The organism is Curtobacterium sp. MCSS17_007 (assembly GCF_003234175.2).
In the GTDB taxonomy this organism is placed as follows: domain Bacteria; phylum Actinomycetota; class Actinomycetes; order Actinomycetales; family Microbacteriaceae; genus Curtobacterium.
In genome coordinates this window covers 1133653-1190439 of record NZ_CP126257.1, presented here as the reverse complement: position 1 = coordinate 1190439, position 56787 = coordinate 1133653, and the positions used below count along the sequence as shown (strand labels likewise).

The 56787-nt window shown below is 70.1% G+C and carries 54 protein-coding genes, 1 tRNA gene, 3 rRNA genes and 1 pseudogene (2 of these 59 cut by a window edge); 20 read left to right on the top strand and 39 right to left on the bottom strand.

Annotated features, from left to right (window positions below):
- On the top strand, positions 1-217 hold the end of the coding sequence (locus DEJ22_RS05605; protein ID WP_111225706.1) for an SDR family NAD(P)-dependent oxidoreductase. It extends 263 nt beyond the left edge of the window; the window shows 217 of its 480 coding nt (coding positions 264-480); the start codon falls outside the window, past its left edge; the stop codon is at positions 215-217.
- A 102-nt stretch (positions 218-319) separates the two neighbouring features.
- Here the strand turns inward: DEJ22_RS05605 and DEJ22_RS05600 are convergent, their stop codons facing one another.
- The 3 genes from DEJ22_RS05600 to DEJ22_RS05590 form a co-directional block, all read right to left on the bottom strand.
- The gene (locus tag DEJ22_RS05600) at positions 320-538 is read right to left on the bottom strand and encodes a hypothetical protein (protein WP_146241642.1); all 219 of its coding nucleotides are present in this window, start codon (positions 536-538) and stop codon (positions 320-322) included.
- Positions 539-834: 296 nt separating this feature from the next.
- The gene (locus DEJ22_RS05595) at positions 835-1167 is read right to left on the bottom strand and encodes a hypothetical protein (protein ID WP_146241641.1); all 333 of its coding nucleotides are present in this window, start codon (positions 1165-1167) and stop codon (positions 835-837) included.
- Between the two features lie 139 nt (positions 1168-1306).
- Positions 1307-1522 carry a DUF1653 domain-containing protein gene (locus DEJ22_RS05590; protein WP_258379494.1) on the bottom strand — a complete coding sequence of 72 codons (216 nt, stop codon included), beginning with the start codon at positions 1520-1522 and terminating at the stop codon, positions 1307-1309.
- 56 nt (positions 1523-1578) lie between these two features.
- Between DEJ22_RS05590 and DEJ22_RS05585 the strand changes: the two genes are divergently transcribed.
- The 5 genes and pseudogenes from DEJ22_RS05585 (at position 1579) to DEJ22_RS05565 (ending at position 3731) form a co-directional block, all read left to right on the top strand.
- Positions 1579-2142 (top strand): hypothetical protein, encoded by a 564-nt coding sequence (locus tag DEJ22_RS05585; RefSeq protein ID WP_111225703.1) that lies wholly within the window; start codon positions 1579-1581, stop codon positions 2140-2142.
- Positions 2143-2243: 101 nt separating this feature from the next.
- Entirely contained in the window at positions 2244-2693 is a 450-nt protein-coding gene (gene vsr, locus DEJ22_RS05580) for a DNA mismatch endonuclease Vsr (RefSeq protein ID WP_258379493.1), read from the top strand.
- Between the two features lie 124 nt (positions 2694-2817).
- Positions 2818-2955, top strand: a complete 138-nt coding sequence (locus DEJ22_RS05575; protein WP_258379492.1) for a hypothetical protein — start codon at positions 2818-2820, stop codon at positions 2953-2955.
- A 27-nt stretch (positions 2956-2982) separates the two neighbouring features.
- Positions 2983-3255: pseudogene (locus tag DEJ22_RS05570) on the top strand (TlpA family protein disulfide reductase); the annotation flags it as partial.
- Positions 3252-3731 (top strand): DUF4395 domain-containing protein, encoded by a 480-nt coding sequence (locus DEJ22_RS05565; RefSeq protein ID WP_111225701.1) that lies wholly within the window; start codon positions 3252-3254, stop codon positions 3729-3731. The pseudogene DEJ22_RS05570 and the gene DEJ22_RS05565, both read left to right, overlap by 4 nt.
- Before the next feature lie 82 nt (positions 3732-3813).
- Here DEJ22_RS05565 and DEJ22_RS05560 read toward each other — a convergent pair whose 3' ends face one another.
- A complete protein-coding gene (locus tag DEJ22_RS05560; RefSeq protein WP_111225700.1) occupies positions 3814-4746 on the bottom strand; it encodes an NADP-dependent oxidoreductase in 933 nt (310 codons plus the stop codon).
- Positions 4747-4856: 110 nt separating this feature from the next.
- Here DEJ22_RS05560 and DEJ22_RS05555 point away from each other — a divergent pair, with 110 nt between their 5' ends.
- Positions 4857-5429, top strand: a complete 573-nt coding sequence (locus DEJ22_RS05555; protein ID WP_284174811.1) for an excalibur calcium-binding domain-containing protein — start codon at positions 4857-4859, stop codon at positions 5427-5429.
- A gap of 976 nt (positions 5430-6405) precedes the next feature.
- Here DEJ22_RS05555 and DEJ22_RS05550 read toward each other — a convergent pair.
- Positions 6406-6531 (bottom strand): hypothetical protein, encoded by a 126-nt coding sequence (locus DEJ22_RS05550; RefSeq protein ID WP_258379490.1) that lies wholly within the window; start codon positions 6529-6531, stop codon positions 6406-6408.
- Between the two features lie 416 nt (positions 6532-6947).
- Here DEJ22_RS05550 and DEJ22_RS05545 point away from each other — a divergent pair, with 416 nt between their 5' ends.
- The 5 genes from DEJ22_RS05545 (at position 6948) to DEJ22_RS05525 (ending at position 13090) form a co-directional block, all read left to right on the top strand.
- Positions 6948-9383 (top strand): ATP-binding cassette domain-containing protein, encoded by a 2436-nt coding sequence (locus DEJ22_RS05545; RefSeq protein WP_111225697.1) that lies wholly within the window; start codon positions 6948-6950, stop codon positions 9381-9383.
- 158 nt (positions 9384-9541) lie between these two features.
- Complete coding sequence (locus tag DEJ22_RS05540) at positions 9542-10387, top strand: ABC transporter ATP-binding protein (protein WP_111225696.1); 846 nt, start codon at positions 9542-9544, stop codon at positions 10385-10387.
- A complete protein-coding gene (locus tag DEJ22_RS05535) occupies positions 10384-11199 on the top strand; it encodes an ABC transporter permease (RefSeq protein WP_111225695.1) in 816 nt (271 codons plus the stop codon). The genes DEJ22_RS05540 and DEJ22_RS05535 overlap by 4 nt, the downstream gene beginning before the upstream one ends.
- A 53-nt stretch (positions 11200-11252) precedes the next feature.
- Positions 11253-12467: a sensor histidine kinase gene (locus DEJ22_RS05530; RefSeq protein WP_181430625.1), complete on the top strand. Its 1215-nt coding sequence runs from the start codon at positions 11253-11255 to the stop codon at positions 12465-12467.
- Entirely contained in the window at positions 12464-13090 is a 627-nt protein-coding gene (locus DEJ22_RS05525) for a response regulator transcription factor (RefSeq protein ID WP_111225693.1), read from the top strand. The genes DEJ22_RS05530 and DEJ22_RS05525 overlap by 4 nt, the downstream gene beginning before the upstream one ends.
- An 89-nt stretch (positions 13091-13179) precedes the next feature.
- Here the strand turns inward: DEJ22_RS05525 and DEJ22_RS05520 are convergent, their stop codons facing one another.
- The 6 genes from DEJ22_RS05520 to DEJ22_RS05495 are packed head-to-tail and all read right to left on the bottom strand — an operon-like array spanning position 13180 to position 16566.
- The gene (locus DEJ22_RS05520) at positions 13180-13500 is read right to left on the bottom strand and encodes a hypothetical protein (protein ID WP_111225692.1); all 321 of its coding nucleotides are present in this window, start codon (positions 13498-13500) and stop codon (positions 13180-13182) included.
- A 40-nt stretch (positions 13501-13540) separates the two neighbouring features.
- The gene (locus tag DEJ22_RS05515) at positions 13541-14317 is read right to left on the bottom strand and encodes a hypothetical protein (RefSeq protein WP_111225691.1); all 777 of its coding nucleotides are present in this window, start codon (positions 14315-14317) and stop codon (positions 13541-13543) included.
- Positions 14317-14742, bottom strand: a complete 426-nt coding sequence (locus DEJ22_RS05510) for a hypothetical protein (protein ID WP_111225690.1) — start codon at positions 14740-14742, stop codon at positions 14317-14319. Before DEJ22_RS05510 ends, DEJ22_RS05515 begins: the two co-directional genes overlap by 1 nt.
- A complete protein-coding gene (locus DEJ22_RS05505; RefSeq protein ID WP_111225689.1) occupies positions 14739-15044 on the bottom strand; it encodes a hypothetical protein in 306 nt (101 codons plus the stop codon). Before DEJ22_RS05505 ends, DEJ22_RS05510 begins: the two co-directional genes overlap by 4 nt.
- A complete protein-coding gene (locus DEJ22_RS05500; protein ID WP_111225688.1) occupies positions 15041-16252 on the bottom strand; it encodes a glycine zipper domain-containing protein in 1212 nt (403 codons plus the stop codon). Before DEJ22_RS05500 ends, DEJ22_RS05505 begins: the two co-directional genes overlap by 4 nt.
- On the bottom strand, positions 16249-16566 hold the full coding sequence (locus tag DEJ22_RS05495) for a DUF6507 family protein (RefSeq protein ID WP_111225687.1): 318 nt from the start codon (positions 16564-16566) through the stop codon (positions 16249-16251). Before DEJ22_RS05495 ends, DEJ22_RS05500 begins: the two co-directional genes overlap by 4 nt.
- A gap of 194 nt (positions 16567-16760) precedes the next feature.
- Here DEJ22_RS05495 and DEJ22_RS05490 point away from each other — a divergent pair, with 194 nt between their 5' ends.
- The gene (locus tag DEJ22_RS05490; protein ID WP_146241639.1) at positions 16761-16976 is read left to right on the top strand and encodes a hypothetical protein; all 216 of its coding nucleotides are present in this window, start codon (positions 16761-16763) and stop codon (positions 16974-16976) included.
- Between the two features lie 212 nt (positions 16977-17188).
- On the opposite strand, the gene DEJ22_RS05485 is transcribed toward DEJ22_RS05490, so the two are convergent.
- From DEJ22_RS05485 to DEJ22_RS05460, 6 genes are read right to left on the bottom strand one after another with little or no spacing between them, the layout of a single operon-like run.
- Entirely contained in the window at positions 17189-19366 is a 2178-nt protein-coding gene (locus tag DEJ22_RS05485; RefSeq protein WP_146241638.1) for a glycoside hydrolase family 36 protein, read from the bottom strand.
- A complete protein-coding gene (locus DEJ22_RS05480; RefSeq protein ID WP_111225685.1) occupies positions 19363-20256 on the bottom strand; it encodes an ABC transporter ATP-binding protein in 894 nt (297 codons plus the stop codon). The genes DEJ22_RS05485 and DEJ22_RS05480 overlap by 4 nt, the downstream gene beginning before the upstream one ends.
- The gene (locus DEJ22_RS05475) at positions 20253-21110 is read right to left on the bottom strand and encodes an ABC transporter ATP-binding protein (RefSeq protein WP_111225684.1); all 858 of its coding nucleotides are present in this window, start codon (positions 21108-21110) and stop codon (positions 20253-20255) included. Before DEJ22_RS05475 ends, DEJ22_RS05480 begins: the two co-directional genes overlap by 4 nt.
- Positions 21107-22171 (bottom strand): ABC transporter permease, encoded by a 1065-nt coding sequence (locus tag DEJ22_RS05470; RefSeq protein WP_258379489.1) that lies wholly within the window; start codon positions 22169-22171, stop codon positions 21107-21109. The genes DEJ22_RS05475 and DEJ22_RS05470 overlap by 4 nt, the downstream gene beginning before the upstream one ends.
- Positions 22172-22183: 12 nt before the next feature.
- Positions 22184-23173: an ABC transporter permease gene (locus tag DEJ22_RS05465; protein ID WP_111225683.1), complete on the bottom strand. Its 990-nt coding sequence runs from the start codon at positions 23171-23173 to the stop codon at positions 22184-22186.
- 28 nt (positions 23174-23201) lie between these two features.
- Positions 23202-24890, bottom strand: a complete 1689-nt coding sequence (locus tag DEJ22_RS05460; protein WP_111225682.1) for an ABC transporter substrate-binding protein — start codon at positions 24888-24890, stop codon at positions 23202-23204.
- A 106-nt stretch (positions 24891-24996) separates the two neighbouring features.
- On the opposite strand from DEJ22_RS05460, the gene DEJ22_RS05455 reads away from it, so the two are divergent.
- Positions 24997-27507 carry a glycoside hydrolase family 2 protein gene (locus tag DEJ22_RS05455; RefSeq protein WP_111225681.1) on the top strand — a complete coding sequence of 837 codons (2511 nt, stop codon included), beginning with the start codon at positions 24997-24999 and terminating at the stop codon, positions 27505-27507.
- 53 nt (positions 27508-27560) lie between these two features.
- On the opposite strand, the gene DEJ22_RS05450 is transcribed toward DEJ22_RS05455, so the two are convergent.
- From DEJ22_RS05450 to DEJ22_RS05400, 11 genes are all read right to left on the bottom strand, one after another.
- A complete protein-coding gene (locus tag DEJ22_RS05450; RefSeq protein WP_111225680.1) occupies positions 27561-29714 on the bottom strand; it encodes an alpha-galactosidase in 2154 nt (717 codons plus the stop codon).
- Positions 29711-31726, bottom strand: coding sequence for a beta-galactosidase (locus DEJ22_RS05445; protein WP_258379488.1), 2016 nt, complete (start codon positions 31724-31726; stop codon positions 29711-29713). Before DEJ22_RS05445 ends, DEJ22_RS05450 begins: the two co-directional genes overlap by 4 nt.
- 93 nt (positions 31727-31819) lie before the next feature.
- Positions 31820-32983 (bottom strand): ROK family transcriptional regulator, encoded by a 1164-nt coding sequence (locus tag DEJ22_RS05440; protein ID WP_111225679.1) that lies wholly within the window; start codon positions 32981-32983, stop codon positions 31820-31822.
- Between the two features lie 116 nt (positions 32984-33099).
- Positions 33100-33216: ribosomal RNA gene (gene rrf, locus DEJ22_RS05435) — 5S ribosomal RNA — on the bottom strand.
- A 139-nt stretch (positions 33217-33355) separates the two neighbouring features.
- Positions 33356-36483: ribosomal RNA gene (locus DEJ22_RS05430) — 23S ribosomal RNA — on the bottom strand.
- Between the two features lie 422 nt (positions 36484-36905).
- Positions 36906-38427 (bottom strand): 16S ribosomal RNA (locus DEJ22_RS05425).
- Together the 16S, 23S and 5S rRNA genes form the textbook arrangement of a ribosomal RNA operon.
- A gap of 588 nt (positions 38428-39015) precedes the next feature.
- Positions 39016-40248: a dual-specificity RNA methyltransferase RlmN gene (gene rlmN / locus DEJ22_RS05420; protein WP_111228538.1), complete on the bottom strand. Its 1233-nt coding sequence runs from the start codon at positions 40246-40248 to the stop codon at positions 39016-39018.
- 46 nt (positions 40249-40294) lie between these two features.
- Positions 40295-41227 carry a C40 family peptidase gene (locus tag DEJ22_RS05415; protein ID WP_111228539.1) on the bottom strand — a complete coding sequence of 311 codons (933 nt, stop codon included), beginning with the start codon at positions 41225-41227 and terminating at the stop codon, positions 40295-40297.
- A gap of 149 nt (positions 41228-41376) precedes the next feature.
- Positions 41377-42252, bottom strand: a complete 876-nt coding sequence (locus DEJ22_RS05410; protein WP_111228540.1) for an alpha/beta fold hydrolase — start codon at positions 42250-42252, stop codon at positions 41377-41379.
- Between the two features lie 104 nt (positions 42253-42356).
- Positions 42357-43403, bottom strand: a complete 1047-nt coding sequence (locus DEJ22_RS05405; RefSeq protein ID WP_111228541.1) for a helix-turn-helix domain-containing protein — start codon at positions 43401-43403, stop codon at positions 42357-42359.
- Complete coding sequence (locus DEJ22_RS05400; protein ID WP_181431000.1) at positions 43400-43567, bottom strand: hypothetical protein; 168 nt, start codon at positions 43565-43567, stop codon at positions 43400-43402. The genes DEJ22_RS05405 and DEJ22_RS05400 overlap by 4 nt, the downstream gene beginning before the upstream one ends.
- 359 nt (positions 43568-43926) lie before the next feature.
- Between DEJ22_RS05400 and DEJ22_RS05395 the strand changes: the two genes are divergently transcribed.
- Together DEJ22_RS05395 and DEJ22_RS05390 are read left to right on the top strand one after the other, a co-directional pair.
- Positions 43927-44625: a class I SAM-dependent methyltransferase gene (locus tag DEJ22_RS05395; RefSeq protein WP_111228542.1), complete on the top strand. Its 699-nt coding sequence runs from the start codon at positions 43927-43929 to the stop codon at positions 44623-44625.
- Positions 44626-44778: 153 nt separating this feature from the next.
- Positions 44779-45033, top strand: coding sequence for a zinc-ribbon domain-containing protein (locus DEJ22_RS05390; RefSeq protein WP_111228543.1), 255 nt, complete (start codon positions 44779-44781; stop codon positions 45031-45033).
- Between the two features lie 6 nt (positions 45034-45039).
- Here DEJ22_RS05390 and DEJ22_RS05385 read toward each other — a convergent pair whose 3' ends face one another.
- Positions 45040-46530 (bottom strand): protein kinase domain-containing protein, encoded by a 1491-nt coding sequence (locus DEJ22_RS05385; protein ID WP_111228544.1) that lies wholly within the window; start codon positions 46528-46530, stop codon positions 45040-45042.
- 142 nt (positions 46531-46672) lie between these two features.
- On the opposite strand from DEJ22_RS05385, the gene DEJ22_RS05380 reads away from it, so the two are divergent.
- A complete protein-coding gene (locus DEJ22_RS05380; RefSeq protein ID WP_111228546.1) occupies positions 46673-47224 on the top strand; it encodes a tetratricopeptide repeat protein in 552 nt (183 codons plus the stop codon).
- A gap of 39 nt (positions 47225-47263) precedes the next feature.
- Positions 47264-47866 carry a dihydrofolate reductase family protein gene (locus DEJ22_RS05375; protein ID WP_111228545.1) on the top strand — a complete coding sequence of 201 codons (603 nt, stop codon included), beginning with the start codon at positions 47264-47266 and terminating at the stop codon, positions 47864-47866.
- Positions 47867-47950: 84 nt separating this feature from the next.
- On the opposite strand, the gene DEJ22_RS05370 is transcribed toward DEJ22_RS05375, so the two are convergent.
- The 10 genes from DEJ22_RS05370 to DEJ22_RS05325 form a co-directional block, all read right to left on the bottom strand.
- Positions 47951-48514: an Asp23/Gls24 family envelope stress response protein gene (locus tag DEJ22_RS05370; protein WP_284174810.1), complete on the bottom strand. Its 564-nt coding sequence runs from the start codon at positions 48512-48514 to the stop codon at positions 47951-47953.
- Entirely contained in the window at positions 48511-49086 is a 576-nt protein-coding gene (locus tag DEJ22_RS05365) for an Asp23/Gls24 family envelope stress response protein (RefSeq protein ID WP_284174809.1), read from the bottom strand. Before DEJ22_RS05365 ends, DEJ22_RS05370 begins: the two co-directional genes overlap by 4 nt.
- 11 nt (positions 49087-49097) lie before the next feature.
- A complete protein-coding gene (locus DEJ22_RS05360; protein ID WP_111227466.1) occupies positions 49098-49430 on the bottom strand; it encodes a hypothetical protein in 333 nt (110 codons plus the stop codon).
- On the bottom strand, positions 49427-49618 hold the full coding sequence (locus DEJ22_RS05355) for a DUF2273 domain-containing protein (protein WP_111227467.1): 192 nt from the start codon (positions 49616-49618) through the stop codon (positions 49427-49429). The genes DEJ22_RS05360 and DEJ22_RS05355 overlap by 4 nt, the downstream gene beginning before the upstream one ends.
- Positions 49611-50075 carry an Asp23/Gls24 family envelope stress response protein gene (locus DEJ22_RS05350; RefSeq protein WP_111227468.1) on the bottom strand — a complete coding sequence of 155 codons (465 nt, stop codon included), beginning with the start codon at positions 50073-50075 and terminating at the stop codon, positions 49611-49613. Before DEJ22_RS05350 ends, DEJ22_RS05355 begins: the two co-directional genes overlap by 8 nt.
- A gap of 308 nt (positions 50076-50383) precedes the next feature.
- A complete protein-coding gene (locus DEJ22_RS05345) occupies positions 50384-51493 on the bottom strand; it encodes a fatty acid desaturase family protein (protein WP_111227469.1) in 1110 nt (369 codons plus the stop codon).
- A gap of 232 nt (positions 51494-51725) precedes the next feature.
- On the bottom strand, positions 51726-53213 hold the full coding sequence (locus DEJ22_RS05340; protein ID WP_111227470.1) for a hypothetical protein: 1488 nt from the start codon (positions 53211-53213) through the stop codon (positions 51726-51728).
- A gap of 129 nt (positions 53214-53342) precedes the next feature.
- Positions 53343-53416 (bottom strand) — tRNA-Pro (locus DEJ22_RS05335).
- 157 nt (positions 53417-53573) lie between these two features.
- On the bottom strand, positions 53574-54185 hold the full coding sequence (locus tag DEJ22_RS05330) for a DUF2238 domain-containing protein (protein ID WP_146241769.1): 612 nt from the start codon (positions 54183-54185) through the stop codon (positions 53574-53576).
- The gene (locus DEJ22_RS05325; protein WP_111227472.1) at positions 54182-55012 is read right to left on the bottom strand and encodes an endonuclease/exonuclease/phosphatase family protein; all 831 of its coding nucleotides are present in this window, start codon (positions 55010-55012) and stop codon (positions 54182-54184) included. The genes DEJ22_RS05330 and DEJ22_RS05325 overlap by 4 nt, the downstream gene beginning before the upstream one ends.
- Before the next feature lie 71 nt (positions 55013-55083).
- Between DEJ22_RS05325 and DEJ22_RS05320 the strand changes: the two genes are divergently transcribed.
- Positions 55084-56595 carry an SDR family NAD(P)-dependent oxidoreductase gene (locus DEJ22_RS05320; RefSeq protein ID WP_111227473.1) on the top strand — a complete coding sequence of 504 codons (1512 nt, stop codon included), beginning with the start codon at positions 55084-55086 and terminating at the stop codon, positions 56593-56595.
- Between the two features lie 95 nt (positions 56596-56690).
- Positions 56691-56787 carry the beginning of a RecQ family ATP-dependent DNA helicase gene (locus DEJ22_RS05315; protein ID WP_258379645.1) on the top strand. Its footprint extends 2072 nt past the window's final position, so only the first 97 of its 2169 coding nucleotides appear in the window; it begins with the start codon at positions 56691-56693; its stop codon lies beyond the right edge, outside the window.

Genomic DNA, 56787 nt, shown 5'->3' with positions numbered 1-56787 from the left:
CGTCGTCACCGTCGCCCCGGGTGCGACGGCCACCCCGGGCAACGCCGACTCCGCAGACGTCCTCGCCGCGATGACGAGTGGCACCCCCGCCGGGATCCCGGTGCAGCCGGTCGACATCGCCCGCGCCGTCCGCTGGGTCGTCTCCGACCAGGCCGCGTTCGTCACCGGCGGCACGATCGACGTCGACGGCGGCATCGCCTCCACGCGGCTGAGCTGACGAAGACGGGGCTGACCGGAGCCGACGCGCGGAAGGAACGGAACCACGTGACGGACAGGAGGCACGGTGCCAGCTGGCACCGCGCCTCCCGCCCGTCATCGCTCAGGTCACCGCACGATCGCCGCCGTCGGTCTGGAGGGGTACGAGCCACGGCTCGATCCGGACGAGGCGCTCCCACCCCGCGCCGAGCACGGCATCGATCTCCTCGATCGACACGGGGAACAGCGAGCCTACGAACGCTTCCCACCGCTGCCCGGAGAGCTCACCGAAGCGCACCTCGTAGGGCTGCCACTCGTCCGGCACGAGTTCGAGGAGGTCCATCGCGTCATCCCGCCGATCAGACACGACCACCTTGGCGGACACGGAGGTCCGGGCCGCCTGCAAGAACCGTACGACCGGCCCGATCGACCCACTGTCTGGGACAGGACCCACGACCTCGATCTCAGCGGAGACCCTGCCGTTGCAGATTGGTGGCAAGCTCGCCGTCTCATCGTCGATGGTCGCGAACCACGTCTGCGGAGGCGCATCGTCATCTCGTCGCGCGACCCCACCGGTCGGTTCAGCGACGAGACTGCCCTCGCGACGGACGACGAACACCTCTGCTAAGTACCGGCTCATCAGACCCATTGTTGCCGGTAGGTGGAGAGCCACCAGCGGCCGCACGGCTTGCGGCAGGAGATCGCTTGCACGTCCGGGTAGTGCTGAAGGATCGCCCTGCCCCGGGCAAGGCAATTCGCCTGCGAGGAGTAGTTCGTCCCGTCCCACCGCTGCCAGACGTAGGACCACCGCCTCGGAGCATCGGACGAGTTGTCGTGCGCCGAGCTCGCCGGCGCTGCTTGCGCCGACGAGACCGGACCCGCCACGATCCCGGCGATTGCGATGCCGGAAGCCAAGGCGGCCGCCACGAGGGCTCGGAAGGTGCAGGAACTCAGTCGTTTGTTCGTCGTCACGGTTCGATCCTGGAGAACCGGTCAACTGAAGTATCAACCAGGGGTGACGGTCTCGTGACGAACAGTTCATGACGAGTGCAAGGGATGTCGCCGCGACGACGACGCCATGACGGCGGCAGTGCCATCGAGCCGCGGGTCGTCAGTTCAGACGGACGAACCGCGGTCCCTCGTACCCGTCCCGCGACACGTGCGCGGTGAAGTCGGCGAGCGACCGCACCCAGTGCCCACGCTCGCCGTAGAGCGCCTGGTACACGACGACCGGCTCCTCGGTCTCGACGTCCTTCGCCACGAGGACCACCTCGTACTCCCCGCCCTTGAAGTGCCGGTACCGCCCAGGGGTCACGTCGCTGCTCACCCGGCCGATCGTACCGAGACGGCCGCCCACACCAGTCGCACCGTACTGTCTGCCCTGTGAATCCCCGACTTCCTGACGCCGTCCGCCGCGCCGCACGCCGAGCGGCCTGGGTCGGAGTCGTCGGCTCCGTCGTCGGAGCGGCGATCGGGATCTGGCTGAGCCTCGGCGAGCGGCCCGTCGAAGTGCTCCTCCTCGTCCTGGGCGGCACACTGGCGGGCGGTGGCCTCGCAGCAACCCTGACGATCCTCGTGTCGCAGTTCTGGATGAGGGCCGTGACGACTGCGCCGACGTTGGGGTTGAGCCTCGCCGAGAAACGCGAGCTCCAGGGGGCGATCCTGACACGAGCGTCGATCGCGCCTGAGCTCGGACCGCGTGCTGCCGATCAGGCGCGCGTGCTCGCGGTGACCCTCCCGCTCGCGATGGCGCAGTCCACGCTCCTCTCCGTCGGGATCGTCGGGTCGCAGGTCATCGGCCTCGCGTCCGCGGACTCGTTGGCATGGTTCCGCGTCGTCCTCATCGCGGTCTTGGTCGTCACCGGAGTCATCGTCATCGTGGTGCTCCGTCGGAACCTCATCCAGGTCCGTCGCTCCATCGAGGCGCTCGACACCGGCACGGCGTAGCAGGACTCCCGCTCTCCTGCACAGTGCGCCCTACGTGCAGCGCTGGCCACCGATTCACGAGCATGCTCAGTGCCACGGCTCCGTTGTGCGATCGTCGCCCTGTGGAGCAGTGGGAAGCCGATGACGCACGCCGCCGACACATGGCCGGCTTCGGCCGGCGGGACACCGCGCCGGAACTCGCCGTCCGACGTGAACTCCATCGCCGCGGCCGTCGGTTCTTCGTCGACCGCCAGGTGAGCCGCCGCTGCCGGGTCCGGCCGGACCTCGTCTTCCCCCGAGCGCGGGTCGCCGTGTTCGTGGACGGCTGCTTCTGGCACCACTGCGAGGAGCACACCCACCTGCCGAAGGCCAACGCCGAGCTGTGGCGACGGAAGCTCCTCGCGAACCGGCAGCGCGACGCTCGGAACCAGGCGATCCTGACGGCCGAGGGCTGGCGCGTCGTCCGCTCGTGGGAGCACGACGACCCTGAGACGGTCGCCGACCGGGTCGAGCTCGAACTCGACCGCTGGAGCGCCATCGTCACGAGGCACCCGGAACGGAGGAGGTCGTGACAGCACCGCATCCGGGACACCCCAGCCGGAACCTCAGCAGAAAGGTCCGCGACCCGCCGGAGACCCCGTCGTCACACCGGGTCACGGTGTCGCCAGCGTCGCCTGCAGCGGGTACCGTCACCGCATGACCGTCGGAGCAGCGATCGCCGTCCTCGCGGGGGTGCTCGCCCTCGCGACCGTCCTCGGCCTGGTGCTCCGACGCCGGACGGGTCGCGCCCGCAACACGGCCGCACTCGCAGCCGACGACCTCGCCGCCGCCTAGGACTACGGCACTGCGGCGACACTCGTCCAGTTCTCCACGCCCACCTGCGCGCGTTGTCCCGCCACCAGGCGACAACTCGATGTCCTCGCCGACCGGCACACGGGTGTCCGTCGCATCGAGGTCGACCTCGCGGAACGCCCCGAACTCGCGGAGCGTTTCGACGTCATGCAGACACCGACGGTCCTGCTCCTCGACGCGCAGCGAACCGTCCGGACACGCTTCGGTGGGCCGCCTCGCCCTGCGGAACTCGCTGCCGCCCTCGACTCTGTCCTGACCACCGACTCCCCGGAGACACGATGACCACCACGAACGACAGCGAGCGCGGGATCGATCCCCGCTCCCCTCGCTTCGGCGCCGCGATCACGACGGTGCTCCTCGCAGCGACGATCGTCCTCACCCTCGTCCCCGCGACGTGGGCCGTCGGCATCGTCCTGCTCGCCGTGATCGTCGTGCTCTTCGCGATCGGCGGCATCGCCGGGATCCGCCGCCACCCGTACGGCGCGTTCTTCCGCCGGTTCGTCCGCCCGCGGCTCGGTCCGCCCATCGAACTCGAGGCTCCGGAACCCCCGACCTTCGCGCAGCGGGTCGGCCTGGTCATCACGGCACTCGCCCTCGTGCTGGCGTTGGTCGGCGTACCGTACGCCGCGCCGGTCGGTGCCGCGGTCGCGCTCGTCGCCGCGTTCCTCAACGCCGTCTTCGACGTCTGCATCGGGTGCCTGATGTACGTCTGGCTCGTCCGGGTCGGCCTGTTCCGTGCGGGGCGACCAGCAGCGTGACGGCCGTGTGACGGACGGGAGGCGCGGTGCCAGCTGGCACCGCGCCTCCCGTCCGTCAAAGGATCGCGTTCGCGACCCGCACTCACCAGGTCAGCACGAACCGCCCGCGCGTCCCACCGGCGGCCAGCCGCTCGTGCGCCTCCGCGGCCCGCGATGCGGGCAGCACCTTCGCCACCCGCGGCGTGAGGACGCCGTCCTCCACCGCCTGCCGCAGCTCCTCGAGCAGGTCGAACGACGTGTACTCCGAGAACACCATGATCCGCTCGAACCGGATGCCGCGAGCGCCGTTGCCCTCCCAGCCCCGGACGTCCGCGAAGAAGCCGCCGTCTCGCACGGCGTCGACGACCTCGTCACGCTGCACCGCGGCGTCGGCGAGCGCGTCGACGCCGTCGTGCACGATGCCCCGGACGGCTGCCGCGAACCCGTCGCCGCGGCGCACCATGTGGTCCGGCCCGAGGGAGCGCACGAGGTCCTCGTCCTTCGGCGCAGCGTCGGCGATCACCGTGCTGCCGCGCTGCTTCGCGAGCTGCACGACGTAGTTCCCGAGCAACCCGGCGGCTCCGGTGACGGCGAGCGTGTCACCCTCCGAGAGTCCGGCGCGCGCGAGGATCTGCAGCGCGGTCAGCCCGTTCATCGGCACGGTCGCGGCCTCTTCGATCGACAGGCCCGCCGGGATCCGCGTGAACGACCCGACCGGTGCGACGAGGTGTTCCGCGTAGGCGCCGCCGTGCTCCGACAGTGGCAGGGCCATCGCCATGACCTGGTCGCCGACCTGCCAGTCCGTCACGTCGGGTGCGACCTCGTCGATCACCCCGGCGGCGTCCATGCCGGGCACGTACGGCGGCGACGCCTCGGACGAGTCCCGCTGCCCCTCGCGGACCCCGGTGTCGGTGGGATTCACGGCGAACGCCTGCACCCGGATGCGGACGCTGCCGGGGCCGGCGTGCGGCTCCGGGACCTCGTGGACGGCGAGGGCCTCGGGCCCTCCGAACGTTTCGACTCCGACGACCTTCATGCCCTCTGGTTTACCCGCCGTCCAGCCCGGAGACTCAGCGGAGCTTCTGGCTGGGGCCACACCCCTGAACGGGTCCTACCGCTTCGCCGCGCACCGCCGAGAAGATGAGGATGTGCCGGTTCCGCCGGCGGAACGAGGAGGACAAAGTAGTGCTGCGCGGCGTCGCGAGCGCGCTCGCCCTCGTCCTCACGCTCAGCGCATGCAGCTCTGGTACCGCGAGCGATGCTCCGGCGCTCCTGGCTGACGCCGCACAGCCCTCCGCCACCTCGACAGCGAGCGCCGCCGCCGAGGCGGCTCGAGAGGCCGCGGCACAGAAGGCCGCCGACGAGGCCGCTGCATGGAAGGTCGCCGAAGAGCAGGCCGCAGCCGAGGAGGTTGCGAAGAAGGCCGCGGAAGAGGCAGCAGCGAAGAAAGCCGCCGAGGAAGCCGCAGCACAGGCTGCCGCAGACGCGGCCGCCGCCCAGGCCGCTGCCGACGCACAGGCCGCCGCGCAGGCCGCTGCCGCCGCCGCCGCCGCACAGGCCGCTGCCGACGCGCAAGCCCGAGCGGCCGCAGCCGCCGCCCCCACCTTCTTCGCGAACTGCGATGCCGCTCGCGCGGCCAGCGCGGCACCGGTCCGCGTCGGTGATCTGGGCTACTCCCGGAAGCTCGACCGCGACGGCGACGGAGTCGGCTGCGAGTGAACGAGCCGTTTCAGCGACTCAGCGTTCTCCGCCAGCTCTGCCCTGCGAAAGCTAGCGCTGACTGCTCGCAAAGGCTGCGAGGCCCTACCGCTCCACCATTTCGTTCTACCTTCGCCGCTTTCTGGCGACCCTTCGGATCGCGTCAATCACTATCATGACTGTTCCCGCGGGAATCAAAATCAGGCTGACTCCTCCGAGCGCTGTTCCTACTGGTTCCACGCCCCCTATGCTCAAACCGATGCCGACGATGAAAAGCGTCGCACCGGCAATTAAGGTCGAGACACTAAGAAAGCGAAGAGTAAGCCGCGCTCGCGCTTTCGATCGTTCGATCGCACGGACTTGGTTCTGCTGCGGCGTGGCCGCAAGGGAACGATCCTCGACTATGGGGACATCGATGAGGTTCCGTTCAACGTTGACATCGAATGGACTACTGGCGTAGAAATCGGCCGTAGCGAAGAAATCTGCATGCAGGAGTCTTGGCTGCATCTCTAGATTCCCATCTCTTCACTGCGGAGTCCCCGCGAGATTTGTTCGGACTGCACCCGCCGAGACCGGCGGATCGAACCGGAATACAATCGGCAGATCGGAGTCGTAGAGGGCTGAGGGGATGTCAGCTCGGGCAGCAGACCAGACGAGGACGCGCCATGTTCCTGCCGTTCGGTCCACCTGAACAATAGAATACCGGAGCTCGCGCTTCGGGTGACTAGCGCGATGCAGGAGGATGGGAATTCCGACCGCGGCGGCAACGCCCAACATTCCGACAAGAAGGTCCACAGCTGGATTATTGCACGATCCGACTTTCTGCTGGGACCTCAGAAGGGTGGAAATCAATGTTGCCCGACTGGGCGACCGACTGCCGTCCGGGGCATCGTGAACCGAGTTGGGGCAGCAGCGTCGAGCCGGCAACGTCTCCCTTAGCTCCGGCTCCGATCCGCGAGTGCACCGCGCCGACCGTCACCTCCCCGGTCGTCCCGACTCAGACGACGGCGATCACGATGCACGCGATCGGTCCGACGAGGGTGACCGATCGGTCCCGGCGACGCCGCAGGAGCATCACGATCGCACCGACCGCCGGCCCGCCGACGGTTGCGAGCGCGATCACCACGTACTGCGTCGCCTGCAGCGCGAGCGACGTTCGCCGGCTCGAGGCCGAAGTCACCCCAGAGCAGGAAGATCACCACGCCGATCCACCCGGCCTGCAGCAGCAGCCCACACGTCGCGATCCACAGGGCGCCGTGTCGCCGCCGAGGCGGCGACCACGCGACGTCGTCGATTACCCTTCGCTCACGCCGCCCCGTTCGCCGCCTTCCCGCATCCGAACCGTACCGACCGCCGGCCGGGGGTAGGCACGGTGCCAGCCCATCACGCGCGTCCCGTCCGCACGCTCCGGACGGGAGGCGCGTTGCCAGCCCGCCCCGTGCCTCCCGTCCGTCTGCCGGTCACCACCGCAGCCTGCCCGCCGGGGCCCGCGCGAGCGGTCCGGAACGGCGCTCGACGGTTCCGCCTACGCTCGAACGAATGCCCGCCCCGCACCACCCTGCCGACCAGTCACCGTCGTCCGACGGGTTCATCCGCGTCCGCGGTGCCCGCGAGCACAACCTGCAGGACGTCGACGTCGACATCCCCCGCGACCGCATCGTCGCCTTCACGGGCGTCTCCGGCTCCGGCAAGTCGAGCCTGGCCTTCGGCACGGTGTTCGCCGAGGCACAGCGGCGGTTCCTCGAGTCCGTCGCCCCGTACGCCCGGCGGCTCATCGCGCAGGGCAGCACACCGCACGTCGACGAGATCACGGGGCTGCCCCCGGCCGTCGCCCTGCAGCAGCGCCGAGGAGCCCCGAGCACCCGCTCGACCGTCGGCACGCTCACGACGCTGAGCAACTCGGTGCGCATGCTCTACTCGCGCGCCGGCACCTATCCCGCGGGTGCCGAGCAGCTGTATTCAGACTCGTTCTCGCCGAACACCGCGGTCGGTGCGTGCCCCCGGTGCCACGGTCTCGGCACGGCGCACGAGGTGACCGAGGCCTCGGCGGTGCACGACCCGTCGCTGTCGATCCGCGAGGGCGCGATCACCGCCTGGCCCGGTGCCTGGCAGGGCAAGAACCTCCGCGACGTCACGGCGGTGCTCGGCTACGACATCGACCGGCCGTGGCGCGAGCTCCCGCGCGAGGACCGCGACTGGCTCCTCTTCACCGAGGAGCAGCCCGTCGTCGAGGTCCACCCGAAGCGCGACCGCGTCGCGAAGCCGTACAAGGGACGGTTCTGGAGTGCCCGGCAGTACACGCTGCACACCCTCGCCGACTCACAGAGCGAGACCCAGCGGAACAAGGCCCTGCGCTTCGTCGAGTCCGGCCCGTGCCAGCTCTGCCACGGTTCCGGGCTGACCCGGGCGGCCCTCGCGGTGACGTTCGGCGGGCACTCCATCGCCGCCTTCAACGCGCTCCCGCTGTCCGACGTCGCCGAGGTCCTCCGTCCGGCCGCGACGCTGACCGACCCGTCGCCCGCGCAGAGCCGGGTGACGTCCGGCGAGCGCTCCGAGGTGGCGAAGTCGATCGCCGCAGACCTGCTCGGCCGGGTCGAGGTGCTCGTCGGGCTCGGCCTCGGCTACCTCGGATTCGACCGTGCGACACCGACGCTCTCCCCTGGTGAGACGCAGCGTCTGCGGATCGCGACCCAGCTCCGGTCGGGGCTGTTCGGCGTGGTCTACGTCCTCGACGAGCCGAGCGCGGGCCTGCACCCGGCCGACGCGGAGTCCCTCGTGCAGGTCCTCGACGACCTCCGCGCGAGCGGCAACAGCGTCTTCGTGGTCGAGCACGACATGGACATCGTCCGCCGTGCGGACTGGATCGTCGACGTCGGCCCCGGTGCCGGGTCCGGCGGTGGACGCGTGCTCTACAGCGGGCCGCCCGAAGGGCTCGCAGACGTCCCGGAGAGCGTCACCCGTCGGTACCTTCAGCCACGGACCGAGCCCGTGCAGCACGAGCAGCGCGACCCCGTCGGCGTGCTCGAGCTCCGCGACGTCCGGCTGCACAACCTGCGGGGCCCGGGCGGCGGCCGGCTCGACGTCGACCTGCCCCTCGGGGTGATGACCGCCGTGACGGGCGTCTCCGGCTCCGGCAAGTCCTCGCTCGTCGGCGGTGTCCTGCCCGCGGTCGCGACGCAGCACCCGCTCGTGTCCCGCGTGGTCGAGGTCGACCAGAAGCCGATCGGTCGCACGCCCCGGTCGAACCTCGCGACCTACACGGGCATGTTCGACACCGTCCGGCAGGCCTTCGCCGCGACCGACGACGCCCGCGAGCGCGGCTGGACCGCCGGCAGGTTCTCGTTCAACGTCGAGGGCGGCCGCTGCGAGGTCTGCCAGGGCGAGGGCTCGGTCTCGGTCGAGCTCCTGTTCCTGCCGGGCAGCTGGGCGCCGTGCCCGGAGTGCCACGGCGCCCGGTACAACGCCGAGACGCTCGAGGTCCGGCGGAACGGCTCCACCATCGCGGACGTCCTCGACATGACCGTCGACCAGGCATCGGACGCCCTCACCGACCTGCCCGCCGCCGCCCGCGCCCTCGACGCCCTGCGGAGCGTCGGTCTCGGCTACCTCCGACTCGGGCAGCCCGCGCCGGAACTGTCCGGCGGCGAGGCACAGCGCATCAAGCTCGCCACCGAGCTCCAACGCGCACGGACCGGCCACACGCTCTACCTGCTCGACGAGCCGACCACGGGCCTGCACCCGGCGGACGTCGAGCTCCTCACCGCGCAGCTCCAGCGGCTCACCGACGCGGGGAACACCGTCGTCGTGGTCGAGCACGTGATGACCGTGGCGGCGCAGGCGGACCACGTCATCGACATGGGCCCGGGCGGTGGCGACGAAGGTGGCCGGGTCGTGGCCTCGGGCACCCCGAGCGAGGTCGCGGCGGTCGCCGCGAGCCGGACCGCGCCCTACCTGCGGGCAGCACTCGGGTCCTGACCACACGTCGGACGGGAGGCGCGGCACCAGCCCGCCCCGCGCCTCCCGTCCGCCCGCCGCTGCCTGAACCGGGCCGGCGCGGCATCCTCCGATCGGAGGATGCACCTCTGCCCGCCCCTCCGATCCGCTCGGGTCGGCACCCCCGCGAGGCTGGACCCATGTCCACCACACCGGCCGTCACGGTCGAGCACCTCACGAAGCAGTACCCCGGCGGCAAGCGGGCCGTCGACGACGTCTCCTTCACGATCGAGGCCGGCGAGACGTTCGCCCTGCTCGGGCCGAATGGCGCGGGCAAGTCCACCACGGTCGAGATCCTCGAGGGGTTCCGCTCCCGCACCGGCGGCGAGGTCAGCGTCCTCGGGCGCGACCCGGCGCACGCCAGCCGCAACCACAACGGCCGCGTCGGCATCGTCCTACAGACCAGCGGCGAGTCCCCGAACGTCACCGTCGCCGAACAGCTGCGGCACTTCCGCACCCTGTACCCGCGCAGCCGACCGGTCGACGAGCTGCTCGCCGCCACCGGCCTCGACGCACAGCGGAACACGCGCATCAGCCGCCTCTCCGGGGGCCAGCGCCGCCGCGTCGACGTCGGCCTCGGGATCATCGGCCGGCCCGAGGTCCTGTTCCTCGACGAGCCGACCACCGGCTTCGACCCCGAGGCCCGTCGGCAGTTCTGGCAGCTGATCCGCAGCGTCCGTGACGAGGGCACCACCGTCCTGCTCACCACGCACTACCTCGACGAGGCCGTGCACCTCGCCGACCGCGCTGCCGTGCTCGCTGGCGGCCGACTGCTCGACGTCGCGCCGATCGACGCGATCGGCGGGCAGGACGCACGCACACCGATCGTCCGGTGGCAGGACGACACCGGTGCGTCGCACGAGCACCGCACGACCGACCCGACGACCCTCGTCCGGAGCACGACGACCCCGATGCACGCGCTCGAGGTCGTCCGCCCCTCGCTCGAGGACGTCTACCTCGCCATGATCTCGGAGCACGCAGCATGAACCCCGCGAACACCATCCGCCTCGGCGCCCACCGCATCGCGTACGAGCTCCGGTCGTACTTCCGCGCACCCGACTCGGTCTTCTTCACCTTCCTCTTCCCGATCGTCATGCTCGCGCTGTTCTCGGTCGCCTTCAGCAGCGCCGCCGACATCCAGGCGGGCCCGGGCGTCAGCGTCGACTACGCCACGTACTACCTGCCCGGACTCGTCGCCACCGGGTTCCTGCTCTCCGGCACCCAGGCACTCGGTGTCGACATCGCCGGCGAACGCAGCGACGGCACGCTCAAGCGGCTCGGCGGTACGCCGCTGCCGGTCGCGAGCTACTTCGTCGGCAAGATCGGCATGGTCCTCGTCACGTCGATCGTGCAGACCGCGCTGCTCCTCGTCGTGGCGAGCGTGGTGTTCGGCGTCGACCTGCCGACCGACGGCGGAGCGTGGGCACGCTTCGCCGGCATCATGCTGCTCGGTGTCGCGACCGCGAGCGTCCTCGGCATCGCGATCTCGGCGCTCCCCCGCGAGGGTCGCCGTGCCACCGCCACGATCGTCCCCGTCGTGCTGGTCCTGCAGTTCATCTCCGGTGTGTACCTCCCCTTCACACAGCTGCCCGACTGGTTGCAGACGGTGGCAGGCGTCTTCCCGCTGCGCTGGATGGCGTCGGGCATGCGCTCCGTGTTCCTGCCGGACGCGTTCGCGTCCGCCGAGCCGGGAGGCGCGTGGCACCTCGGTCTCGGAACCCTCGTCCTGGCAGCATGGCTGGTCCTCGGCACTGTCGCGTGCCTGCTGACCTTCCGGTGGAACCGCCGGGACTCCTGAGCGTGCCTGTGGACAACGCCCACACGGTCTCGAGTCGATGGGATGCTGATGGCATGGACGACACCCCGATCACCGCGAGCCGGAACGCCTGGCTGCACGCGTTCTTCGCGGCGACGGTCGTCCTCACCGCCGTCATCGCGACCTTCGGCTGGTCACCCTGGTCGACCCGCTGGCCCGCCCACCTCGCCCTCGCGGCGTTCGTCCTGGCCTACGCGGCGTACGGCTGGCGCGGCTACGACTCCCGACGGGCGGCGGCCGCGTTCCTGCCCGTCGCCCTCGTGGTCGCGTTCGTCCTGCCCGCTGTCGCGCCGACGACCGCGTTCGTGCAGTGCATCGTCTTCCCGCTCGTCTGGTGCCAGGTCGAGCGGGTGCGGAACGCCGTGCTGCTCTCCGGCGTCGTGGGCCTCCTCAGCGCCGCGGGCCTGCAGGTCTCCGGCGGGCCCGGCGAGCTGACGGGCACGGTGCTGATCGAGACCGTCAGCGTGGTCGGCGCCTGTGCGATGGGGATCTGGATGACACGGGTCGCCACCCTGGCCGAGGAACGCCGACGCCTGCTCGACGAACTCCGTGCGACGCAGGACAGCCTGGCCGAGGCGCACCGCACCGCCGGCGTCACGAGCGAACGCGAACGGCTGGCGCGCGAGATCCACGACACCGTCGCGCAGAACCTCGCCGGCATCGTGATGCTCACCGAGCGCGCGCGAGCCGACCTCGTGGCGGATCGTGCTGACCGGTTGCACGACCGGCTCGCCGTGCTCGAGGACTCTGCCCGCGCTGCGCTGGAGGAATCGCGGACCCTCGTCGCCGCGGGCGCCGCCGGCATCGCGAGCGACGGTCTCGGCGCCGCCCTGCACCGGCTCGGCGAACGCTTCGCCCGCGAGACCGGTGTCCCCGTCACGGTCGACGCACCCGACTGCGCACTCGACCGCGACACCCAGGTGGTCCTGCTCCGTGCCGGCCAGGAGGCCCTGGCGAACGTCCGCGCGCACGCCCACGCCGCCTCGGTGCACGTCGTCCTGCGGGTGGACGGTCCGCAGGTCACCCTGCGCGTCGAGGACGACGGCGTCGGCTTCGACCCGGCGCGCCCCACTGCTGGGCACGGACTCCGGGGCCTGCGCGACCGACTCACCCTTGCCGGTGGGACCTGCTCCGTCACGTCGACGCCCGGAACCGGCACCGTCGTCGAGGCGACCGTGCCCACCGGAGCCGAGCCGCACCTCCCGGCTGTCCCCGCAGAGGCGGCACCGGTGGCGGGAGCGGCCTCGTGATCCGCGTCGTTGTCGCGGACGACCACCCGATCGTCCGTGCGGGCATCGTCGCGCTGCTGCAGGACGCCGACGACGTGCAGGTGGTCGGGCAGGCGAGCGACGGCGAGGGGGCCGTCGCGACCGTCCTCGCCGAGCGTCCCGACGTCGTGCTCATGGACCTGCGCATGCCGGGGTGCAACGGCGACGAGGCGACGGCACGCATCCTCGCCCGCGAGCCCGGCATCCGCGTGCTCATCCTCACCACGTACGAGTCCGACGACCAGATCCTCGCCGCGATCGAGGCCGGCGCTTCCGGCTACCTGCTCAAGGCGGCGCCCGAGTCCGAGATCCTCGCTGGCTTGCGCGCCACCGCTCGCGGCGAGACAGCCCTCGCTCCCTCCGCGGCTGCGGCCCTCGTCCGCCGGGCCACGACGAAGGCCCCGGTCGGACCGACACTGTCCCCGCGCGAGCTCGAGGTGCTGCAGCTCGTCGCGAAGGGCGGGTCGAACCCGGCGATCGGGCGCGCGCTGTTCCTCAGCGAGACGACGGTGAAGACGCACCTCGGGCACGTGTTCGAGAAGCTCGGCGTGAACGACCGCACCCGTGCGGTGACGCGCGCGATGGAGCTCGGGATCCTCCGCTGACATCCGTCCTCGACGCCGTCCTCGCGGGTTCGATGGCAGTTGATCCCGGGAGCAACGGCAGGTTCAGCGGTCCGACCTCCGTCGGGTGCTCAGCGTTCGCGCTCTCCGCGGTACCAGCGAGGTCGGAGCCTCCGTGGAACGCCGGACAGCAGGATCCACAGACCGAGCCCACCGGCCACGGCGGCAAAGACCGCGAAGACGAAGGAGAACCCGAAGACCGGCGTTCGGATGAAGCTCGTCGCGAGCCCCATCGACAGCACTGCCAGACCCAACCAGAACCACCCGAACACGACGTTCTCGTGGATCCGGCCGGTCCACGAACGCCAAACGCCGGCGTACGCCAACGCCCCAGCGCCGCCGAAGACGACCCCGATGGCGAACAGCATGACGACGAATCCGACCGGGGTCACTCGAGTACCTCGTCCACCCGCTCAGGCGAGCTCCCCGTGGTCATCGATCGTCGCGGGTCACGGCACCGATGACCTGTCGAACGACCGTCTCGGTTCGGATCGGCCGGAGCGAGACGGCTCCATCAGTCTGCGAGTACCGCTCGAGCCAGCCGAAGCCGGGAACATCGATCGCGAAGATCCCGAACCCGGTCTCTCCGGACCAGCCGAAGACCGACCGCCATCCGACGGCTTCCCAAGCTCGTCGGAACCATTCGGGTACATCGGGCGCTGGCTCTCCGAACGTCGATCGGTCGCCGTGCTCCTCGTACCGCGCTCGGAGTGCCGTGAGCGGAACGGTCACGGCTTCCTGCTCTCCGATGAACCACGTCGGTTCCACGGCGATCCAATCGAGGAGGTGTCCGACCGCGCCGGCGACCGAGGTGACCCCGAGGCCGACCCGTCCGTCACCGAGTTCGACGCGCATGGCGGCCCGACCCCCGTCCACCCACATCGCGGCGTGGTGCGTCCCCTTCTCGGACTCGATCCGCGTCCGGAGTGCACGAGTGGTGTTCGCGATGATCCCGACGAACTCCGAGCCTGCATCGGACAACGCCCCGAATCGGTTGACCAGCCCGAGCTCTCTTGCAGCTCGGCCCTCGTCGGAACGGCGAGTGCTGGCGGACACCAGCCCGCGGCCCCGGAGGTGCCAGAGGTGGTCGAAGAGCGCCGCGGAGCCCTGCCACTCGAGGCGGCATCCGGGCTGGTGGTCGTGCACCCGGTCGAGCGATTCGAGCTCGACGCCGGCGCGGGCACTCGCAGCAACGTCGATCCGCGGCATCATCGGTTCGTCACCTCCTGCACGTCGACCAGACGCACGGAGCCCATGACCTCGGAGAGCAGCGGTTCGACGGCGATCCGTTCGAGCACCGAGGCGCTGGCCGTCAGGTGGACTGCCGTGTCTCCCGTGGTGATCACCCGCTGGTCGACGACGATCCAGTCGTCGCCGAACGGGTACCCGAACAGCAGTCGAGCGCCGGGACCGAGCGCATGCTCCTGGCGACGGACCTCGAGGACTCGCGTTCCCGGGTGAGCGGCGATGGCAGCGGCCATCATCCCGGAGGATGCCTCCACCAACGACACCGTCGTGGATTCCTGCGCCATGACCACGTTCGGCCGGAACCCGTTGGTCGTCGGGCGTTCGAACACGGTGCCGAAGGTTGCTTCGGTGAGGACCCAGCCGTCGGGCAGGTCGGCCGTGATCACGCGCCGCTCCTATGCCGGTACCAGCGCGGCGTCAGCCACGCGGGCACACCGAAGACGAACAGTCCGACCGCGACGAGGATCAGCACGAAGGCCGCGACCATCATGACAGCGGTTATGACGAACGCGTGCGTCGACAGGAGCGCCGCGAAGGCGCCCAAGCAGATGCCGCCGAACCCGAGGAAGGCGGTCGGGAAGACACGGTCTGCACTCCACGAGCGCGTCCAGCTCCGCCAGAGGCCGGTGTACGCCGTCAATCCCACGAGCGCGAACGCGCACGACACCGCGATCAGCGCCCAGATCATCCGAAGATCCCCTTCCACACGTCGTGCACGCCCTTCGCGAAGTCCGACCCCTGGTACATGTCGTTCAGCTTGTCGCCGAGCATCTCGCCGCCTGTCCCGCCGAGCCAACCCCCGATGGCGCTCCCGACGATACCGCCCACGACCGTTCCGACCCCTGGGAACAGCGCGGTTCCGATGGCGCCGCCGATCCATGCACCGGCCGCCGCTGCGCCAACCGTCGTGCCTCCCTTGATGACCGTGGTCGTGACCGCGCTCTCAGCGCGTTGCGAGTCGGACCAATCGGGGTGGTCCACTTCGTCGTCGTGCCACTGGTCGTTCCAGGTCGAGCCGAGGGTCAGGACCGTTCCAGCAACTCCCAAGACCTTGGTCGCGCCCTTGGCCGCGTCCGGCATGGCCTCGAGCAGGGCGTTCTTGTCCTTCACCACGAAGTTGTGCGAGCCGTAGCGAGGATCGTCGAGCGGGATGTCGGGCCCCTTCGGCGGGTACGGCTTGGCGATCTCACCCGGCGCCTGCCACCATGCCTTGCCGTTCGCGTCGAGGAATGCCGGCGGTGGGGTTCGCAGCGTCGCTTCGGGGATCACTCCGGCAGGCACCGTGGTGAGCTGGCGCCACCGTTCGAGTGTCTCCTGCGAGACCGACATCCCCGCGCCGACGAGGGCTCCGGACGTCCCGCCGCCCACGAAGCTCAAGAACTTCGAGGCCGCTGACTGCTCGTACGCCTTGAGCGCATCGATGTCTCCCGCGCACTCCTGATCTGCTTGCAGTGCCGCTGCGTTGAACTGATCCACGCGACGTTGCAGAGCATCTTGCTGGTCCCGACGCGAGTCCTTCGCTGCCGTGACTTCTTCGTCGGTCGCGCCGGCCGGAGTCGAAGTGTCCGCACCCGCGAACGCCCGGATGTCCGCCAGGAGAGCTGCCCGCTGCGACTGGAGCGTCTGCACCGTCGTCGAGTACGTGTCGAGAGCGCTCTTCGCCTTCGCCGCTGCGTCGACCAGCCCGACCACGTCCGCATCGATCGGCGACAAGGCGTTCCGGAGCGTGGCCGCTTCCGGAGCATCGTAGACATCGGTCGTCGCGAACGCCTTCCACGCGGCCTCGATCGCGTCGGTCTGGGTCTGCGCCACGCTTGCCGCGGCCACCAAGTCCGCACCGATCGACTCGAGCGTCGCAGGGTCGGGCAGTTCGTTCACAGTCGGGGCGAAGGTCACTGCTCGATGCCCTTGTTCGCGTGTGCCGCCATCTCCTCGTCCCCGGACGCGTACGCGTTCGCGATCGATCGCGCGGCGGCGACGGACGCGGTCACGCGACTCCCGATCGACGCGAGTCTGATCTCTCCTGGGTTCTCCTTGAACGCGTTGAGTGCCGTCGCGGTGTTCGTTGCACTCGCTGCGAGTGACTCCGCCGCACCGGCGGCGTTCTGCAACGACTGCTCTGCCGTCGCCATGTCAGCGAGTGCGGTCTCCGCGTCCGAGACCGCTCGATCGAAGGCGGCCGGATCGAGCCGCCATCCGTTGATCGCCATGCTGCATTCCCCTCGAGTGCCGCAGTGTGTCTGAACCCCTCAGGATACCGACACTCGGGGTCGACAGGAATCTGCCGTTGTCGATCGAGCCGCCTCCGTCTGTTGTGACGAGAGAGAAGGGACGGTGTGATCTGGAGCATCGGCGCGGCCCTGATGCTCATCGGCCTGCTCGGCCACACCGGACTGTGGCGCACGTGCGCGAAGGACGGCCGGTCGTACTGGGTGTTGGGCCTGTTCTGTTCGGCCTCGGCATCGTGCTCGGGAGCATCGTGCTCGCGCTGCCGGACCGCCCGGGCTGGCTCTTCTGGATCCCTGCGGTCATCGCCCTGTTCGGCGCCGCGTCGACCTGGTACCTCCCGCCAGTGCTCACCCCGTGCCGGTTCCGCGCGCTGCGCAGCAGCTGTCGTTGAGCCGCGGCAGCGCGCCGACGCGGAACGACGAAGCCGACGTCGTACGACATCGCAGGCGTCGTACCGAGTCGACCCCGCCGAGCGCACCGAACCCCCACACGAACCACGCACCACGCACCACGCGCGCCGCACCGGACGGGAGGCGCGGCACCTGCCCGCACCGCGCCTCCCGTCCGTCGACGCGCACCGTCTGCCATCCGGCGCGCGTCCCCTCAGCGCCCCGCGTCCGCCCCCTCCGACCGGACGCGGAACACCCGAGCCGTCGGGGTCGCACCGCCGTTGTCGACGTGCAGCACCCCCGCGACCCCGTCCCAGGACACCACCCACGGCGCCACCGCCGTCGGGAACAGCGGCTCGACGACGACGCGACCCGCCACCGACCCCGGATCGAGCGGCAGCGCCACCGTCCGCGCCGCCCCCGGCAACGACCACACCGACAGGTACAGGTCCCCCGACGTCGCCCGGAGGCCGAGCGCCACCCACGGGTCCTCCCACCCGGGCAGCCCGAGCGGCCACACCGGCAGCGCGGTGTCGACGACCTCGAGCACCTGACGGTGCGCGGCGACCGCGTCCGCGACGACCGCCCGCTGCTCCGTCGACATCCGCGGCAGGTGCCCGGACAGGTACATCCGCCCGAGCACCCCGTTCACGAGCGACAGCGTGAACAGCTCGTCGGACATCTCCGGCGCCGGGTACGCCCAGTTCCCGGCCTGCTCGGGCAGCATCGCGGCGGGGGCCGCGGCGGCGATCGAGGCGGACAACACGGGGTCCTGCTGGTCCGAGGTGGACTGCATGTGCAGCCGGGACAGCATCGCCTGGTCGGCGCGCATCGCCCCGGACGCGCAGTTCTCGATGAGCAGCCGCGGGTGCCGAGCCTGCACCGCGTCGAGCCAGTCGAGCAACGCACGACCGCCGTCCACCGAACCGGCCCACGGCCCGGTCATGGTGTTGTCGTCCATCTTGAAGAAGGTCACACCGAAGGTCCCGACGAGCCGGTCGACCACGGCGTCCAGGTGCGCTCGGGCGTCCGGTGACCGCAGGTCGAGCACGTGCCGTCCGTGCTCGGCGACCCGGACGCCGTGGTGCTGCACGAACGCGGAGTCGGGCAGCGAGGATGCGAGCGGCGAGTGGATCCCGATCACCTCGGGCTCGAGCCAGAGCCCCGCCTGCATGCCGCGGCTCCGGATGTGGTCGACGACCTCGCCGAGCCCGTCCGGGAACCGTGAGGCCGCGGGCTCCCACGCCCCGACGGTGTCCCACCAGTGCCCCTCGGCGTACCAGCCGGCGTCGATGCAGAACAGGTCGGCACCGGCGTCGGCTGCCGCGTCGACGAGCGGCAGCAGCTTCTCGGTCGTGGGGTCGCCCATGAGCGTGTTCATGTAGTCGTTGAACACGAGCGGCATCGCGGCGTCGGCGGCCCGCGTCTTCCGAGAGGCCCGTCGCTGCGCGGTGAGGACGCCGAACGCCTGGTCGATCGAGCCCGCGATGCCCACCGAGACCGACACCGACGTGAACGGCGACGACGGCGTGACCACCGCGGTCCACTGGTGCTCCTGGTCGGTCGGACCGCTGAGCACCAGGTACGCGGAGCGTCTGGTCTCCCCGAGCTCGTACAGCCACGGCCCGTTGTGCTCGACCTCCCAGACCAGCGCGTACCCGGGTCCGGTGAGCACCCCGGTGGGCAGTGCCTCGCCGGTGGACCACGAGCCGCGGTTCTGCACGACGGCGCGGCTGCGGGGCGGGTGGTGCTGCGCCTCGCGGTCGATGCGCGCGAGACCGATGTCCCGCAGCGGGTCGGTCTGCCACCGGCTCTCCGCCGCCCAGTCGTTCGCCGCGTGGGTCAGCGAGAGGTCGTCGACGTCCACGCCCGAGTCGCCCAGCCATGCGCCGCTCGCGAACGAGGACACGGAGTCGACGACGTGCTCGCCCCGCTCCGCCCGCACCTCGGTCCAGGTGCGGAACGCCGGGATGCCGTCGTGTGCCCGGAAGACCGAGACGGTCTGGAGGCCCGTGGCCGCGTCCGCCTGCACGATCCGGATCTCGGGTCTGGTCGCCGCCACGGCCGCGCTTGCGTCCGCTCCGTCCGTCGCGTCCGCCCCGTCCGTCGCGCCCGTCGCGCCCGTCGCGCCCATCGCGCCCGTCGCGTCCGTCGCAACGTGCGACACGTACCGCAGCCGCGCGCCGATGGTGGAGTCGACGTGCCGGAAGCCGCCGGGGAACCGCCCGTGCCCGACCGTCGTCAGTTCGACGAGCGGTTGCGGGTCGGTCGACCCGTCCGAGAGCGTCCCGCCAGCCGGCACGAACGACACGAGTGCCACCGGCCGGTCGGGGCCGGTCCGGAAGCGGACCGCGAACCCGCTCGTCACCCAGTCGACGACGTCCTCCGTCATCGCACCCCCGCGGGTGCGGCCGGGCTGTCCACCCACGCGCCGAGGCCGTGGTCGTAGCAGGTGGTGTTGTCGATCGCCGACCGGTCGACGACGGGGCCCGCTGTGACGCGTCGGTCCACCCGCTCGGGGTCTGGCGCCGCATCGGCGAGCAGCCGCGTGTAGTCGTGGTGCGGGTCGAGGATCACCGCGTCCGACGGCCCGCGCTCGACCACGCGCCCCCGGTAGAGCACGAGGATCTCGTCGGAGAAGTGTCGCGCGGTCGCCAGGTCGTGCGTGATGTAGAGCACGGCGAGGTGGTCCTCACGCTGCAACCGGCCCATCAGGTTGAGCACGCTGAGGCGGATCGACACGTCGAGCATCGACACCGGCTCGTCGGCGACGAGCACCTGCGCGCCGGGAGCGAGCGCGCGGGCGATCGCGACGCGCTGCCGCTGTCCGCCGGAGAGCTCGTGCGGACGGCGCTCGGCGAAGTCCTCGTCGAGGTTCACCCGGTCGAGCAGCTCCCGCACGCGCTGGCGGGTCTGCTCGGTGCCGCGGGTCCGGTGGTGCAGCTGCAGCGGCCGGGCGATGTGGTGCTCGATCGAGTGGAACGGGTTCAGCGACGCGAACGGGTCCTGGAACACCATCTGCACGTGCCGCCGGTACATGCTCCCGACGACGGGCGTGCCGTCCTCGAGCCGGACGTCGATCGACCCGCTCGTGACGGTCTCGAGCTTCGCGAGCATCCGCGCGATCGTGGACTTGCCCGAGCCGGACTCCCCCACGAGTGCGACGGTGCGCCCGGGCAGCAGCTCGAACGACACGTCGTCGACGGCCCGGAGCGTGTTCCGGCGCAGGCCCTTGCGGACGTGGAAGTCCTTGGTCAGGTGGGTGACGGTGACGCTGGTCACGACGCGACCTCCTCGAAGCCGGTGCCCGTGCGGATGAAGTCACCGCGGGCGCCGGACAGGCTCGGGAACGAGCGCAGCAGACGCTGCGTGTACGGGTGCTGCGGCTCGTGCTGGATCCGCGCGGCGGTCGCGCACTCGACGACCTCGCCGCGGAGCATGATCGCGATCCGGTCACTGATCTCGAGCAGCAGGGGCAGGTCGTGCGTGATGAACACGACCGCGAAGCCGAGCTCGTCCCGCAGCCGGACGATCTCGCGCAGGATCTCCCGCTGGACGACCACGTCGAGCGCGGTCGTCGGCTCGTCCATGATCATGACCTGCGGTTCGAGCAGCATGGCCATCGCGATCATCACACGCTGGCGCATGCCGCCGGACAGCTCGTGCGGGTACGCGGTGATGCGCGCGGGGTCGACGCCGACGCGGCGGAGGGCGTCCTCGGCGATCGCCCGCCGCTCCTTCTTCGGCATCCCCCTGCGGTGCTCGACGAGCGCGTCGTCGAGCTGCGCGCGGATCGTGGTGACCGGGTTGAGCGCGTTCATCGCCCCCTGGAACACCATGGACAGCTTCGACCAGCGGACGGCGCGGAGCCGCTCGTCGCTCAGCCCGAGCAGGTCGACGTCGCTGCCGTCGCGGTCGTGGAAGGTGATGCTGCCGGAGGCGACCTTCGCCGGCGGCTTGTGCAGCCGGGTGATGGCGTAGGCGAGGGTCGTCTTGCCGCACCCGGACTCCCCCGCGAGCCCGAGGATCTCCCCCGGTGCGAGCGTGAGCGAGACGTCCTTGACGGCGTGCACGGGCCGTTCGGTCTCGTAGACGACGTCGAGGTGGTCGATGGTGAGGACGGCGTCCCGGGTCATCGGGTGACCCCCTTCCGGTCGGTGGCGGTCTGCGCGGAGCGAGCCGCGCCTCCAGGGCCGGACGAGCGGCGAGCTGCGCGCCGCGCCTGCCGCTCGCGTCGTCGCTGGGCCCGCACGTTGGCGAGCCGCGGGTTGATGACCTCGTCGATGGAGAAGTTCACCAACGACAGGCCCATGCCGAGCAGCGCGATGAGCAGCCCCGGCGGCACGAACCACCACCAGGCGCCCTGCGCGAGCGCGAACCCGTTCTGCGCGTAGAAGAGCATCGTGCCGAGCGTCGACGAGTTCGATGCGCCGAGTCCGAGGAAGGACAGACCGGCCTCCCCGAGGATCGCGGCGATGACCGCGAACACGAACTGCGATGCGAGCACCGGCAGCAGGTTCGGCAGGATCTCGACCGCGATGACGCGCCACGGTCGTTCACCGGCGACCCGGGCGGCGGACACGTAGTCGCGGCTGCGGATCGACATCGTCTGCGCACGGAGCACCCGGGCGGACCCGGCCCACGAGGTGATGGCGAGGACGATCGCGATGGTCCAGAGCCCGCGTGCCTCCTGCGGGACGAGGCCCGAGATGACGATCACCAGCGGCAGGCCCGGGATGACGAGGAAGACGTTGGAGAACAGCGAGAACGCCTCGTCCATGATCCCGCCGAGGTACGCCCCGAGGATCCCGAAGAACGCGGAGAGCACGGTCGCGAGCACGCCGACGATGAGTCCGATCTGCAGGCTCCCCCGGGTGGCGTACGCCAGTTGTGCGAGGACGTCCTGCCCGGTCTGGGTGGTGCCGAGCAGGTTGTCGCCGCTCGGCGGCTGCATGCCGGAGTCGCGGATGGCGTTCGGGTCGCCGACCAGGAACGGACCGAGCAGCCCGAACAGGGTGACGCCGACGATGAGCACGATGCCGGTGACGAGCCAGGGCGTCATCGTGGGGAGGAAGCGGCGGAGGCCGCCGCGGGGCTTCGCCGAGCGTGCCGTCGCGATGCTGCGCGTCGAGTGGCCGTCGGCCTCCTCGGCGAGCGCGCCGACGGTGGGCTCGGTCTCCTCTTGGATGTTGGTCACGGTCGTGTCCTCCTAGCTCCGGGCCCGGGTGCGCGGGTCGATGAGCCCGTACAGCAGGTCGACGACGAGGTTCGCGCCGAGCACGGCGAGGGTGATGAACAGGAAGATGCCCTGCATGAGCGCGTAGTCGTTGTTCGTGACCGCGGACAGGAGCTTCGACCCGATGCCCGGGTACGAGAACACCTGCTCGGTGACGACCGAGCCGGAGACGATGAACCCGAGCGAGATCGCGAACCCGGCCACCGACGGCAGGACGGCGTTGCGGGCGGCGTAGTTGCGGAGCACCTTGCCGGGCGGCAGGCCCTTCGCGAGCGCCGTGGTGATGTAGTCCTCGGACAGCGTCGACACCATCATGTTCCGCATCCCGAGCAGCCAGCCGCCGAGCGACGCGAGCACGATCGTCGCCGCGGGCAGGACGCCGTACTCGAGTGCCGACATGAGGAACGGACCGTTGAACCCCGGGTCCAGGACGACGTCGTAGCCGCCCTGGGCCGGGAACAGGTGGAGTCCGGTGGCGAAGCAGTACACCAGGATGAGCGCGAGCCAGAAGTAGGGCACCGCGGCGAGCAGCGTGGTCGCCGGCACGAACGAGTCGAGCCAGGTGCCGGGCTTCCACCCGACGAATGCGCCGAGCGCGACGCCGATGACGGCGGCCAGGACCGTGGCGAGCCCGACCAGGGCGATGGTCCACGGCAGCGAGCTCCCGATGACCTCGGTGACGGGCGCCGGGAAGTAGCTCACCGACACCCCGAGGTCACCGCGGAACACGTTGCCGAGGTACTGCCCGTACTGCACGATGAGCGGCTGCGAGGAGTCGCCACCGAGGAGCAGCTGGTACGCCTCCCTGGTCTCCGGGGTGATCTGGCCGCCGCGCTGCTGGAGCTTGGCGAGCAGGATGTCCACGGGGTTCCCGGGCAGGAGCCGGGGGATGATGAAGTTCAGCGTCAGGGCCGCCCACAGGGCGACGAGGTAGAAGCCGATCTTGCGCAGGAAGTACTGCATACGAGTGCTCCTCGGTCGCGGTCCGCCGTCAGCCCTTGACGGGCTTCAGGGCCTTGAACACCTCGGCGTTGTCCGGGCTGGCCCAGATCGCCGGGAAGGCGTACAGGTCGTCCTGGGTCGGCCAGCCGGTGAACTTGGCGGTGTGCACCTCGCTCGTCGTGCCGCCCGTGAGGATCGGGATGTACGGCATGTCCTCGACCAGGTGCTGCTGGATCGTGTCGAGCTCGGGCTGGGTCGCCGCGGTGTCCTCGGGGTTGATCGCCTTGAGCTTCGCGAGCGCCCCGTCGACGTCGGGGTTGCTGTACCGGGACAGGTTCGTCGCGGCTGCCTCACCGACCTTCGCGGTGTTCGACGTCGCGAGGTTGTTGTTGTACAGGTAGTACGGGTTCGCGGTCGGGCCCTGGCCGAGCGAGTCGATCGCGAGCTGGAACTGGCCCTTCGTCTTCTTGTCGGTCCACTCGTTCCACGACGACTGCTGCGCCTTGAGCTCGATGCCGGCGGCCTTGAGCTGCTGGGTCATCGTGTCGATGGCGGTGATGTAGTCGGTCCAGCCGGTGACGACCTCGACGGTCAGCGACAGCTTCTGCCCGTCCTTGGCGTAGATGCCGTCGGAGCCCTTCTTCCACCCGGCTCCCTCGAGGGTCGAGGCGGCCGCGTCGGTGTCGGCGCTGTCCGGCATCACGGCGGGCGACACGTCCTTCGAGATCATGTCCTTCTGCGTGGTGGTGAGGGCGAAGGTCGGCGAGATGTCGCTCGCGGTGTTCGAGAACGCGAGCGAGTTCAGCTGCTTGCGGTTGATCGCGTCGGCGACGGCGTGCCGGACGGCGGGGTCGGTCTGCGGTCCGGAGCACCCGAGGTCGGTGTTCGCGCAGGTGATCAGCGCCATCTGGTTCTGCCCGATGGTGATGCCGTCGTAGCCCGGGTAGTTGCCCTTGATGTCGTCCATGTTCGGGACGGGGCCGGTCTGCCAGTCGATCGATCCCTGCTTGAGCGCGTCGGCACCGGCGGTGTTGCCGGAGAGCGACAGGTAGCGCACCGTCTTCACGGCCGGGGCGCCTCCCCAGTAGTCCTCGTTCGCCGTGAGGGTGAACGCCTGCGCCTTGAAGTTCCCGAGCGTGTACGGACCGGTGCCGACGGGCTCGCGCACGACGTCGGTGGCGGGGTCGATGTCCTTCCACAGGTGCTCGGGCACGATCCACGTCTTGCCGAGCAGGTTGGGTCCGAGCACGAACGACGGCTCATCGAACGAGACGACGACCTTCGCGTCGCCCTCGGCCTTCGCGGTGCCGGTGTACCCGATGGAGTTGAGCGACTTGTCCTCCTTGAGCATGTCGAGCGTGAACACGACGTCCTTCGCGGTGAAGGGCTTGCCGTCGCTCCACTTCGCGTCGTCACGGAGTTCGATGGTGAGCTGCGTGCCGTCGGCGTTCCACTCGTAGCTCTTGCCGAGGAGCGGCTTCGGGTCCTCGGTGTTCACGTTCGTGATGAAGAACAGACCCTCGTAGATGGTCCCGATGCCGCCGATGTTCGACGGCGACCACGGGTTGAAGTTGATCTGGTAGTCGCCGGACTGTCCGGTGTAGGCGACGAGCGTGGACGCGGAGTCGGACGACGCCGCGTTCCCGCTCGAGCTGCAGCCGGTCAGGGCGAGTCCGGCGGTGGTGACGATGGCCGCGGCTGCGATGGCGAGCCGCCGTGAACGGTTGAGTGCTGACATCGTTGTCCTCTCGGTCTGCTCCGTCGCAGTCCAGTTCGTTGACGGCGATTGTTACACGGCTAAACTAACCCGGTCAAGCATTCGCACGACGATCTGAGGAGGCGCGATGGAGCGCACGACACTGGACGGCCCCTGGACCCTCGAGGCGGTGACCGGACCGACGGGGTCCGAGCCGTTCCGGTCCCCCACCGAGGCGGTGGTGCCGGGATGCGTGCACACCGACCTCCTCCGCGCGGGCCGGATCCCGGACCCGTTCGACGGTGACGGCGAGGCGGCGACGCAGTGGATCGGCGACACCGTGTGGCGCTACCGACGGACCTTCACCTGGGACGGCACGCGCACCGAGGAGCGTCACGACCTCGTCGCCGAGGGGCTCGACACCCTCGCCACCATCGAGCTGAACGGCCTGCTGGTCGGGTCGACCGCGAACCAGCACCGCTCGTACCGCTTCCCCGTCGGGCACCTCCTCCGACCGGGCGACAACGAGCTCGTGGTCACCTTCGATGCGCCCGTCCCCGCGGCCGTCCGGCTGTCGGAGCAGCACGGCGGCGAGCTCCCCCACGTCAACCACCACCCGTACAACGCGCTCCGCAAGAACGCGTCGAACTTCGGTTGGGACTGGGGCGTCGACGTCGCGACGAGCGGGATCTGGCGGTCCATCGGGATCGAGTCGTGGAGCGGCGTGCGGATCGCCGCGGTCCGCCCCCTCGTCGACGTCGACGGCACCACCGGCGTGCTCACCGCGCACGTCGACGTCGAGCACGCCGGCAGCCCGGGCGGCTTCCGCCAGCACATCGGCTCGGCCCCGGTGGTCGAGGGCACGACCGGTACCGGCTTGGAGGCGCGGATCACCGTCTCCGGACACGGCACCTCCGTCACCGGGTCGCGTCCCGTCTCCGGTGGTCGCGCCTCCGGGTCCGCTGCGGTCCGCGTGGAGCTGCCGGACGTCGCCCGCTGGTGGCCGCGCGGCCACGGCGAGCAACCGCTGTACGACGTCCGGGTCGAGGTCGGCGACGACGTCTGGTCCGGGCGCGTCGGCTTCCGGACGGTCACGCTCGACACCGCCGCCGACGCCGGCGGTGCACCGTTCCTGCTCCGGGTGAACGACGAGCCCGTGATCGTGCGCGGCGCGAACTGGATCCCGGACCACGCGTACCTGACCGAGATGACGCCGGAGCGGTACGCCGAGCGGATCGACGACGCGATCGAGGCGAACGTCAACCTGCTCCGGATCTGGGGCGGCGGGATCTACGAGTCCGACGACCTCTACGACCGCTGCGACGAGCTCGGTGTGCTCGTGTGGCAGGACTTCCTCTTCGCCTGCGCCGCCTACGCCGAGGAGCCCTGGCTCGCCGACGAGGTCGAGCCGGAGGTCCGCGAGGCCGTCACGCGCCTCAGCCCGCACCCCTCGCTCGTGGTCTGGAACGGCAACAACGAGAACCTCGTCGCCTACGCCGAGTGGGGCTGGCGGCCGTCGCTCGTCGGGCGGACCTGGGGCAACGGGTACTACCGCTCCCTGCTGCCCGCCATCGTCGCCGAGCTCGACCCGACCCGGCCGTACACGCCCGGCTCCCCGTTCTCGTTCGACGAGTACCTGCACCCGAACGACGACCGCAACGGCACCGTGCACATCTGGGACGTGTGGAACACGAAGGACTACACCGCCTACGCCGACTGGCGCCCCCGGTTCGTCGCCGAGTTCGGGTACCAGGGTCCACCGGCCTGGTCGACGCTCACCGCCGTGGTGCACGACGAGCCCCTCGACCCGGACGGGCACGAGATGCTCGTGCACCAGAAGGCGCAGGAGGGCAACCGGAAGCTCGCCGACGGCATGCGCGGGCACCTCCCCGAGCCGCGGAGCATCGAGGACTGGCACTGGGCGGCGCAGCTCAACCAGGCGCACGCGATCCGGTTCGGCATGGACTGGTTCCGCTCCCGCACGCCGGACAACACCGGCATGGTCGTCTGGCAGCTGAACGACGACTGGCCCGTGGTCTCATGGGCGCTCGTCGACCACGCCGGGCACCGGAAGCCGGTCTGGTACGCGGTCCGACAGGCATACCGGCCGGTGGTGGCCACCGTCCAGCCCTCGGAGGACGGCACGGGTACCGAGGTCGTCGTGGTGAACGCCGGCGCCGCCCCGATCGTGGACGACCTCGTCGTCGAGCGGCGGTCCTTCGACGGCACGGTCCTCGCGTCGACGAGCACGTCCGTGACGGTGGCGCCGGCAGACGCGGTACGGGTGTCGCTGCCGGTCCAGGTCGCCCGGTCGGAGGACCCCGCACGCGAGGTCCTCGTCGTCACCGGCACCTCCTCCGGCCGGCGGGTCCACGACCTCGCCGAGGTGGTGGACCAGCGACTCGCACGACGACCGTTCACGACCGAGGTGGACCCGACGGACGGCGGCGCCCGGGTCACGGTGACGGCGACCGGGTACGTCCGGGACCTCTCGCTCTTCCCGGACCGACTCGTGTCGACCGCCCGGGTGGACGACGGACTGGTGTCCCTGCTCCCGGGTGAGCACGTCGTGTTCACCGTCTCGCGTGCCCCGGGCATCGACGCCGAGGCGCTCGTCGGGCCGCTCGTCCTCCGGCACGCCGGCGACCTGCTGCCCTGAGCCGAGACGACGAACGGGGGTCCTGCACGCGCAGGACCCCGTTCGTCGTCGGTTCAGACCGCCTGCGCTTCGAGCACCAGCGCGGTGCCGGGCGCGAGCGACGGCAGCCGGACGCCGAGGTCCTCGAGCACCGCACCGGGCAGCTCGACGCTCCCCTGCTCCAACCACGGTGTCCGGGTGACGTCGACGCCCTCCGGCACGCGCAGCCCGGTCACCGGGGCGACGCGGTAGCGCCGCTGGCGGTCGAGCCCGCGGAACCGCAGCGGCACCGCGAGCGCCCGCGGTCCGGTCACGCTCCGCACGACGCGTGCGAGCGCCTTGCTCCGGTCCGCCCCGACCACGATCGTCGTGCCGAGGCCGGGGTCGCCGAGGTCGACGTGGTGCACCCGCCCGGTGTGCAGCAATCCGCGCTCCCGCTTGTAGAGCGCCGTCCACTCCCGCAGCCGGTCGCGCTCGGCGGCCGTGCAGCGCGTCACGTCGGTCTCGATACCGGCGCTGCCGAACAACGACACGGCCATCCGGAAGTCCAGGTCGAGGTGCCGCCCCGTCGTGTGCGAGACCTCGGGTCCGACGTGCGAGCCGATCAGCTCCGGCGGGAGCAGCAGCTCGGTCCACCGCTGGATCGCCAGCCGTTCCACCGCGTCGTTCGAGTCGGAGGCCCACACCCGGTCGGTCCGCTCGAGCACGCCGAGGTCCACCCGGGCACCGCCGGACGCGCACGCCTCGATCTCCAACCACGGGTGCCGCCGCCGCAGCTCGTCCATCACCGCGTACACGCCACGCGTGTGGGCGCCGAGGCCGACCCGTCCGGCGTGCACGGTCTGCACGACGTCCCGGTTCTGGTCCCACTTCACGAAGTCGACGTGGTGCTCCTCGATCACCGCGGACATCCGGTCGAGCACGTGCTCACGGACCGCGGGGTCCGCGAAGTCGAGCGTGTACTCGTGCCGCCAGGTCCGCGAGTCACCGGGGTCCTGCAGGAACCAGTCCGGGTGCGCCTCGGCGAGGGCCGACACCGGGCTGACGCACTCCGGCTCGAACCACAGCCCGAAGTCCATCCCGAGCGCGCGCACCCCGTCGACGAGTGGTCCGAGCCCGTCCGGCCACACCTCGGCGTCGACCGTCCAGTCGCCGAGCGACGTCGTGTCGGACCGTCGGCCCGTGAACCATCCGTCGTCGAGCACGAACCGCTCGACCCCGACGTCCGCCGCGGCCCGCGCGAGGTCGAGCAGCGGTTCGAGCTCCTGCCGGAAGTACACCGCCTCCCACGTGTTGAGGACCACCGGACGCGGGGTGGCCGGGTGCCCGGGCCGCGCGCGGAGCGAGTCGTGCAACCGCGCGGACAGCCCGTCGAGTCCGGCGTCGCTCCAGACGAAGACCGTCTCGGGCGCGGTGAAGGTCTCCTCCGGTCGGAGGACCACCTCGCCGGCCCGCAGCAGTTCGCCCGCGCCGAGCAGGGTCCGGGCCTCCGCCAACCGGTCGATGCGGTGCACGGTGTCCGCGCTCCACGCCGGGTGCACGGCCCACAGTTCGCCGAGCGCGTCGTCGAAGCCGGCCGTGCCGAGCACCGTCAGCGTCGGGGCGTCGTGCCCGGTGCGCCCGCGGCGGCTCTCGCGCACGTGCACCCCGTCGGTGAGTGCCCGCCGCTGCGGGGTCCGCTCCCGCGTCCACCTGCCGGCGAGGTCGAGTACCTCGGCCGCGCGGTCGCCCACCGGCAACACGGCCTCCAGCGCGGACAGCTCGACCTCCTCGGCACCGGTGTTCGTCACGGTCTGCCGGACCCGCAGGACGCCGGCTGCGTCGAGCGTGAGGACGAGGCGCAGCGTCAGCGCGTCGGAGACGGCGTCCACCAGGAGCTCGTCCTCGGTCCCGGCGACGGCGACCTCGCGCCAGACCGGCACGAGCGGCCGGTTACCGACCTGGCCGGCGATCCCCGGTCGTCCCTCCCACCCGTCGTGCTCGGTGGGCAACAGGGTGAGCGGCCACGCGGCGTCGTACGCACTCGGTGAGACCGCACGGTCCTGCGCGAGCACGAGGTCGTGCGCGTCCGACGTCGACACCGGCCCGGTGTCCCGGCCCCAGTGCAGCACCTCGGGGAGCCCGTCCGACCGTGTCGCGACGACCAGCCCGACGCCGCCGCCACGCAACACGTGCACGACCCGCTCCGGCAGGCCGATCGCCGCGACGTCGCGGTCCACGACGGTCATGCCGTCGCCGCCTCGAGGAGCACGCGGACGTCACCGGCGGGCACGACCGTCTCCGGGCCCTGCCCGGAACCGTCGAGCAGGTCCGTACCGGACGCGACCACCGTGACGTCGTCGTCGCGGTGGTTGATGAGGAACAGGACCCCGGAACCGTCGTCGCGGACGCGACGCACCGCCTCCAGGCCGGGAGGCGCGGTGACCGTCCGCGGCACCGCCCGCTCCTCGACGACCCGGTCGACGATCCGCTGCACGCCGTCCTGGGCGAGCATCGCGGACACGTACCAGGCGCCACCGCCGACGGCGCGGCGGGTGACCGCCGGGCGACCGGCGAGCGGTCCGTCGGCGTGGCGCAGCACCACGTCGGCGTCCTCGACCACGAGGTCCTCGGCCCAGTCGGTGACCACCGTGCCGTCGTCGAGCCGCGCGTGCTCGTCGCGCTGGAGCGGGACGAACTCCTCCGCCCAGACACCGAGCACCTCGCGGAACGCGCCCGGGTAGCCCCCGGCCAGCACCCGAGCGGTCTCGTCCACGATGCCCGACGCGTAGGTGACGAGCAGGGTCGCGCCGCGGTCGACCACGGCGCTGATGCGCGCTGCCGAAGCCGCATCGACGACGAAGAGCGTCGGCAGGACGACCACGTCGTACCCGGCGAGGTCGGCGTCGAGCGGCACCACGTCCGTCGTGACCTGCCGACGCCAGAACGCGGTGTGCCACGCCCGGACCTCGTGGCCGTACCGCAGCCCGCGGTGCGGCTTCAGACCGGTCTGCAGCGCCCAGCCGGAGGCCTCGTCCACCACGATCGCGACCCGTGCGGGCTCCACCGGAGCACCCTGCACCGGGCCGAGCGCCCGGAGCGCGCGGCCGAGGCTGCACACCTCACGCCAGACACGGGTGCGGGTACCGGCGTGCGGGACCATCGCGGAGTGGAACTGCTCGGCACCGGCCGTCGACGCACGCCACTGGAAGAACAGCGCGCCGTCCGACCCGCGGGCGACGTGCGCGAGCGAGTTCCGGACCAGCTCGCCGGGCGCCTTCGCACGGTTGCGCTGCTGCCAGCTCGGGCCGCCGGTCGAGTGCTCCATGAGCAGCCACGGCGTCCGCCCGCGGGCGATGCCGCGCATCCGGTCGGCGGACACCGCCAGGTCCTCGGCCCGGTCCGGGTCGTCGACGAGCGTGTAGTGGTCGTTCGCCGGGATCGCGACGTGCCGTGCCCACTCGGCGTAGTCGACGACGTGCGAGCCGGCCCCGACCATGAAGTTCGTCGTCACGGGGACGTCCGAGTGCTGCTCGATGACCTCACGCTCGGCGGCGTAGTGCGCGAACAGGGCGTCCGATGAGTACCGCTCGAAGTCGAGCGCGAGACCCGGGTTGGGCGCCCCACCGACTCCGCGCGGGGGCGAGACCTCGTCGAAGGACGTGTAGGTGTGGCCCCAGAAGGCCGTGCCCCACGCCGCGTTCGCCGCGTCGACGTCCGGGTACCGCTCACGGAGCCACCGTCGGAAGTCCGCTGCCGACACCTCGCAGAAGCAGCGCCCGTTGCCGCCGCCGAGTTCGTTGCTGACGTGCCAGAGCCGCACGGCGGGGTGCCGGCCGTAGCGCTCGGCGATCGCTCCGACGATGCGGAGCGCGTGCTCGCGGAACAGCGGGGAGGCGGGGCACCAGCCGAGTCGTCCGCCGGGGCGCTCGCGTCGTTCGCTGGCGTCGACCGGGAGTACCTCGGGGTGCGCGGTCAGCAGCCAGTTCGGCGGAGCCGCCGTCGGCGTCGCGAGGTCGACCGCGATGCCGTCGGCGTGCAGCAGGTCGAGCACCTCGTCGAGCCACGACCAGGTGTACTCCCCCGGCGACCGCTCGAGCAACGCCCACGAGAACACCCCGACCGTGACCAGGTTCACCCCGGCCTCACGCATCAGGCGGACGTCCTCGTCCCACACCTCGCGCGGCCACTGCTCGGGACTGTAGTCACCTCCGAAGGACAGCCCTTCGGTGAGCCAGGGCACGGAACGGGCAGCGGTCACGACATCTCCTTCGACGGTGGACATGACCAGCATCCCGTCCGCCGATGACGTTTGTCAACTCGTGTAACTAAGCGGCCACGAGGGCCACGAGGATCAGTACCGGAGGGACCGGCGGATCGCCAGCACCGCTGCCGCGCGTGCCCACTCGGAGAACTCGAACGGCTGCACGATGACGGTGACCGCCGCGTCGTACGGACGCAGGCCCTGCCGGAACGCCTCGTCGACCTCGGTCCGGGCGATGTCGTACACCGGCAGTCCGTCGCCGGTGAGGACGATCGATTCCGGGTCCACGAGTGTCACGACCGAGGAGAGGAGCGAACCGAGGGCCCTGCCGGCGTCACGGAAGGCCTGGAGCGCCTGCGGTTCCCCCGTCCGTGCCCGCTCGACGACCTCGTCGTAGGAGTCCTCGGGGGCGCCGGCGTTCTTCGCGATGATCGAGCTCGGCAGGTAGCTCGACACGCACCCGTGGTGCCCGACTCCGCAGTCGGGGCCGCCGCCGTGCACCGGCAGGTGCCCGACACGACCGAAGCGCCCGTGGGACCCCTCGGACACCTCACCGTTCGTCACCAGGCCGAACCCGACACCCGTGCCGACCGTGACGAGTGCCATCGACCGCACCCCGGCACCGGCGCCGATCCAGTGCTCCTTCGCCGTCAGGGCGTCGACGTCGTTCGACGTGTGGGTCGTGAGCCCGGTCGCCACCTCGAGGAGACCGGACAACGGCACGTCACGCCACCCGAGGAACTGCGACACCTCCACCACGGTGACCCCGTCTCGCGTGACGACGTCCCCGGGAACGGAGACGCCGAGCGCGCAGATCGCCGGCGACGACCGTCGGAGCTCCCGGACGACCTCGGCGACCTGCGCCACGAGCACGCCGGGCTCGGTGTCCCGCAGGGCTTCCTCGTGCAGCGCCAGCACGCGACCACCGAGGTCCGTGACCGCGGCGTAGATGCGGTCCCGCGTGAGCTTCACCCCGACGAACTCCCACTCGCCCGCACTCGCCCGCAGCAGCTCGGACGGCCGACCGGTGGCGCCGCGGACACCGGTGCCCACCTCCGTGACGAACCCGTGCTCCTGCAGCGTCCGCACAGCGCGGGTCAGGCTCGCTCGCGACAACCCGAGCGCCCGGGCGATCTCCGCGCGGGAGAGCACACCGTGCACGAGGATCTCGCGCAGTGCCGCTCGGGTGGCATCGGTCAGCACCGGCCAGACGGCTCCCGGCTCCGGGAGCGCGACCTCGAGGTGATCGGTCATCGCTCTCCTTCGTCGTCGGCCGATCCTACTGCTGCGGACGCCTGCCGACGGACCCCGTGAACGCAGGAAACCCCTGACCAGTGCTGGTCAGGGGTTTCCTGGTGTTGCAACGTTGAGTCCGGCGGCGTCCTACTCTCCCACAAGGTCCCCCTTGCAGTACCATCGGCGCTGAGAGGCTTAGCTTCCGGGTTCGGAATGTGACCGGGCGTTTCCCTCTCGCTATGACCACCGGAACACCTTCGACCCAATCTTTGGATCAAAACCGTTCCTTCAAGCTCATTGCTGAAGTATTCAGTTTGATTCCCGATCGTCTGTCGGGAACCACAAAGTGGACGCGAGCCCGCAGCGGTGAACCGCCACGGTAAAAGTTGTGTTGTCAAGTCTTCGGCTTATTAGTACCGGTCAGCTCCACGGGTCGTTAGTCCCCGCTTCCACATCCGGCCTATCAACCCAGTAGTCTGCTGGGAGCCTCTCACACTCAAGGTGCATGGAAATCTCATCTCGAAGACGGCTTCCCGCTTAGATGCTTTCAGCGGTTATCCGGTCCGAACGTAGCTAATCAGCGGTGCCCTTGGCAGAACAACTGACACACCAGAGGTTCGTCCATCCCGGTCCTCTCGTACTAGGGATAGATCTTCTCAAATTTCCAACGCGCGCAGCGGATAGGGACCGAACTGTCTCACGACGTTCTAAACCCAGCTCGCGTACCGCTTTAATGGGCGAACAGCCCAACCCTTGGGACCTACTCCAGCCCCAGGATGCGACGAGCCGACATCGAGGTGCCAAACCATGCCGTCGATATGGACTCTTGGGCAAGATCAGCCTGTTATCCCCGAGGTACCTTTTATCCGTTGAGCGACAGCGCTTCCACAAGCCACTGCCGGATCACTAGTCCCGACTTTCGTCCCTGCTCGACCTGTCAGTCTCACAGTCAAGCTCCCTTGTGCACTTACACTCGCCACCTGATTGCCAACCAGGTTGAGGGAACCTTTGGGCGCCTCCGTTACTCTTTGGGAGGCAACCGCCCCAGTTAAACTACCCATCAGGCACTGTCCATGAACCCGATCAGGGTCCTACGTTAGACATCCAAAGTGACCAGAGTGGTATTTCAACAATGACTCCACGAACACTAGCGTGCCCGCTTCACAGTCTCCCACCTATCCTACACAAGCCACTCCGAACACCAATACCAAACTGTAGTAAAGGTCACGGGGTCTTTCCGTCCTGCTGCGCGTAACGAGCATCTTTACTCGTAGTGCAATTTCGCCGAGTTCGCGGTTGAGACAGCTGGGAAGTCGTTACGCCATTCGTGCAGGTCGGAACTTACCCGACAAGGAATTTCGCTACCTTAGGATGGTTATAGTTACCACCGCCGTTTACTGGGGCTTAAATTCAGAGCTTCGCCCGAGGGCTAACCCTTCCTCTTAACCTTCCAGCACCGGGCAGGCGTCAGTCCGTATACATCGTCTTGCGACTTCGCACGGACCTGTGTTTTTAGTAAACAGTCGCTTCCCACTGGTCTCTGCGGCCTTCAACGCTCAACAACGAGAAGTCGTATCACGTGTCCGGCCCCCCTTCTCCCGAAGTTACGGGGGCATTTTGCCGAGTTCCTTAACCACGATTCTCTCGATCTCCTTGGTATTCTCTACCTGACCACCTGAGTCGGTTTCGGGTACGGGCGGCTGCAACCTCGCGTCGATGCTTTTCTCGGCAGCATAGGATCACTGATTTCCCCTAACGGGTACGCGTCGGATCTCAGGCACACAGACGACGGATTTGCCTATCGTCAGCCCTACATCCTTACACCAGGTTCACCTTACGGATACCATCGCCTGGCTCAGCTACCTTCCTGCGTCACACCTGTTCATACGCTAGCCGCACCAGCATGGGGTCGAGCGTTAGACCGGACACCATCACCCCGAAGGGATCCGGTGAGCCGGGTTAGGACTCTTAGCACCACTGGATTAGCTTGGGCGGTTGTTCGCCGGTACGGGAATATCAACCCGTTGTCCATCGACTACGCCTGTCGGCCTCGCCTTAGGTCCCGACTTACCCAGGGCGGATTAACCTGGCCCTGGAACCCTTGGTCTTTCGGAGGACGGGTTTCTCACCCGTCTTTCGCTACTCATGCCTGCATTCTCACTCGTGTAGCGTCCACGGCTGGATTACTCCGCCGCTTCACTCGCCACACGACGCTCTCCTACCACTCCGCACGACTGAACCACGAAGGCTTGTCTGTGTGCGAAATCTACAACTTCGGCGGTGTGCTTGAGCCCCGTTACATTGTCGGCGCGGAATCACTTGACCAGTGAGCTATTACGCACTCTTTCAAGGGTGGCTGCTTCTAAGCCAACCTCCTGGTTGTCTGTGCAACTCCACATCCTTTCCCACTTAGCACACGCTTAGGGGCCTTAGTTGGTAGTCTGGGTTGTTTCCCTCTCGACGATGAAGCTTATCCCCCACCGTCTCACTGCTGCGCTCTCACTCACCGGCATTCGGAGTTTGGCTGACGTCAGTAACCTGTTGAGGCCCATCGGCCATCCAGTAGCTCTACCTCCGGCGAGAAACACGCAACGCTGCACCTAAATGCATTTCGGAGAGAACCAGCTATCACGAAGTTTGATTGGCCTTTCACCCCTATCCACAGCTCATCCCCTCCATTTTCAACTGAAGTGGGTTCGGTCCTCCACGACGTCTTACCGTCGCTTCAACCTGGCCATGGATAGATCACTTCGCTTCGGGTCTAGGACATGCGACTGAACCGCCCTATTCAGACTCGCTTTCGCTACGGCTACCCCACACGGGTTAACCTCGCCACATATCGCTAACTCGCAGGCTCATTCTTCAAAAGGCACGCCGTCACCCCTACAAGGAGGCTCCGACGGTTTGTAAGCAAACGGTTTCAGGTACTATTTCACTCCCCTCCCGGGGTACTTTTCACCTTTCCCTCACGGTACTTGTCCGCTATCGGTCATCTGGGAGTATTTAGGCTTATCAGGTGGTCCTGACAGATTCACACGGGATTTCTCGGGCCCCGTGCTACTTGGGATACACATCCGGCCATAACACCATTTCGTCTACGGGGCTGGCACCCACTACGGCCCGGCTTTCAAACCGGTTCGACTATGATGCGCTGTAACCGCCCCAGTCCGGCAGAACTGAGCGACGTGTCCCACAACCCCGACCATGCAACGCCCGCCGGCTATCACACATGATCGGTTTAGCCTCATCCGCTTTCGCTCGCCACTACTCACGGAATCACATGTTGTTTTCTCTTCCTGTGGGTACTGAGATGTTTCACTTCCCCACGTTCCCTCTACCCGCCCTATATATTCAGGCGGGAGTCACCAGGTCGACAAGTCGCCTGGCGGGGTTTCCCCATTCGGAAATCCTCGGCTCACAGCTCGATTATCAGCTCCCCGAGGCTTATCGCAGATTTCTACGTCCTTCTTCGGCTCCAGATGCCAAGGCATCCACCGTTTGCTCTTAGAAACTTGACCACAAAGATTAAAATTGCGATCGACTCGAACAACAACCAAGCCCGAAAGCTTCGTCATCGTCACGAGCGATCTAAGATGCTCGCGTCCACTGTGTAGTTCTCAACATACGATCGGCACCACACTCCCCGAACCAAACCAGTCCGCTTCACGTGGCCCACCGAAGGACCGTTCCGGCCCAACCCCTACCAACGCCAGCATCCGAAGACACCAACCGGCAGGAAGCCTGGTCCCTCAGGACCCAACAACGTGCACCAGCCGACCCGCTCACCCCCGACCCCTTCCAACCAGCGAACTGGCGTACTAAGACCGGAAGACGCGCTCCCGACTGCACTGTCAATGTTCCACCCATGAGCTAACCGTCGGACACGTTCGGTCCGAAACGGCGCCTGGATCCCAGCGAACTGGAACCAGATGCTCCTTAGAAAGGAGGTGATCCAGCCGCACCTTCCGGTACGGCTACCTTGTTACGACTTAGTCCTAATCACCGATCCCACCTTCGACGGCTCCTTCCACAAGGGTTAGGCCACCGGCTTCGGGTGTTACCGACTTTCATGACTTGACGGGCGGTGTGTACAAGGCCCGGGAACGTATTCACCGCAGCGTTGCTGATCTGCGATTACTAGCGACTCCGACTTCATGAGGTCGAGTTGCAGACCTCAATCCGAACTGAGACCGGCTTTTTGGGATTCGCTCCACCTTACGGTATCGCAGCCCTTTGTACCGGCCATTGTAGCATGCGTGAAGCCCAAGACATAAGGGGCATGATGATTTGACGTCATCCCCACCTTCCTCCGAGTTGACCCCGGCAGTCTCCTATGAGTCCCCGCCATAACGCGCTGGCAACATAGAACGAGGGTTGCGCTCGTTGCGGGACTTAACCCAACATCTCACGACACGAGCTGACGACAACCATGCACCACCTGTACACCGACCACAAGGGGGCGACCATCTCTGGCCGTTTCCGGTGTATGTCAAGCCTTGGTAAGGTTCTTCGCGTTGCATCGAATTAATCCGCATGCTCCGCCGCTTGTGCGGGCCCCCGTCAATTCCTTTGAGTTTTAGCCTTGCGGCCGTACTCCCCAGGCGGGGCGCTTAATGCGTTAGCTACGACACAGAAACCGTGGAAAGGTCCCTACATCTAGCGCCCAACGTTTACGGCGTGGACTACCAGGGTATCTAATCCTGTTCGCTCCCCACGCTTTCGCTCCTCAGCGTCAGTTACGGCCCAGAGATCTGCCTTCGCCATCGGTGTTCCTCCTGATATCTGCGCATTCCACCGCTACACCAGGAATTCCAATCTCCCCTACCGCACTCTAGTCTGCCCGTACCCACTGCAAGCCCGAGGTTGAGCCTCGGGATTTCACAGCAGACGCGACAAACCGCCTACGAGCTCTTTACGCCCAATAATTCCGGACAACGCTTGCACCCTACGTATTACCGCGGCTGCTGGCACGTAGTTAGCCGGTGCTTTTTCTGCAGGTACCGTCACTTTCGCTTCTTCCCTACTAAAAGAGGTTTACAACCCGAAGGCCGTCATCCCTCACGCGGCGTTGCTGCATCAGGCTTTCGCCCATTGTGCAATATTCCCCACTGCTGCCTCCCGTAGGAGTCTGGGCCGTGTCTCAGTCCCAGTGTGGCCGGTCACCCTCTCAGGCCGGCTACCCGTCGTCGCCTTGGTGAGCCATTACCTCACCAACAAGCTGATAGGCCGCGAGTCCATCCCCAACCAAAAAATCTTTCCACCACCAGACCATGCGGCCAGTGATCATATCCAGTATTAGACGTCGTTTCCAACGCTTATCCCAGAGTCAGGGGCAGGTTACTCACGTGTTACTCACCCGTTCGCCACTAATCACAGGAGCAAGCTCCTGATCATCGTTCGACTTGCATGTGTTAAGCACGCCGCCAGCGTTCGTCCTGAGCCAGGATCAAACTCTCCGTAAAAAAAATTACCAACCCACCACCGAAGCAGCAGGCCGAGTTGATACTGACCGTTGACTGTCCACTGGACAATCTTCAATCCAAAAGGAATTGTCTCCGACCCAACCCACCGAAGCAGGCCAGGCACGGGGTCAAAATAATTGGCATTGACAATGTGCACGCTGTTGAGTTCTCAAGGACCAGACGCACCCCCCACTCGACTCCAGAAGGAGCTCCGCCAGAGGGACTGGAAGTTCGTTGCCGGGGAAGAACCGTGGCGGACAAGATCCCCAGGTGAACCCGGTGACCGTCTCGGCCGTTCCGTTCTCCGCCTCAGCGGCAACGAGTGATTACTCTACACACGCTCCAGGGGCTCGGCGAACCGGGTCGACGCCCGGGCGTGTCGTCCCCCGACTTCCCCGAGAACTCGCGGAAGGAGGGGTACCACGCAGCCGATCGCGCTCGACGATGGAGCAGTCGATGTCGAGTGGGCACCCGTGAGCCGACGTCTGCTGCTCCATCGACGGCCGCCCGACGTGGGTCCCGACCCGGGAACGACGGGAGGCACGGTGCGGAACCGCACCGTGCCTCCAGGCTGGACCGCCGAACGGTCTACTCCGCCGCAGCCAACTGGCCGCAGGCGCCGTCGATCTCCTTGCCGCGGGTGTCGCGGAGGGTCGTCGGGATGCCGGCGGCGTTGAGCCGCCGGACGAACTCGTCCTGCACGTGGGGCTCGGACGAGGTCCAGACCGAGCCCGGCGTCGGGTTGAGCGGGATCGGGTTGACGTGCACCCAGCCCTTGCCGCGCGCGTTGAGCTTCTCGGCGAGCAGGTCGGCGCGCCACGCGTGGTCGTTCATGTCCTTGATGAGCGCGTACTCGATCGAGACGCGGCGCCCCGTCTTCGCGTAGTACTCGTAGGCGGCGTCGATCGCCTCGTCGGCCTTCCACCGCGAGTTCACCGGGATGAGCTCGTCGCGGAGCTCGTCGTCCGGCGCGTGCAGCGAGAGCGCGAAGGTCAGCGGGATGTCCTCGTCCGCGAGCTTCTTGATGGCCGGCACCAGGCCGACCGTCGACACCGTGATGCCACGAGCGCTCATGCCGAGCCCGTGCGGCTGCGGCGCGATCATCGTCCGGACGGCGTCCATCACCCGCTTGTAGTTCGCGAGCGGCTCCCCCATGCCCATGAAGACGATGTTCGTGACGCGCTCGGCGTCGACGCGGTCCTGCCCGCCCTTGCGCGGGTCGCCCCCGAGCTCACCGGCGGCGATGGCCGCGTTCGCACGGACGATCTGCTCGATGATCTCGGCCGTCGACATGTTGCGCGTGAGGCCGGCCTGTCCGGTGGCGCAGAACGGGCAGTTCATGCCGCACCCGGCCTGCGACGAGACGCAGAGGGTGATCCGACCGGGGTAGCGCATGAGCACCGACTCCACCAGTGCGCCGTCGTGCAGCTTCCAGAGGAACTTGATCGTGTCGCCCTTGTCGGTCGCCAGACGACGGGTCTCGGTGAGCAGCGGCGGCAGCATGCCCGCAACGAGCTCCTCACGCTGGGCGGCGGGCAGGTCGGTCATCGTCGCCGGGTCCGACGACCAGTGCGTGAAGTAGTGCGTCGACAACTGCTTCGCGCGGAAGCCGGGCAGGCCGAGCTCCTTGACCTTCTCGACCCGTTCCTCCACCGTCATGTCGGCCAGGTGCACCGGCGGCTTGCCCCGCTTCGGCGACGCGAACTGCAGGAGCGGACGGCCCGCCGAGTCCTGCGCCTGGGTCCACCCCTCGGTGCGCGGGCGCACCTGCGGACGAGCGGAACGCTGCTCTTCGAACGGGGTGCGGGTCTCGGTGGCCATCACTCCAGTTTACGGGAGGCGCGCAAGGCCCCGGGACGGGGGTCCGTCACTCCCCCGCCGGCAGGAGCCGTGCGAAGTGGTGCGCGTTCGCGTACACCGGCACGATGTCGACCGGGTCGCCCGGGTGCGGCGCCTGCAGCACGAGACCGTCGCCGAGGAAGATGCCGACGTGGTCCTCGTTGTCGAAGACGACCAGGTCGCCGGGCAGCGCCTCGGACCCGGGGATCGTCGTCGCGACGGCGTCCTGCGTCGGCACGTAGTGCACGAGCGGGATCCCGACGGCCGCGTACGCCACCATCGTCAGACCGGAGCAGTCGATGCCGGAGTGGCTGGCACCACCCTCGAGGTACGGGTCGCCCATGTACTGCAGGGCCGTCGACACGATGGTCGCGCGCTTGCCGCCGGCGGACAGCACCTTCGAGATGGCGCCCTCGGCCTGCTGGGTCGTGACGCCCCACTTCGTGACGATCGTGGGGTAGGACACGACGGTCGTGGTGGTCGTCATGCCGTCGGTCTGCACGACCGGCACCTCGACGTCACGGGCGACGGTGAAGGACTGGGCGTCGTACCCGGCGACGGTCGCCGACGAACCCTGCGCGGAGGACTCCGGAGCAGCGTTCGCGGGTACCGCGAGGGTGAGGCTCGAGGTCACGGCGAGCGCGGGTGCGAGCAGGATCGCCGCACGCTTGGCGTTCGCGGCCCGGCGGACGTGCCGCGGGTCGGCAGCACGCTCCGCACGGAGTGCGGCGGTGCGGGAGAGCACCGCGGACCCGGCGACCGCGGTCGAGGCGACCGGACGTGGCGCGGACAGCGTGACCGTGCGGGCGGGCTTCGTGTGCTCGACGAAGGTGGCACGGGCGACGGCGGGACCGAGGGCGGCGCGGCGACCACGGGGGCGGCGCAGCTCGGCGGGTGCGGTCGGCTCGGGTGCTGCCGACTGGTCGCCGTCGGGGGCTGCGGGCAGGGCGTGACGTCCCATGGTTCCTTCCGGGTCGATCGAACGACTCGGGAAGATAACGTATTGGTCACGGACCTGTGACCGCCTGAGCAGTGTGCCCCGGTTCCTGCGGTTCGTCTCAGCCTGCGCCGCTCCTCGGGGCGCGGTCGGGGTGTCCGGAGCGCAGCGCCTCAGCCGCGCTCGAGGTGGGCGCGCACGCGCTCCTGCAGCGCGAGCGCGTCGCGGTGGTCCCAGAGTCCGAAGTGCGTGCCGCCGGGCAGCGTCACGAGTTCGGCGTCCGGCACGGCCGCGGCGGCGCGGGCGCTGTGCTCGAGGGGGACCTCGGTGTCGGCGTCGCCGTGCACGAGGAGCGTCGGGGCCGCGACGGCACCGAGGTCGAGGTCGTCCACCGCGCCGAGCACCCGCACGTCGTTGTCCCACCCGGGTCGGTTCCGACCGCCGGCGTTGCCGCTCGTCGAGAGGTCGATCACGACCCGGCGCCGTGCCCGGTCGTGCAGCACGTCGGCCACGTGGTCGGACAGTGCGCGGCCGCGGAGCGAGCTGACGCCCGCCTCGGCCGTCCGGACGACCACGGACGGCAGCAGCCGCCCGGCGAGCGCCGCGGCGACGGCCCCGAGGGTGGTGTGCGCGACCACCCACTCGGCGGGCGAGGGCGTCGGTGGCGCCCAGCGCGCGGAGAGTCCCGCGACGACGACCAGTGCCCGGAGCCGGTGGGGGTGGCGGACTGCGAAGCGGTAGGCGGCCGGTCCCCCGCCGGACCAGGCGAGCACCGCGACCCGGTCGATGCCGAGGTCGTCGAGGAGCGCGGCGTACCGGTCGACCTCGTCGTCGAGCGAGGCGTGCTCGGGGACCAGCGACGTGCCCGTGTACCCGGGGCGGGAGAGCGTCACGACACGGAAGCGGTCGGACGGCAGGAAGCGCGCCATCACGTCGGCCGCCCGGATCGCGCCGGGGGTGCCGTGCAGGACGAGGACCGGAGCGCCGGTCCCGCGCACGGCGACCGCGATCCTGGCCGTGCCGGTGCTCGGCGACGTTCCCGACTGCATCCCTGCACGGTACCCAGCGCACCATGGGACGGACCCGGCGGACCTGGTGGACGCACCGTGTGTCTCCCGGCAGACCTGCGGGTCCGGACAGCCGACGGCGGGCCTCAGAACGAGCGGGGCGCGAGGGACCGTCCGCCCCCGGCGACGGCGATCCGCCGTCGTTGTCCGCGGAGCGTCTCCCCCGGGTGCTCCCCGTACCGCGCGCCGTAGGCGCCGGAGAACCGCCCCATGTGGCGGAACCCGCACGAGTGCGCGACGGCGGACACCGATGTCTCACGGGCGTCGGCGAGCTGCAGCGCGAGCCGGGCCTTCTCGAGCCGGAGGTCACGCAGGAACGCGGACGGGGTGGTGCGCTCCTGCCGTTGGAAGGTCTCCTGCAGCGTCCGCACGCTGCAGTCCGCCGCGGCGGCGATCTCCGCCGCCGACAACGGCCGGGCGAAGTGGGCGTACATGTACGCCTTGGCGCGCTCGAGGGCGGCGACCGGCGCGTCGGGCGGGCCGGTGTCCGGGCCGGGGCGGAAGGCATCGAGCACCGCCTGGGCGAGACGGAGGTCGAGCATCGCCCGCTCCCCGTCCGCGACGTCCACGTCGAGCATCGGCTCGGCGACCTCGCGGAGGACCCGCTGCAACGGCGCGAGGCGGGTGGACGGCACGGCCACCGGGAACGCCAGCGGCACCGGGGCGTCGGTGCCGCCGACGACGGCGACCGCTTCGAGGAAGTCGGCGTCGAAGTGCACCAGGTGCAGCGTGCCGGGCGGCGCCGTCACCGTGAACGGACGGCCGGCGGGACACATCACCGGGACGCCCGGACGGAGGGTGACGCCGTCCTCACGGTCGGGGTCCACGACGACACCACCTTCGACCGACCACGCGAGCAGGTACTGCCGTTCGGGCGCGAGCACCCCCGTGCTCTGCACCGAGACCGACGAGGTCCGGAGGCTGACGCGCCCGTCGCCCGTGGATCGGTAGCGGAAGGAGAACGCCTCCTCGTCGTCGGGCTGGAACACCAGGTCGCGGCCGTCGTACACCGACTCGTAGAAGGCACGGGCCTCGTCCGGGTCGGTGCCGCTGCGCAGGACCTCGCGCACCGACGTGCGGCGGAGCTCGACGGCGTGGTCCTCCGCGGGCGGGACGTCGGTCGCGGTGATCACGTGCGGGCACCGCCTCCTGGACCGCGGACCCGTGCGAGGTCCGCGAGCGACGGCGCCACGCCACCGTCCGGCACGACCCATCCCCGACGCGCGGCGCGCCGGAGGTTCCGGTAGCTGGTGATCTTGACCTGCTGGACGCGCTGGTCAGCCTCGTACGTCGACATCTCGTGCTCCCTGCATCACGCACGCCCGGTGCCGCGGCCCTCGGGATCGGCGGATCCTGCGGCTGGGTGGTGGCGGTCACCGGACGAACTCGTCGTGGTCGCGACGGTACGCGCGACGTCGCGACCGTCCCCGGGACGGAGCGGCGGTCCGCGCACTTCGGACGGACCGGGCGGAACGCGGGTGCGCGAGCGGCGGACGGGAGGCGCGGTGCGGGCCCGGCACGCGCCTCCCGCCCGCGTCCGGTCGCCCCGGTCGACCGGTCCCCCGTCGTCCGTCACCGGCTCGTGACCCCCGCCCGCCGTTGCCGGTCCGGCAACGGGTCTTGCGTCCGGTCGTTCGGACACGCTGCACTGGGCGGATGCACGAACACGACGACGCAGCGCAGCGGGCTGCGGACCTCCCCGCGTCCGCGCTCGCCTGGTGGGAGGCGCGGTACGCCGGGTCGGACGGGATCTGGTCCGGTCGGGTGAACGCCGTGCTCGCCGAGGTCGCCGCCGACCTGCCGCGCGGTGGCGGTCGGGCGCTCGACCTCGGCTGCGGCGAGGGCGGGGACGTCGTCTGGCTCGCCGAGCAGGGCTGGACCGCCACGGGCGTCGACCTGTCGTCGACCGCCGTGGCGCGGGCCGAGCGGGCGGCCGACGCGGCGGGGGTCGCCGATCGGACGGCGTTCGTCGCGGCGGACCTGGCGACGTGGACGCCGGCTCCCGGGCAACGGTTCGACCTGGTGACGGCGTCGTTCCTGCAGTCCTGGCCGGTCGAGATCCCGCGCGACGCCATCCTGCACCGGGCGACGTCCTTCGTCGCACCGGGCGGGCACCTGCTGGTCACGGCGCACGCCGCACCACCGCACGCCGGACTCCCCGAGGAGTTCCGCTCGTACCGGTTCCCCACGCCCGCGCACGACCTGGCCGCGATGGGGCTCGACGACGGGTGGCAGGTCGTCGTCGCCGAGGGTCGCCCGCGCACGACGACGGGGCCCGACGGCCACCGGCACGACACCGTCGACGGCGTCGTGCTGGTGCGTCGGCGGCCCGACGGCGGACCGTCCGATCGGTGACCGCGGGCGGCAGCGCGGCGGACGGGAGCACGACGGACGGGGTGCTCGCCACGCTCGAGGTCGTCGGCCGAGGACACCCCTGGTCAGGTCGTTCCGCGCGACGATCGTCGACGTCTGACGGTCGGCGGGCGTCACTCGCGTAGCGTCGCCGACGTGTTCCTGATCTTCGGCACCCGCGGCACCGACACCCTGCTCACCGTGGTCCACTTCGTCTGCGGGGTCTGCGGCGTGCACGCGGCGCAGCGGGTGGTCCGACGCACCACCAAGCTCAGCCTGTTCTTCGTGCCGCTCGTGCCACTGTCGCGGTCCTACCGGAACGAGTGCGTCAACTGCGGTGCCGTCACGCGGCTGACGGCGGAGCAGGCCGACCACGCGCAGGCGTGGGCGGCCGGGCACCCCGGCGCCTGATCCGCGTCAGCGCGTGCCGCCGTCGAGCGGCAGCGCGTCGCTCGTGGTGCGCAGGGTCTCCTGCCGGATCTCCAGCTGGGTGACCGCGAGCGCGGCCAGGTCGCGGAGGTTGGCGAGGTCCGCCTCGGTCGCCTCGCGCGGTCGGACGTCGAGCACGGCGAGGGTGCCCACGGCGGTGCCGTCGTGCCGGAGCAGCGGGACGCTGACGTAGAAGCGGATGCCGAGCGGGCCGGTGACGAGGGGGCTCTGCCGCATCTCCGGGTGCACCGAGCCGTCGGGGATGACCACGGGCACGGGGACCGGGGCGAAGCCGCTCCGGAACGAGATGCTCCGCGCGGCCTCGTCGATGCCCTCGGCGATCCACGACTGCGTCCACTCGCGGTCCTCGTCGAGGACGTCGACCAGTGCGATCGGCGCGTCGAACAGCCGGGCGGCCATCGCGACGGTGCGCTGCAGCGACTCCTCGGGCAGCGTGTCGAGGGTGGCCGGGCGCCCCGTGTCGGCGGCCGGGTGCTGCTGGCCGGACTGGTGCTGCCCGGTCTGGTTCGTCGCACGGTGCTGCCCGGTGGACGGGGCGCCGGGCTGCGCGGCGGCGGGCTCCGCCGTCGCCGTGCCCTGCTGCTGCGCGCCGGTCGCGTCCGCGCCCGTCGCCGCGCCCGTCGTCTCGGCGATCAGCACGTCCCGCAGCATCGTGACGAGCTGCCCGCCGAGGGGTCGGGCCGCCGGGTCCTGTGCGGTCATCGCCCGGAGCAGGTGCTTCCACGGCTCGGACAGCGGCTCCGGCACCACCGGGTCACGGGAGAGCCGGGCGATGGCCGACTCGACGAGCGACCCGGGGAACTCGCGCCGCCGGGTGAAGCACTGCAGCAGGACGAGGCCGAGCGAGTACACGTCGCTCGCCGGACCGACGTCGGCGCCGCGGGCCTGCTCGGGGCTGAGGTACGCGGCCGTGCCGGTGGTCACCCCGTCGGCGGTGAGCCGCTCCACCCCCGCCGCCAGCGCGATCCCGAAGTCCGTCAGGCGTGCCCGGGCGCGCTCGGAGGCGTTGCCGTAGTCGACGAGCAGGATGTTCGACGGCTTGATGTCCCGGTGCACGACCCCGCGGGCGTGGATGTAGTCGAGCGCCTCGGCCATGTCGTAGCCGATCTCGGCGATGTGCCGCGACGCCAGGGGCCCTACGGACAGCCGCGCCTCGAGGTCCTGTCCGACGACGAGCGACATCACGAGGAAGCGCTGCGCGGTGCCGTCGGCCCCGGTCACGACCCCGGCGTCGAGCAGGCTCACGAGGTTGTGGTGCTCGAGGGCGGCGAGCACGCCGAGTTCGGCCTCCTGCCGGGCGATGTCGACCGACCCGGGGTGGAAGAGCTTCACGGCGACCGGGCGGTGCAGGCTCTCGTCGGTGGCGCGGTAGACCACGGACATGCCGCCCTGGCCGATCGCGCCTTCGATGCGGTACCGACCGTCGAGGAGCGGCGCGGCGTCGTCGTCGTGTCCCATTGGTCCCTCGTCGTCGTCTGCGGGCAACGATGCATCTTCGCATCCCCGTGGCCGTCGCGTCCGCCGTGCCACGCTCGGCGGACCGTCCGGCGCACCGGGGCCGCGCTCGGCGGTGCACCGGTGCGCCGCTAGCGTGGGCGACATGAGCGACCACGACACCGCGACGACCGGATCCGACGGCACCGACCACGCCTGGGAGGAACGGGTCGCGGCGCTCTGGGCGGACGGCTCCGTCGACGACACCGAGCGGATCGACCGGATGCGGGACATCGCCGCCGACGCACCGCACCCCGCGCTCGGTGCGTTCGAGCTCGGGGGCGCGCACGACTCCGGCGGTCGCGAGGCCGAGGCACACGAGCACTACGCGGCGGCGACGGCGTCCGGACTGGCGGACGTCGACCCGGACCGCGCTGCGCAGCTCGTCGTGCAGCACGCGTCGACGCTCCGGAACCTCGGACGGGTGGACGAGGCGATCACGATGCTCCGCGACGCCCCGGCACACCCCGCGACGGGAGCGGCCCCGCGGGTGTTCCTGGCGCTCGCCCTGCACAGCGCCGGGCGGGTGGACGAAGCGCTCCGGGTCGCAGTCGAGGCCCTGGAGCCGACGCTCCCCCGGTACAACCGGTCGGTCCGTGCGTACGCCGCCGCGCTCACCGACGACGACCCCTCGCGCACGTCGGACCCGCAGCGGTAGCCTCGGCCGCGAACGGTCGGCCCGACGAAGGAGTCTGCGATGCCCGCACGGTTCGTGTACTGGATGAACGTCTCGGTGGACGGGTACATCGAAGCCGCCCCCGGGGAGCACAGCGGACCGGACGGCCCCGGCTGGGTCCGCATCGACGAGCAGCTCCACCAGGAGTTCAACGACCGCGCCCGAGCGATGACCCTGTCGGTCGAGGGCCGGGTCGTCCGCGAGCTGATGGACCCGTACTGGCCGGACGCCCGCTACGACGAGGACTCCCTGCCGGTCGAGCGCGAGTACGGCGAGATCTGGACGGCGCAGCCGAAGGTCCTGGTGTCGCGGACGCGGACGACGGCCGACCACAACACGCGGGTCATCGGTGCCGACGGGAACGCGATCGAGGAGCTCGCAGCCATCCGTGCCGAGGGTTCCGGGGACGTCGCGGTCGGCGGTGCGACCCTCGCGACCCAGCTGCTCGACGCGGGTCTCGTCGACGAGCTGCTGCTCTTCGTGCACCCTGCCGTGCTCGGCGGCGGTCGGCCGCTCTTCGACCCGCCCGCGTCCGGCCGACGTCCGCCGCTCCTGCTCGACCTGCTCGAGACGAAGCGCTTCGACAACGGGGTGGTGCTCCACCGCTACGACGTGCAGCACTGACGCAGTGCGGGGGTTCAGCAGCCCCGACGCGACGGACGGGAGGCGCGGTGCCGGCCGGCACCGCGCCTCCCGTCGTTCGTGGTCCTACTGGACGCGGGTGGTGCGTGTCAGTGCGGTGCGGGTGCCGCCGGTGAGGTGGACCAGGACCGGGATCTGCCGGCCGAGGGTGTGGTCGAGGGTGGTCAGGGCGTGGTCGACGGCGTCGAGGACGGTGATCGCGTCACCACCCCGGCGGACGTGGACCCTGATGCGTGCGGCGCGGGTCTTCTTCACCAGGTACGTGTCGACCTTGGAGGTGACGATGTCGTGGACGCCGGCGAGTTCGTGGTCGATGACGTCCCGCACGAGCGCGACGTTCACGGTGACCTGGTCGTCGCCGGAGCGTTCCCGGACCGCGACACTGGTGCCGCCACCACCACGGGTGGACACCACGACCAACGCCAGGACGATCACCACGACGCAGATCGCGGCGATGATCCACAGTGCGGTGTCGGGGACGATGACCTGCTCCGGGAGGGTGACGTACTGCTGCAGGGCGTCGCGGACGGGTTGCAGGACGCCGGCGCCGATGACGACGCCGACGATGATCGCGATCAGGCCGATCAGGAACAGCAGGACCCGGTTGAAGCCGCGGTTGGTGCTGGTCATGCCAGGGTTCCCTTCTGGTCCACGGTGACCGTCACGGCGGTGCCGTGCTTCCCGCCGAGCCGGCCGAGTCGTTCCTGGACGGCGTGCTCGACGACGTGGGTGTCGACGGGGATGCCGGACAGGGGCACCACGTGCACCTCGGTGCGGTGCCCGCGTGCGGACGCGGACGTGTTGGACTCGGGCACGCCGGCTGCGTGGGCGGCGGCGTTCGCGGCGGTGGAGGCCAGGATGCGGGTGTCGATCACGACCGCACCACGGTCACGGTCGATCCCGGACCGGGGCTGCCGACCAGGCTTCACTGCGAGGACGACCAGGACGATGCCGGCGATGACCAGGGCGGCGGCGATGACCTCGGCGATGGTCGTGAACGCCGCGTCCGGCTTGAGGGCGGTGTCGACCACGGTCTGCGGGTCCGCCAGCAGCGGCCCCTGCCCGATGGCCTTCAGGACCGCTTCGGTGCCGATCCACGCCGCGACCACCGCCACCACGACCAGGGTGATCGCGACCGCGGTGGACCGGGACCGGTGGATGCTGCGACGACGCAGCCGCTTCTCGAGCTGTTCAGTGCTCATGGTTGCTCCTCCTACCGGACCCGGCCCTCGTGCTCACGCACGATCCCGGTCAGTTCGATGTGGGCCCGACCCACGTGACGTCCCGACAACTCGCCCACCCTGCGGCCCACCGCTTCGGCGGCCGCGGAGGCCGCCCCGACGATGTCGGCTCGTTCGCGGATGGGTCCCGTGACGTCGAGGGCGATGGACCCGCGGTCGTCGTCGAGTCCCACACGCAGGCGCTTCGCGGGCACGCCGAGCTGTTCGGCTGCGGCTGCCCGCGCGAGCGCCGTGAGTGCTCGTGCGGTGATCTCGACGCGGCCCGGGACGGCAGTCGCGTCGACTCCTACCGGGCCGGCGTTCACCGGGAGCTCCGGCGTCCGGTCAGCACGTCGGTCAGGGCGCCGCGGTCGATCTTGCCGGACGTGATCGCGGCCACGAGGGCACCGATCAGGCCGAACACGACCACCAGGACGAAGCCCCAGAACCCGAACTGCAGTGCCACGACAGCCAGGATCGCGCCGATCAGCGCGCCGACGAGTGTGTTACTCAACGCGCGACTCCTTCTTGTCCTCGTTGTCGTCGTCGTCACCCGGGATGAAGACGTCCTGCACGGTCACGTTCACCTCGGCGACCTCCATGCCCACGATCTGCTGCAGCGCACGAGCGACCGACGAACGGACACCGTCCGCGACCTCCTGCAACGACACCGGGTACTCCGCGACGATCACGACGTCGGCGGCGACCTGCTTCTCGCCGACCTCGACCTTGACGCCCTGCCCGTAGTCGCGCTGCCCGATCTTGTCGCGCAGCGCGCCGATGGCACGGGCAGCGCCGTTGCCGAGCGAGTGCACGCCGTTGACCTCGCGGGCGGCGATGCCGGCGACCTTCGAGACGACGGTGTCGTCGATCGTGGTCTTGCCCGAGGTGTTCGCACCGGTCGTGTGGGTCCCGGTCGAGCGGGTCGCTGCCGCGGTGGTCGCGGGGGTGGTCGTGGTGGTGTCAGCCATTGGTTGCTCCCTTCGAGTGCCCGCCGGGACTCGTTCCCAGCGGTTGCTGTTCACGGATGAGACGGGCTGACACCGAGGTTCGTCACGTCCCCCGTTCCGGGTCGAGCATTTCCCCAGGAAACAGGCTTCTCGGGCCGTTCTTGTACCCCGAACGCAGTTCGGGGCGGGCGTTGTGGTGCGCAACCGGACAGCACCGGTGCGCTCCGTCCGCCGGACGCACCGGAGCAGACGCGTGCAGACGACGGACGGGAGGCGCGCCACCGGTCCGGTGTCGCGCCTCCCGTCCGGGGGCTGCGTCGTGGGTCGTGTCAGTGGATGCGGAGTTGCGCGACCATCGGGCAGGCGAACGGGTCACGGGCGGCGAGACCGACCCGGTTGAGGTACCGGACGACGATGCCGTAGGAGCGCAGCAGCGTCGTCTCGGTGTACGGCACGTCGAGGGTCTCGCAGTGGTCCCGCACCAGCAGACGAGCCTGCTTCAGCGCCGGACGCGGCATCGACGGGAACAGGTGGTGCTCCACCTGGTAGTTCAGGCCGCCCATCAGGAACGACACCCACCAGCCGCCCCGGATGTTGCGCGAGGTCCGCACCTGCCGCGAGAAGAAGTCGACCTTTGCGTCGTGAGCGATCGTCGGCATGCCCTTGTGGTTGGGCGCGAACGAGGCGCCCATCATCACGCCGAACACCGCGAGCTGCACCCCGAGGAACGCGCAGGCCATGCCGAACGGCAGGAACCAGAACACGACCGTCAGGTAGATGCCGAAGCGGGCGAGGAGCATGCCGCCTTCGAGCCAGCGGTGCCTGACGTCGGCCTTCGTCCCGTTGCCCGTGACGATCGAGGTGACGGCGTGGCGGTGCAGGTTGAGGCCCTCGAGCGTGAGCAGGGGGAAGAACAGCCAGCCCTGGAACCGCAGGAACGTGCGCATGAACGGCCCGCGGGCGGCAGCGGCGTCCTCGGGCAGGAAGCGGATCCCGTCAGGGGCGATGTCCGGGTCCTTGCCGACGGTGTTCGGGTTGCCGTGGTGGCGCGTGTGCTTGTTCATCCACCACGAGTAGCTGAGGCCGACCAGGAACGTGCCGAGCCACCGGCCGGCGTGGTCGTTCCACTTCTGTGACGCGAAGACCTGGCGGTGTGCGGCCTCGTGGGACAGGAACGCGAACTGGGTGAAGATGACGCCGAGGGCACCGGCGACGATGAGCTGGAACCACGAGTCGCCGAGGAACGCGAACGCGACCCACGCGAGCGCGAGACCGGCGACCAGGCTGCCGAAGAGGGACCAGTAGAAACCGGTCCGGCGGCGGAGGAGTCCGTGCTCCTTCACCTGCGCCAGGAGCGCCGAGTACGTGGAGGTGCCGTTGCGACTGCCGGGACCGGGTCGGGTGCGGGTGAAGCCGGGGGCGAGCGGGGTCGTCGTCATCGGGACCGACCTTCTGTGGTGAGCGATCCTTCGACCGGTCCGGAGAGTTCACGCATCCGCGCTTCCTCGAACCGTAGGTCACGTGGCCGTGAGAACACCTGTGCGTCCGCCCGGTGTCCGGGGAACGCACCGGCCGGGGCGAGCCCACCATCGGACGGGAGGCGCAGGGCGGGCCGGTCCGGCGCCTCCCGTCCGACGCCTGGTGCGGCGGAACCGCTCGCCGCACCTCGGATCAGCCGTTCCAGGCGTCCTGCAGCGCGCGCTCCAGGTCGGTGCGGACCGCTCCCCGCTCCTCCCCGTCACGGAGCGGTTCGGCCGTCAGCTTCCCGTCGCGGAGCGTCAACTCCGTCGTACTGTCGGTGCCGCGGTCGGCGAGACGCACGTACAGCCCGGTGCCGTCCGGCAGCACCGGTCGCACGGCCTCGACGAACGCCGGTACCTGACCCGCGTCGGACAGCGTCGCTGCGACGGACTGGTTCGTGTCGAACTGTTCCGAGGACGCCGGGAGGAAGCCCCGCAGCTTCGTACCGACCTGGATCGACGCACCGAGCATCGCCGGGGAACCGTTCACGGACAGACGATCCGTGTCGTCCGCAGCGTCCCGATCAGCAGCGTCATCGTTCCCGTCAGCGGCGTCGGTCTGCGGACCGACGCGGATCGACGTCACCGGGTCGGCCGGAGCAGCAGCGGCGAGCGCCGTCGCCGTCGCGAGGACCCCGTCCGGGTCGTCGACCGTCACGTCGACCACGGTCGGCGTGAGCGACACCGCGGTGACGCCCGGACGGGCAGCGACCGCCGCGAGTCGGTCCACCTCGGCGTAGTCGTCGGCGTCGGGCAGGTCGTCGTCGCCCCGGGGCTCGTCCTTCGTGACGATGCCGCCGTCCACGATGACCTGCGCGTCCGGCGCGGCCTGCCGTGCGATCGCGGTCGCGTCCCCGACGTCGTCGAGGTCCGCGAGGTGCAGGAGGAGGCGACCCGGCGTCACGGAGGCCCGGGTCACATCGTGGGCGGCGCGCACCCGCTCGTACGCGGTGATCTCCGGTGTCGGGTCGCCGACGGTGTCGTCGGTCCCGGCGACGTCGTTCGCGATCCGCAGGTCCGGCACGTCGTACGAGCGGATGACGTCCGGCTGCGCCGACGACCAGGACGCCGACGTCGAGGCGGTGTGCCAGCCGGACGACGCGGCGGTCCGCCGGACCGCTTCCCAGCCGGACACCAGGTCATCGGCATCGCGGACGGTGAGTGCGATGCGGCCTCCGCCGGTGCCGGAGGCGGACGGGGCGTCCACGTCGCCACCGAGCCAGCGGTCGTCGCCGCGGAGCCGATCGACGACGGCGAGCAGTCGGTCGTCCTCGGAGGCGCGTCCCTCCAGGGAGAACGCGAACCCGTCAGCCTCCATCGAGCCGCGGTACGTCGTGCCCGGGCCGGACGTGTCGTGGATCCAGCGTCCGACCTCGTGGGTGACCCGTCGCAGGTCGGCGTCGGACAGGTCGTCGTCGGCGGTCACGGTGACGATCGCCTCCCCGGCGAACGGCAGGTTGTTGGCACCCGATCCGTTGACGGACTGCACACCGTCGAGCGCGGACAGCTCACGCTGTGCCCGCTCGACGCCCGCGGTCCCCGCGTCGAGGTGGGCCGAGCAGCCGGTCAGCAGTATGACCGTGGTCAGCGTGCCGGCCGTGAGCGCGGCGGACCGCGTGCGTCGTCTCCCCCAGAGCATGGCGGGAGCGTAACGCAGCAACCTGCGCCGCCGACTCCGGGCCGAGCCCTGCGGAGGGGCCCGGGCGACGCGGACCCCAGGACGACGAGAGCCCCGGCGGAACGTGCGTTCCGCCGGGGCTCCTTCCGGTCGGGCTGACAGGATTTGAACCTGCGACCCCTTGACCCCCAGTCAAGTGCGCTACCAAGCTGCGCCACAGCCCGTGAGCTCTCACGAGCTCTGAGCCCCGAGAGGCTCGGAACCCCGTCTCCGGTGCTCCACCACCCGCGTCCGACCGGAGCGCGAGCAGCCCGTCAAGCATAGCGGACGCCGGACCCTGCTCGCGCCACGGCGCGTCGTCGTCCCGGGCGGATCGGTCGTTCAGCCCTGCGGCGAGCGCTGCGGCGAGCGCGCCGGCGGCTGCACGACGTCCCGCTCCGCCGCCAGCCACGGGAGCACGAGCCCCACCAGGAGTCCGCCGAGCCCGTCGGCGGCCAGGTCCCCGATCGTGTCGTCGTACCCGACGTAGATCTTCGAGTCGACGTAGTTGTGCCCGAGCCACTCGCACATCTCCCACACGGACCCGATCGCGAGCCCGAGGGTGAACACCAGGAGCGACACGGAGACCCGCCCGGCATCGGGAGCATGTGGCACGAGCCGCAGGTCCGCGGCGATCACGGCCAGCAGCGCCGCGAGCAACCCGGTGAGGACGACGTGGATCAGCTTGTCCCAGAGGAACACCGACGTGTACCACTCGAGCGCGCTCGACCACCCGGCGACGAGCACCAGGACGCAGACCGCCAGGTCGAACGCCGGTCGGAGTCCGAGCATCCGCGGCAGCACCACCCCGAACAGCGCGAGCGACATCACCGCGAACGACGTGCTCCCCCACCCGATCGTGGCGACGGGGATGCTGAAGAGCGTCAGGACCCGAACCACGTCGGCGGGCAGGAAGCGCCGGCGCAGGAAGGTCAGCCCGAGCGTGCGGATCACGAGGCCCACCGCACGACCGCGTGCACGGCCGCGTGGTCGGACGGCCACACCCCACCCGGCCGCCGCACGTTCACGGCGACCCGTTCGACCACGGCGTCCTCGGTGACGAGCACCCCGTCTATCCGCCGGCCGCCGACACGCGGCGCCCGGTAGTGCGGGTACGTCCCGTACGCCTCCCCCACCTGCCTGGAGGCTCTCCCCCAGCTGTCCACGACCCCCGCCTCCGCCAGTGCTCGCCACGGCGCCGACCCGGCCGGGCAGTTCCAGTCGGCCATCACGACGGCCGGCAGCCCGCGCTCACGGACGATCCGCCCGAGCAGCTGTGCGCCGCGGAGCCGTGCCCACGGGGAGGCGACGTCGAGGTGGGTGGCGATGGCGGTGAACTGCTGCCCGGTGCCCCGGTCCGCGACGACGGCTGCGACGGCGTGCCGCGGGAAGGCCGTCGCCCACGACCGGGAACCCCGACGCGACGGCGTGCGGGACAGCGCCCAGGTGCGCCGTTCGACGACGTCGAGTCGCTCGCGGTCGAGGAACAGGCCGACCGCCTCGCCACCGCCGCGCGCTCCGCGTCCGACGACCACGGGTTCCCAGCGCGACCCGAGACGGGCCGTGAGGTCCGCGGTCTGGGTGGGCAGTGCCTCCTGGACGGCCAGCACGGTCGGCTCCTCGGAGGTGACCAGCGCGACGACGGCACCGCGACGACGCTCCCACGCGTCGGGGTGACGGGCCGGACGCGGGGTGCGCCTGCGGAGGTTGAGGGTCGCGCAGTGCACCTCCGGCGCGGCCACCGCCCCGATGGTCGGGTGATCGTCGGGCGCTCCTGGCATGCCTCATGTCTACGAGACGACACCTGTCGCATTCCCAGGGTCTCGTCACCGTCGCTCGTAGGGTGGCTCGGATGCGTTCCGGTCGTCCCACCCGTGCCCTGCTCGCCCTGTCCGTCTCCGGCCTGCTGCTCGGAGCCGCCGGCTGCACCACACACGACGACGGCCCGACGGTCGCGCAGCTCGCGCGGTCGTCGGCCGACTCGGTCACGGTCGCCGCCCAGCAGGACCCGGCCGCGCGCTCCGTCGCCGCGAGCCGGGCGCTGTTCCGGGCGTCGCCCGGGGCGGTCGTCGCGCCCGCCTCGGACAGCGCGGCGGTGCGTGACGCGGCGAGCGCGGCGCGGGCGGCCCACGTGCCCCTCCTGTTGACGGACGACGACGGGCGTCGCTCCTCGACAGCGTCCCCGAGCACGAGTGGCCGCGACCGGGTGGCCGCCGAGCTCGATCGTCTCGGGGCCGACTGGTACCAGGCGGAGGGCGACGTGACGGTCGACACGGACGTGCCGGAGCAGGATGCACCAGACGGTGGCGACGCACCGCAGGCGACCGGCGCCTCCCGTCCGGCGACCGTCGTCGTGGCGGACCGGGACGCCGACCGGGCGGCCGTCACGACGGCCGAAGCTGCGGGAGCTCGTGTCGTCGTCATGCCGGACGGCGTCACCGACCCGGCTGCGGCACCCGACGTCGTGACCGCGCTGCACGAGCGGGCCGACCACCCCACCGTGCTCGTCGGCACGGCGTTCGGCGACCTGCCGGACCCGCGGTGGACGGTCCGGGCGGCGGAGAGCGGCTGGCAGCTCCCCCACGGCGGGCAGCGGCCGTTCGACGGACACCGCTACGTCGCGCTCTACGGGGCGCCCGGCGCACCCGTGCTCGGGGTGCTCGGCGAGCAGGACCCCGCGGCGACCGTGCGCCGGGCCGAGGGGACGGCGAAGGAGTACGACGGGCTCGGCGACGAGCCGGTGACGCCGGCGATGGAGGTCATCGCGACCGTCGCGGCCGGTGACGCCGGTGCGGACGGCGACTACTCGACCGAGCTGCCGGCATCGACGCTGGAACCGTACGTCGACGCGGCGACCGATGCCGGGATGCCGGTCATCCTCGACCTGCAGCCGGGGCGGTCGGACTTCCTGTCCCAGGCGAAGCGGTACGAGTCGCTGCTGGCGAAGCCGAACGTGTGGCTCGCGCTCGACCCGGAGTGGCGGCTGACCGCGGACCAGGTACCCCTGGAGCAGATCGGGAGCGTCTCGGCGTCCGAGGTGAACGAGGTCTCGTCGTGGCTCGCCGACCTGGTGCGGTCGAAGGGGCTCCCGCCGAAGGCGTTCGTGCTGCACCAGTTCCGGCTGTCGATGATCCAGGACCGCTCCTCGCTGCGCTCCCATCCCGAGCTGGACGTGCTCATCCACGTCGACGGACAGGGCTCGCAACCGGACAAGCAGGCGACCTGGAAGGCGCTGCACCAGGACGCACCGGACGGCGTGCACTGGGGCTGGAAGAACTTCTACGACGAGGACGCGCCGATGCTGTCGCCGGAGCAGACGATGGCGGACGTGCAGCCGACGCCGTCGTTGATCACGTACCAGTAGCGGCGTCGCGTCGCGTCGGGTCGCTCTCTGTCACGTTCTCAACAGACTGGAGGGACGGGGCGCGTTCCGTCGGCGGGTGCTGACAGCATGGGTGCATGTCTGCTCTCGGTGTCGGTTCGTCCGTCGGCTCGCCCGCTCCCACGGCGGCGCCGCCGTCCGCCGAGATCGCTGCAGAGGCGCAGGCGGCCCTGG

Excerpts from the sequence above, each read along its gene's own strand:
- DEJ22_RS05320 (WP_111227473.1), top strand. The coding sequence starts at position 55,084 with ATGCGTTCCGGTCGTCCCACCCGTGCCCTGCTCGCCCTGTCCGTCTCC.
- DEJ22_RS05555 (WP_284174811.1), top strand. The coding sequence starts at position 4,857 with ATGTGCCGGTTCCGCCGGCGGAACGAGGAGGACAAAGTAGTGCTGCGC.
- DEJ22_RS05565 (WP_111225701.1), top strand. The coding sequence starts at position 3,252 with ATGACCACCACGAACGACAGCGAGCGCGGGATCGATCCCCGCTCCCCT.
- DEJ22_RS05460 (WP_111225682.1), bottom strand. The coding sequence starts at position 24,890 with ATGTCAGCACTCAACCGTTCACGGCGGCTCGCCATCGCAGCCGCGGCC.
- DEJ22_RS05410 (WP_111228540.1), bottom strand. The coding sequence starts at position 42,252 with ATGCAGTCGGGAACGTCGCCGAGCACCGGCACGGCCAGGATCGCGGTC.
- DEJ22_RS05575 (WP_258379492.1), top strand. The coding sequence starts at position 2,818 with ATGACCGTCGGAGCAGCGATCGCCGTCCTCGCGGGGGTGCTCGCCCTC.
- DEJ22_RS05530 (WP_181430625.1), top strand. The coding sequence starts at position 11,253 with ATGGACGACACCCCGATCACCGCGAGCCGGAACGCCTGGCTGCACGCG.
- DEJ22_RS05440 (WP_111225679.1), bottom strand. The coding sequence starts at position 32,983 with ATGACCGATCACCTCGAGGTCGCGCTCCCGGAGCCGGGAGCCGTCTGG.
- DEJ22_RS05345 (WP_111227469.1), bottom strand. The coding sequence starts at position 51,493 with ATGACGACGACCCCGCTCGCCCCCGGCTTCACCCGCACCCGACCCGGT.
- DEJ22_RS05450 (WP_111225680.1), bottom strand. The coding sequence starts at position 29,714 with ATGACCGTCGTGGACCGCGACGTCGCGGCGATCGGCCTGCCGGAGCGG.
- DEJ22_RS05385 (WP_111228544.1), bottom strand. The coding sequence starts at position 46,530 with ATGGGACACGACGACGACGCCGCGCCGCTCCTCGACGGTCGGTACCGC.
- DEJ22_RS05400 (WP_181431000.1), bottom strand. The coding sequence starts at position 43,567 with ATGTCGACGTACGAGGCTGACCAGCGCGTCCAGCAGGTCAAGATCACC.
- DEJ22_RS05415 (WP_111228539.1), bottom strand. The coding sequence starts at position 41,227 with ATGGGACGTCACGCCCTGCCCGCAGCCCCCGACGGCGACCAGTCGGCA.
- DEJ22_RS05600 (WP_146241642.1), bottom strand. The coding sequence starts at position 538 with ATGGACCTCCTCGAACTCGTGCCGGACGAGTGGCAGCCCTACGAGGTG.
- DEJ22_RS05485 (WP_146241638.1), bottom strand. The coding sequence starts at position 19,366 with ATGACGGAGGACGTCGTCGACTGGGTGACGAGCGGGTTCGCGGTCCGC.
- DEJ22_RS05380 (WP_111228546.1), top strand. The coding sequence starts at position 46,673 with ATGAGCGACCACGACACCGCGACGACCGGATCCGACGGCACCGACCAC.
- DEJ22_RS05540 (WP_111225696.1), top strand. The coding sequence starts at position 9,542 with ATGTCCACCACACCGGCCGTCACGGTCGAGCACCTCACGAAGCAGTAC.
- DEJ22_RS05535 (WP_111225695.1), top strand. The coding sequence starts at position 10,384 with ATGAACCCCGCGAACACCATCCGCCTCGGCGCCCACCGCATCGCGTAC.
- DEJ22_RS05395 (WP_111228542.1), top strand. The coding sequence starts at position 43,927 with ATGCACGAACACGACGACGCAGCGCAGCGGGCTGCGGACCTCCCCGCG.
- DEJ22_RS05545 (WP_111225697.1), top strand. The coding sequence starts at position 6,948 with ATGCCCGCCCCGCACCACCCTGCCGACCAGTCACCGTCGTCCGACGGG.
- DEJ22_RS05375 (WP_111228545.1), top strand. The coding sequence starts at position 47,264 with ATGCCCGCACGGTTCGTGTACTGGATGAACGTCTCGGTGGACGGGTAC.
- rlmN (WP_111228538.1), bottom strand. The coding sequence starts at position 40,248 with ATGGCCACCGAGACCCGCACCCCGTTCGAAGAGCAGCGTTCCGCTCGT.
- DEJ22_RS05505 (WP_111225689.1), bottom strand. The coding sequence starts at position 15,044 with ATGATCTGGGCGCTGATCGCGGTGTCGTGCGCGTTCGCGCTCGTGGGA.
- DEJ22_RS05365 (WP_284174809.1), bottom strand. The coding sequence starts at position 49,086 with ATGAGCACTGAACAGCTCGAGAAGCGGCTGCGTCGTCGCAGCATCCAC.
- DEJ22_RS05560 (WP_111225700.1), bottom strand. The coding sequence starts at position 4,746 with ATGAAGGTCGTCGGAGTCGAAACGTTCGGAGGGCCCGAGGCCCTCGCC.
- DEJ22_RS05475 (WP_111225684.1), bottom strand. The coding sequence starts at position 21,110 with ATGACCCGGGACGCCGTCCTCACCATCGACCACCTCGACGTCGTCTAC.
- DEJ22_RS05465 (WP_111225683.1), bottom strand. The coding sequence starts at position 23,173 with ATGCAGTACTTCCTGCGCAAGATCGGCTTCTACCTCGTCGCCCTGTGG.
- DEJ22_RS05370 (WP_284174810.1), bottom strand. The coding sequence starts at position 48,514 with ATGACCAGCACCAACCGCGGCTTCAACCGGGTCCTGCTGTTCCTGATC.
- DEJ22_RS05340 (WP_111227470.1), bottom strand. The coding sequence starts at position 53,213 with ATGCTCTGGGGGAGACGACGCACGCGGTCCGCCGCGCTCACGGCCGGC.
- DEJ22_RS05350 (WP_111227468.1), bottom strand. The coding sequence starts at position 50,075 with ATGGCTGACACCACCACGACCACCCCCGCGACCACCGCGGCAGCGACC.
- DEJ22_RS05325 (WP_111227472.1), bottom strand. The coding sequence starts at position 55,012 with ATGCCAGGAGCGCCCGACGATCACCCGACCATCGGGGCGGTGGCCGCG.
- DEJ22_RS05495 (WP_111225687.1), bottom strand. The coding sequence starts at position 16,566 with ATGGCGATCAACGGATGGCGGCTCGATCCGGCCGCCTTCGATCGAGCG.
- DEJ22_RS05455 (WP_111225681.1), top strand. The coding sequence starts at position 24,997 with ATGGAGCGCACGACACTGGACGGCCCCTGGACCCTCGAGGCGGTGACC.
- DEJ22_RS05515 (WP_111225691.1), bottom strand. The coding sequence starts at position 14,317 with ATGCCGCGGATCGACGTTGCTGCGAGTGCCCGCGCCGGCGTCGAGCTC.